The 51205-nt window shown below is 70.1% G+C and carries 51 protein-coding genes; 16 read left to right on the top strand and 35 right to left on the bottom strand.

Translation table 11 applies throughout. The annotated features are described in order from the left end of the window. Positions 1-211: 211 nt before the first annotated feature. Positions 212-652, bottom strand: coding sequence for a VOC family protein (locus tag JKG67_RS18020; RefSeq protein ID WP_203338738.1), 441 nt, complete (start codon positions 650-652; stop codon positions 212-214). Positions 653-711: 59 nt separating this feature from the next. Next, a complete protein-coding gene (locus JKG67_RS18015; RefSeq protein ID WP_203338737.1) occupies positions 712-1035 on the bottom strand; it encodes a nuclear transport factor 2 family protein in 324 nt (107 codons plus the stop codon). Positions 1036-1272: 237 nt separating this feature from the next. Between JKG67_RS18015 and JKG67_RS18010 the strand changes: the two genes are divergently transcribed. Then, entirely contained in the window at positions 1273-1857 is a 585-nt protein-coding gene (locus tag JKG67_RS18010; RefSeq protein WP_203338736.1) for a hypothetical protein, read from the top strand. 20 nt (positions 1858-1877) lie between these two features. On the opposite strand, the gene JKG67_RS18005 is transcribed toward JKG67_RS18010, so the two are convergent. From JKG67_RS18005 to JKG67_RS17970, 8 genes are all read right to left on the bottom strand, one after another. Beyond that, positions 1878-3593 carry a glycerol-3-phosphate dehydrogenase/oxidase gene (locus tag JKG67_RS18005; RefSeq protein ID WP_203338735.1) on the bottom strand — a complete coding sequence of 572 codons (1716 nt, stop codon included), beginning with the start codon at positions 3591-3593 and terminating at the stop codon, positions 1878-1880. Between the two features lie 45 nt (positions 3594-3638). Further along, on the bottom strand, positions 3639-4430 hold the full coding sequence (locus JKG67_RS18000) for a carbon-nitrogen hydrolase family protein (protein ID WP_307816623.1): 792 nt from the start codon (positions 4428-4430) through the stop codon (positions 3639-3641). Between the two features lie 4 nt (positions 4431-4434). Beyond that, positions 4435-5541: a GuaB3 family IMP dehydrogenase-related protein gene (locus tag JKG67_RS17995; protein ID WP_203338734.1), complete on the bottom strand. Its 1107-nt coding sequence runs from the start codon at positions 5539-5541 to the stop codon at positions 4435-4437. A gap of 30 nt (positions 5542-5571) precedes the next feature. After that, positions 5572-7074, bottom strand: coding sequence for an IMP dehydrogenase (gene guaB, locus JKG67_RS17990; RefSeq protein WP_203338733.1), 1503 nt, complete (start codon positions 7072-7074; stop codon positions 5572-5574). A 40-nt stretch (positions 7075-7114) separates the two neighbouring features. Continuing rightward, on the bottom strand, positions 7115-7996 hold the full coding sequence (locus tag JKG67_RS17985) for a GNAT family N-acetyltransferase (RefSeq protein WP_238998669.1): 882 nt from the start codon (positions 7994-7996) through the stop codon (positions 7115-7117). Positions 7997-8103: 107 nt separating this feature from the next. After that, a complete protein-coding gene (locus JKG67_RS17980; RefSeq protein ID WP_307816622.1) occupies positions 8104-9318 on the bottom strand; it encodes an adenylate/guanylate cyclase domain-containing protein in 1215 nt (404 codons plus the stop codon). Between the two features lie 27 nt (positions 9319-9345). Then, positions 9346-9714 carry a Crp/Fnr family transcriptional regulator gene (locus JKG67_RS17975; RefSeq protein WP_203338731.1) on the bottom strand — a complete coding sequence of 123 codons (369 nt, stop codon included), beginning with the start codon at positions 9712-9714 and terminating at the stop codon, positions 9346-9348. Positions 9715-9870: 156 nt separating this feature from the next. Beyond that, complete coding sequence (locus JKG67_RS17970; protein ID WP_203338730.1) at positions 9871-11325, bottom strand: aldehyde dehydrogenase; 1455 nt, start codon at positions 11323-11325, stop codon at positions 9871-9873. A gap of 230 nt (positions 11326-11555) precedes the next feature. On the opposite strand from JKG67_RS17970, the gene JKG67_RS17965 reads away from it, so the two are divergent. After that, a complete protein-coding gene (locus JKG67_RS17965) occupies positions 11556-11798 on the top strand; it encodes a type II toxin-antitoxin system Phd/YefM family antitoxin (protein ID WP_203338729.1) in 243 nt (80 codons plus the stop codon). Further along, complete coding sequence (locus tag JKG67_RS17960; protein ID WP_203338728.1) at positions 11798-12178, top strand: type II toxin-antitoxin system VapC family toxin; 381 nt, start codon at positions 11798-11800, stop codon at positions 12176-12178. Before JKG67_RS17965 ends, JKG67_RS17960 begins: the two co-directional genes overlap by 1 nt. Before the next feature lie 58 nt (positions 12179-12236). Here JKG67_RS17960 and groL read toward each other — a convergent pair whose 3' ends face one another. The 4 genes from groL to JKG67_RS17940 form a co-directional block, all read right to left on the bottom strand. After that, positions 12237-13859 (bottom strand): chaperonin GroEL, encoded by a 1623-nt coding sequence (groL, locus tag JKG67_RS17955; RefSeq protein WP_203338727.1) that lies wholly within the window; start codon positions 13857-13859, stop codon positions 12237-12239. A 90-nt stretch (positions 13860-13949) separates the two neighbouring features. Beyond that, positions 13950-14243 carry a co-chaperone GroES gene (groES, locus tag JKG67_RS17950; protein ID WP_203338743.1) on the bottom strand — a complete coding sequence of 98 codons (294 nt, stop codon included), beginning with the start codon at positions 14241-14243 and terminating at the stop codon, positions 13950-13952. A gap of 269 nt (positions 14244-14512) precedes the next feature. Continuing rightward, positions 14513-15700 (bottom strand): class I SAM-dependent methyltransferase, encoded by a 1188-nt coding sequence (locus tag JKG67_RS17945; protein WP_203338726.1) that lies wholly within the window; start codon positions 15698-15700, stop codon positions 14513-14515. An 83-nt stretch (positions 15701-15783) separates the two neighbouring features. Beyond that, positions 15784-17367: a glycoside hydrolase family 3 protein gene (locus JKG67_RS17940; protein ID WP_203338725.1), complete on the bottom strand. Its 1584-nt coding sequence runs from the start codon at positions 17365-17367 to the stop codon at positions 15784-15786. A gap of 83 nt (positions 17368-17450) precedes the next feature. Between JKG67_RS17940 and JKG67_RS17935 the strand changes: the two genes are divergently transcribed. The 4 genes from JKG67_RS17935 (at position 17451) to JKG67_RS17920 (ending at position 22063) form a co-directional block, all read left to right on the top strand. Then, the gene (locus tag JKG67_RS17935) at positions 17451-17987 is read left to right on the top strand and encodes a SigE family RNA polymerase sigma factor (RefSeq protein ID WP_238998668.1); all 537 of its coding nucleotides are present in this window, start codon (positions 17451-17453) and stop codon (positions 17985-17987) included. After that, positions 17984-20116, top strand: coding sequence for a hypothetical protein (locus tag JKG67_RS17930; protein WP_203338724.1), 2133 nt, complete (start codon positions 17984-17986; stop codon positions 20114-20116). The genes JKG67_RS17935 and JKG67_RS17930 overlap by 4 nt, the downstream gene beginning before the upstream one ends. A 109-nt stretch (positions 20117-20225) precedes the next feature. Beyond that, positions 20226-20756, top strand: a complete 531-nt coding sequence (locus JKG67_RS17925; protein WP_203338723.1) for a SigE family RNA polymerase sigma factor — start codon at positions 20226-20228, stop codon at positions 20754-20756. Next, positions 20753-22063, top strand: coding sequence for a hypothetical protein (locus JKG67_RS17920; protein ID WP_203338722.1), 1311 nt, complete (start codon positions 20753-20755; stop codon positions 22061-22063). The genes JKG67_RS17925 and JKG67_RS17920 overlap by 4 nt, the downstream gene beginning before the upstream one ends. Before the next feature lie 74 nt (positions 22064-22137). Here the strand turns inward: JKG67_RS17920 and tsaD are convergent, their stop codons facing one another. The 11 genes from tsaD to glmS form a co-directional block, all read right to left on the bottom strand. Beyond that, positions 22138-23181, bottom strand: coding sequence for a tRNA (adenosine(37)-N6)-threonylcarbamoyltransferase complex transferase subunit TsaD (tsaD, locus tag JKG67_RS17915; RefSeq protein WP_203338721.1), 1044 nt, complete (start codon positions 23179-23181; stop codon positions 22138-22140). Continuing rightward, positions 23178-23636 (bottom strand): GNAT family N-acetyltransferase, encoded by a 459-nt coding sequence (locus JKG67_RS17910; RefSeq protein ID WP_203338720.1) that lies wholly within the window; start codon positions 23634-23636, stop codon positions 23178-23180. The genes tsaD and JKG67_RS17910 overlap by 4 nt, the downstream gene beginning before the upstream one ends. Further along, positions 23633-24271 carry a tRNA (adenosine(37)-N6)-threonylcarbamoyltransferase complex dimerization subunit type 1 TsaB gene (gene tsaB, locus JKG67_RS17905; protein WP_203338719.1) on the bottom strand — a complete coding sequence of 213 codons (639 nt, stop codon included), beginning with the start codon at positions 24269-24271 and terminating at the stop codon, positions 23633-23635. The genes JKG67_RS17910 and tsaB overlap by 4 nt, the downstream gene beginning before the upstream one ends. Positions 24272-24280: 9 nt before the next feature. Further along, a complete protein-coding gene (gene tsaE / locus JKG67_RS17900; protein WP_203338718.1) occupies positions 24281-25186 on the bottom strand; it encodes a tRNA (adenosine(37)-N6)-threonylcarbamoyltransferase complex ATPase subunit type 1 TsaE in 906 nt (301 codons plus the stop codon). Next, positions 25186-26235, bottom strand: coding sequence for an alpha/beta fold hydrolase (locus JKG67_RS17895; protein WP_203338717.1), 1050 nt, complete (start codon positions 26233-26235; stop codon positions 25186-25188). Before JKG67_RS17895 ends, tsaE begins: the two co-directional genes overlap by 1 nt. Then, entirely contained in the window at positions 26232-27380 is a 1149-nt protein-coding gene (alr, locus tag JKG67_RS17890) for an alanine racemase (RefSeq protein WP_203338716.1), read from the bottom strand. Before alr ends, JKG67_RS17895 begins: the two co-directional genes overlap by 4 nt. A 12-nt stretch (positions 27381-27392) precedes the next feature. Beyond that, positions 27393-28778, bottom strand: coding sequence for an NAD(P)H-hydrate epimerase (locus JKG67_RS17885; RefSeq protein WP_203338715.1), 1386 nt, complete (start codon positions 28776-28778; stop codon positions 27393-27395). Positions 28779-28815: 37 nt separating this feature from the next. Then, on the bottom strand, positions 28816-29586 hold the full coding sequence (locus JKG67_RS19155; protein ID WP_307816621.1) for a class F sortase: 771 nt from the start codon (positions 29584-29586) through the stop codon (positions 28816-28818). Further along, positions 29567-30283 carry a hypothetical protein gene (locus JKG67_RS17875; RefSeq protein ID WP_203338714.1) on the bottom strand — a complete coding sequence of 239 codons (717 nt, stop codon included), beginning with the start codon at positions 30281-30283 and terminating at the stop codon, positions 29567-29569. The genes JKG67_RS19155 and JKG67_RS17875 overlap by 20 nt, the downstream gene beginning before the upstream one ends. Before the next feature lie 199 nt (positions 30284-30482). Beyond that, positions 30483-30845, bottom strand: coding sequence for a holo-ACP synthase (locus JKG67_RS17870; RefSeq protein WP_203338713.1), 363 nt, complete (start codon positions 30843-30845; stop codon positions 30483-30485). 4 nt (positions 30846-30849) lie between these two features. After that, on the bottom strand, positions 30850-32706 hold the full coding sequence (gene glmS, locus JKG67_RS17865) for a glutamine--fructose-6-phosphate transaminase (isomerizing) (RefSeq protein ID WP_203338712.1): 1857 nt from the start codon (positions 32704-32706) through the stop codon (positions 30850-30852). Between the two features lie 94 nt (positions 32707-32800). Between glmS and coaA the strand changes: the two genes are divergently transcribed. Together coaA and JKG67_RS17855 are read left to right on the top strand one after the other, a co-directional pair. Continuing rightward, positions 32801-33772: a type I pantothenate kinase gene (gene coaA / locus JKG67_RS17860; RefSeq protein WP_203338740.1), complete on the top strand. Its 972-nt coding sequence runs from the start codon at positions 32801-32803 to the stop codon at positions 33770-33772. A gap of 72 nt (positions 33773-33844) precedes the next feature. Beyond that, positions 33845-35161 (top strand): acyltransferase family protein, encoded by a 1317-nt coding sequence (locus tag JKG67_RS17855; RefSeq protein ID WP_203338711.1) that lies wholly within the window; start codon positions 33845-33847, stop codon positions 35159-35161. Between the two features lie 12 nt (positions 35162-35173). On the opposite strand, the gene JKG67_RS17850 is transcribed toward JKG67_RS17855, so the two are convergent. The 5 genes from JKG67_RS17850 to rplM all read right to left on the bottom strand — a co-directional run bounded on the left by JKG67_RS17850 (position 35174) and on the right by rplM (position 39083). Beyond that, a complete protein-coding gene (locus JKG67_RS17850; protein WP_203338710.1) occupies positions 35174-35407 on the bottom strand; it encodes a hypothetical protein in 234 nt (77 codons plus the stop codon). 3 nt (positions 35408-35410) lie between these two features. Beyond that, complete coding sequence (locus JKG67_RS17845) at positions 35411-36643, bottom strand: Na/Pi symporter (RefSeq protein ID WP_203338709.1); 1233 nt, start codon at positions 36641-36643, stop codon at positions 35411-35413. 106 nt (positions 36644-36749) lie between these two features. Next, a complete protein-coding gene (gene glmM, locus JKG67_RS17840; protein ID WP_203338739.1) occupies positions 36750-38093 on the bottom strand; it encodes a phosphoglucosamine mutase in 1344 nt (447 codons plus the stop codon). Positions 38094-38112: 19 nt separating this feature from the next. Then, the gene (gene rpsI / locus JKG67_RS17835) at positions 38113-38616 is read right to left on the bottom strand and encodes a 30S ribosomal protein S9 (RefSeq protein ID WP_203338708.1); all 504 of its coding nucleotides are present in this window, start codon (positions 38614-38616) and stop codon (positions 38113-38115) included. A gap of 23 nt (positions 38617-38639) precedes the next feature. Continuing rightward, the gene (gene rplM / locus JKG67_RS17830) at positions 38640-39083 is read right to left on the bottom strand and encodes a 50S ribosomal protein L13 (RefSeq protein ID WP_203338707.1); all 444 of its coding nucleotides are present in this window, start codon (positions 39081-39083) and stop codon (positions 38640-38642) included. Positions 39084-39360: 277 nt separating this feature from the next. On the opposite strand from rplM, the gene JKG67_RS17825 reads away from it, so the two are divergent. After that, the gene (locus tag JKG67_RS17825; RefSeq protein ID WP_203338706.1) at positions 39361-40656 is read left to right on the top strand and encodes a citrate synthase; all 1296 of its coding nucleotides are present in this window, start codon (positions 39361-39363) and stop codon (positions 40654-40656) included. Positions 40657-40680: 24 nt separating this feature from the next. Here JKG67_RS17825 and JKG67_RS17820 read toward each other — a convergent pair whose 3' ends face one another. Beyond that, entirely contained in the window at positions 40681-41238 is a 558-nt protein-coding gene (locus JKG67_RS17820; RefSeq protein WP_203338705.1) for an MOSC domain-containing protein, read from the bottom strand. 97 nt (positions 41239-41335) lie between these two features. Continuing rightward, on the bottom strand, positions 41336-42709 hold the full coding sequence (locus JKG67_RS17815; protein WP_203338704.1) for an FAD-dependent oxidoreductase: 1374 nt from the start codon (positions 42707-42709) through the stop codon (positions 41336-41338). Between the two features lie 144 nt (positions 42710-42853). Here JKG67_RS17815 and JKG67_RS17810 point away from each other — a divergent pair, with 144 nt between their 5' ends. The 5 genes from JKG67_RS17810 to JKG67_RS17790 all read left to right on the top strand — a co-directional run bounded on the left by JKG67_RS17810 (position 42854) and on the right by JKG67_RS17790 (position 46535). Beyond that, complete coding sequence (locus JKG67_RS17810) at positions 42854-43465, top strand: hypothetical protein (RefSeq protein ID WP_203338703.1); 612 nt, start codon at positions 42854-42856, stop codon at positions 43463-43465. 44 nt (positions 43466-43509) lie between these two features. After that, entirely contained in the window at positions 43510-44121 is a 612-nt protein-coding gene (locus tag JKG67_RS17805; RefSeq protein ID WP_203338702.1) for a hypothetical protein, read from the top strand. A 139-nt stretch (positions 44122-44260) separates the two neighbouring features. Continuing rightward, a complete protein-coding gene (locus tag JKG67_RS17800; RefSeq protein WP_203338701.1) occupies positions 44261-45058 on the top strand; it encodes a hypothetical protein in 798 nt (265 codons plus the stop codon). A gap of 51 nt (positions 45059-45109) precedes the next feature. After that, entirely contained in the window at positions 45110-45904 is a 795-nt protein-coding gene (locus tag JKG67_RS17795) for a hypothetical protein (RefSeq protein WP_203338700.1), read from the top strand. 34 nt (positions 45905-45938) lie between these two features. After that, on the top strand, positions 45939-46535 hold the full coding sequence (locus JKG67_RS17790; protein ID WP_203338699.1) for a hypothetical protein: 597 nt from the start codon (positions 45939-45941) through the stop codon (positions 46533-46535). Between the two features lies 1 nt (position 46536). Here the strand turns inward: JKG67_RS17790 and JKG67_RS17785 are convergent, their stop codons facing one another. Beyond that, positions 46537-47133, bottom strand: coding sequence for a class I SAM-dependent methyltransferase (locus tag JKG67_RS17785; protein WP_238998667.1), 597 nt, complete (start codon positions 47131-47133; stop codon positions 46537-46539). After that, a complete protein-coding gene (gene truA, locus JKG67_RS17780) occupies positions 47123-47965 on the bottom strand; it encodes a tRNA pseudouridine(38-40) synthase TruA (protein ID WP_203338697.1) in 843 nt (280 codons plus the stop codon). The genes JKG67_RS17785 and truA overlap by 11 nt, the downstream gene beginning before the upstream one ends. 90 nt (positions 47966-48055) lie before the next feature. Here truA and JKG67_RS17775 point away from each other — a divergent pair, with 90 nt between their 5' ends. Beyond that, complete coding sequence (locus tag JKG67_RS17775; protein WP_203338696.1) at positions 48056-48787, top strand: DUF2786 domain-containing protein; 732 nt, start codon at positions 48056-48058, stop codon at positions 48785-48787. 3 nt (positions 48788-48790) lie between these two features. Here the strand turns inward: JKG67_RS17775 and JKG67_RS17770 are convergent, their stop codons facing one another. Beyond that, complete coding sequence (locus JKG67_RS17770) at positions 48791-50854, bottom strand: acyltransferase family protein (RefSeq protein ID WP_203338695.1); 2064 nt, start codon at positions 50852-50854, stop codon at positions 48791-48793. Between the last annotated feature and the right edge of the window lie 351 nt (positions 50855-51205).

The following is a 51205-nucleotide window of genomic DNA, read 5'->3' as shown; positions in this document are numbered from 1 at the left end:
GGGGCCGGCGACCACGACCGGACAAGTCCCAGGAAAGGCACGAAGCCAGTCTCGATATGAGTCACAACCGCGGTCACCGACCACAGCCCACCAGCACACGGGCTGCAAGGAAAGACTCACAGTCTCGATACGCTCGCTGACGCTCGCTACTCGACCGCCGAACCACGCCACCGACCGCCGATCCACACGGCCCCCACTCAGTGGACGGGGGTCAGCCGCCCGTGCCTGCCTCCGGGTCAGCGACATCGACCATCCACTTGATCCCGAACTTGTCGGTGCCGCTGCCGAAGTAGTCGCCCCAGAACTGCTTGCCGAAGGGCATCTCCACGTCGCCGCCGGCAGTCAGGCCGTTGAAGACCCTGGCCCCCTCGTCGACACTGTCCTGACTCACACACACATAGGCGGTGTTGCCCGGCGTCACCGTGCCCATCTCGGCGGGAACATCGGATCCCATCAGCACCGAGTCGCCCAGCGGCAGGGACACGTGCATGACCAGGTCTGCCAACGCGGGGTCGAGCGGCGCTGCCGGATCGGGTGGAGCGTCCGAGAACTTCATCAGGCCGTCGAACTCACCGCCGAAGACAGACCTGTAGAAGTCGAACGCCTCCGCGCAGTTGCCGGCGAAGTTGAGGTACGGGTTCAGTGATGCCATCGATCCTCCCAGGTCGCTGAACGCCCCACGATGGCACGCCTCACGGAGGCGCACAAGGCTCAGTGCGGCCCGATGGTGAAGCCCGCGATCCGACCATCCGCCACGTCGAAGATGCCCGTCGACGTCCCGTTGAATCGGTTGCTCGCCCACTCGAAGGTCGTGGTCACACGGTCCCCGACCACTTCGGCCTCCACCACGCTCATCCGGGCCTGCTGCCCGATCGCATCAGTGCTCGCCCAACTGCGTACGCCGTCCGGCCCCCGGCGTACGTTGCCCCAGTCGTCGATGAAGCCATCGGCGGTGAACGCCTGTACGAATGCCTCCGTGTCACCGGCATTGATCGCATCCACCATGGCCTGAACGGGTTCGGGTACGGCTGTCATCCCTCGATCCTGACACAGTCGGACTCGCCCAAACACGGGGAACAGTGAGGACCCCGCTGCCCCTAGGGTGGCTGCATGTCATCTCGGACGACCCCCCGGCTCAGCAATGCCGCTGTCATTCTCGTTGCGGCTCTCGGACTCCTCATCGCGAGCATGTTTCCCCTGACCGCGGCGGCGGCCACCGACGGCCCGTCCCCACGTGGTCTGGTCAATGAGATTCCTCCAGAGGTGGGCGGGGTGCCCCGTGTCCGCGGGTACGCGTACGCCAACTACGGGAGGTGGAACCACAGTGAGTACCCCGACATCGAGTTCAGCTACCAGTGGCTGGTGGACGGAGAGCCAGAAGCAGGGGCTACCGACCAGATGTTCGAGCCCCGACTCCGGCATCTCGACGCGATGCTGCAGGTGGCGGTGACGGCCCACCACCCGGACGCCGATCCGGTGCAGGTCGTCAGCGCCGCCAAGAGGGTCTATCCCGGGGTCTTCCACCAGAGCATGCCTCCCACCATCTACGGGTTCGTGATCGTGGGAGGAAGCGCCAAGGTCCAGCCCAGACGCTGGACACCGAGGCCCCAAAGCATCGAGTACCGATGGTTCATCAAGCGGCCCGACGCCTCCCGCTATCGGCCGCTGCCCCGGCTCCGGAACAAGAAGGAGTTCCCACTGCGTCGCCGCCACGCCGGCTCCCGGATCAAGGTACGGGTCATCGTGTCCCGTCCCGGGTTCCACAAGGCCCGCGCCTGGACGCCGAGACGCACGGTCGGCTGGTCGCGGACCAACGGTGTGAAGACGATCAACGGGGTGCCCTGCCACACCTGCTGAAACCGTCCCGGCTCAGCGAGTCACACGCCGTGGCGTGACCGCACCCTCGCCTCGTCGGCCTCCTGGTCGGTGAGCATCGCCTGACTGCGCCGCTCCGCCTCCACGCGACGCAGATAGTGGTCGACCTCGCTGGCGGTCCGCTCGGCGTCCCAGCCCAACTCCGCTGCCATCAACCGGGCAGCAGGTTCGGCGGCGGCCACGCCACGGTCGAAGTACTCGAACGTTGCCCGAGTACGCCGGATCAACAGGTCATCCAGATGCAGTACGCCCTCGTGGGTGACGGCGTACACCACCTCGGCCTGCAGATAGTCCTCAGCCCCGGGCAACTCGGCCGCCAACTCCGGGCGCTCCGCGATCAGCCCCAACAGGTCATCGATCATCCCGCCGTACCGGCCCAGTAGGTGGTCGATCCGGGCCACATGCAACCCGGACCGTCGCGCCAGCAGCACTCGCTGGTTGGACCGCGCCTCATAGCCGTCCGCCCCCACCAACGGCACCCGGTCGGTGATCGAACGACGGACGTCACCGCCCGAAGTGGCACGCAACGAGTGCGCAGCCGCATCCACGGCGTCCTTGGCCATCACCCGATAGGTGGTGAGCTTGCCGCCCGCGATCATCACCAGGCCAGGCACCGGTGTGACCACCGTGTGCTCTCGCGAGATCTTGCTGGTCGGCTCCGACTCACCGGTGAGCAGCGGCCGCAGCCCGGCGTACACGCCCTCCACGTCGTCGTGGGTGAGGGGTTCGCGGAGGATCTTGTTGACGTTGTCCAGCACGTAGTCGATGTCGGCGCGACTGGCTGCCGGATGCGCCTTGTCGAGGCCCCAGGGGGTGTCGGTGGTGCCGATGATCCAGTGCCGGCCCCACGGGATCACGAAGAGCACCGACACGGTGGTCTTGGTGATGAACCCCGCCTCGGAGCGGATCCGGTCCCGCGGCACCACCAGGTGGATGCCCTTGCTGGCCTGGACGTTCAGCGCTCCCCGACCGCCGACCATCTCCTGGATCTCGTCGGTCCACACCCCGGCCGCGTTGACCACCGCACGGGCACGGACCGTGATCTCCTGCCCGGTCTCCAGGTCACGTGCGGAGACGCCGACCACCCGCTCCCCCTCCCGGATGAAGCCGGTGACCTTGACCCGGGTCAGCACATGCGCGCCGTGGTGCGCGGCGGTGCGCGCGATGGTGAGGACCAGTCGGGCGTCGTCGACCTGACAGTCCCAGTACTTGATCGCGCCGGTGACCTCCTCGCTGCGGAAGTCCGGCGCGATCCGGGCGACCTGCCTGCGGAACAGGTGCCGATGCCGTGGCACACCGACGTCGTAGCGGCCCATCCTCGCCAGCGCGTCATAGAGGGCCACCCCAGCGCCGACGTAGGGACGCTCCCACCGGGAGATCGGGTACAGGAACGGCACCGGCTGCACCAGGTGCGGCGCCAGCCGGGTCAGCAGCAGGCCCCGCTCGGAGAGCGCCTCGCGGACCAGACCGAAGTCGAGCATCTCCAGGTACCGCAATCCGCCATGGATCAGCTTGCTGCTCCGGCTCGAGGTGCCCGAGCCGAGGTCGCGTTGCTCCAGCAGGGCCGTCGACAGACCTCGGGTCGCCGCGTCCAACGCGGTGCCCACACCGACCACGCCACCGCCGACCACCAGCACGTCGAGCTCCACCTCCGGCGCGGTCAACGCGGCGATGGATGCCTGACGGGATTGCGGGTTGAGCGCGGAGGGAATGCTCATGACCCCATCCTTGCAGCCGAGGGCCGTGAGGTGGGGCACAACGCCTCAGCCATAGCGACGCTCTCCCAGATCCCCACGATGATCGGCGAGCATGGTGTGCCGAGCCCGCGTCGCCGCCACCAACTCGGGGTCGAGTTCGGCGATGGCCAACCCCTCCTCCTCACCCAGCCGGGCCACTGCCCGACCCTCCGGGTCGTAGACCGCCGACCCGCCGATGAACCGGTTCGGCCCGCACCGACCCGTCAACCCGGCGAAGACGACGTACATGCCGTTCTCGACCGCGCGGGCGGCGTAGTAGACGTCGCGCCGGTGCTCGCCACCGGCGAAGTACGCCGCGGAGTTGAGGTAGCCGATCGCCCCGTCGGCCGCTGCTGCCCGGGCGTGCTCGGGGAAGCAGCCGTCGTAGCAGATCGACAGGCCGAGCTCGACGCCCTCGATCCGCAGCGAAGTGCCGTGGTCACCGGGGGTGAAGTACCGCTTCTCAACCCCGTCGAGGTGCTGCTTGTCGTAGGGGAAGTCCACCCGCCCGTCGGGTTGCGCCACCAGCATCGCCAGCCGGGGTACGCCGGCGCGCAGCAACGGCAGGCAGGTCACCACCGTGCCGTTCGCGCGCACTGCCGCCTCCTGCAGGGGAGCCAGCCATGCCACATCCTCCGCGTCCGGCAACGGCCCGGCGAAGACCTGTTCGTCGTACCCGGTCAGGAACGCCTCGGGCAGCACCAACAGCCGGACCCCTGCGTCGGCAGCTCGATCGACCAGCCGGACCGCGGTGGCCACATTGGTGGTCAGGTCGCCCGAGACGGAGGTCCCTTGGCCCGCCGCAACGCGCAGGTTCACGGCGTCACTGGACGACGACCTCGACCCGCTGGAACTCCTTGAGCTCGGTGTAGCCGGTGGTGGCCATCGACCGGGTCAGGGCGCCGATCAGGTTCATCGTGCCGTCGGCGACCCGGGAGGGGCCGAACAGGATCTCCTCCAGCGTGCCGACGCTGCCGAACTCGACCCGCTCGCCGCGAGGCAGCAGCGGGTGCCAAGCCTCGGCACCCCAGTGGAAGCCACGACCGGGAGCCTCCGACGCCCGCGCCAACGGCGACCCGACCATCACCGCGTCGGCACCGCAGGCGATCGCCTTGGAGATGTCGCCGCTGCGGCCGATCGACCCGTCGGCGATCACGTGCACGTAGCGACCACCGGACTCGTCCAGGTAGTCGCGACGGGCGGCGGCCACGTCGGCCACCGCGGAGGCCATCGGCACCGCCACCCCGAGCACGGTGCGGGTGGTGTGGGCGGCGCCGCCACCGAATCCGACCAGGACCCCCGCCGCGCCGGTGCGCATCAGGTGCAGGGCCGCCTGATAGGTGGCGCAGCCACCGACGATCACCGGGACGTCGAGCTCGTAGATGAACTCCTTGAGGTTCAGCGGCTCGGCCTGGCTGGAGACGTGCTCGGCCGACACGGTGGTGCCGCGGATCACGAACATGTCGACGCCGGCGTCCACCACGCACTTGGCGAACTCCTTGGTCCGCTGCGGGGACAGCGACCCGGCCACCGTGACACCCGCGTCGCGCATCTGGTTGAGCCGGGCGGTGATCAACTCCGCCTTGACGGGTTCGGCATAGATCTCCTGCAACCGGCCGGTGGCGGCCGGCCCCCGCATCGCCGCGACCTCGTCGAGCAGCGGGGCGGGGTCCTCGTACCGGGTCCACAGTCCCTCGAGGTCGAGCACGCCGAGGCCACCGAAGCGGCCCAGCGCGATCGCGGTCTCCGGGGACATCACCGAATCCATCGGCGCCGCCACCACCGGGAGGTCGAAGCGGTAGGCGTCGATCTGCCAGGCGACACTGACCTCCTCGGGGTCGCGGGTGCGCCGCGAGGGCACGATCGCGATGTCGTCGAAGGAGTAGGCCCGGCGGGCGCGCTTGGCGCGGCCGATCTCGATCTCGGTCACTCGCAAGAGTCTAGAGGAGGAGTCAGCGGGTCACGACGTGGTGTAGTTGGGCGCCTCGACGGTCATCTGGATGTCGTGCGGGTGGCTCTCCTTGAGGGAGGCCTGAGTGATCCGGATGAAGCGGCCCTTCTCCTGCAGCTCCGGGATCGTCCGGGCGCCGACATAGAACATCGACTGGTTCAAGCCGCCGATGAGTTGGTGGGCCACCCCGGACAGCGGTCCGCGGTAGGCGACCTGCCCCTCGATGCCCTCGGGGACGATCTTGTCGTCGCTGCTCACCTCAGCCTGGAAGTAGCGGTCCTTGGAGTAGGACTTCTTGCCCCGGCTGCTCATCGCGCCCATCGAGCCCATCCCCCGGTAGGCCTTGTACTGCTTGCCGTTGACGAGTACGACGTCCCCCGGGGACTCCTCGCAGCCGGCCAGCATCGAGCCCACCATGATCGTCTCGGCACCGGCCACGATCGCCTTGGCCAGGTCGCCGGACTGCTGCACGCCGCCGTCGGCGATCACCGGCACTCCCGCCGGCCCGCAGGCCAGTGAGGCCTCGTAGACGGCGGTGATCTGCGGAACGCCACAACCGGTGACCACCCGGGTGGTGCAGATCGACCCGGGGCCGAAGCCGACCTTGACGGCGTCGGCGCCGGCATCCACGAACGCCTGGGCGCCGGCCCGGGTGGCGACGTTGCCGCCGATCACCTGCACGTGGCGAGTGGCCGGATCCGTCTTCAGCCGACGCACCATCTCCAGCAGCATCCGGACGTGGCCGTGTGCGGTGTCGGCGACCAGGACGTCGACGCCGGCCTCGACCAGCGTGGTCGCCCGGGTCCAGGCGTCACCGAAGTAGCCGACTGCCGCACCCACCAGCAGCCGACCGTCGGCGTCCTTGGAGGCGTCGGGGAACTGCTCGGACTTGACGAAGTCCTTGACGGTGATCAGTCCGGCCAGCCGACCGTCCTCGCCGATCAGCGGCAGCCGCTCGCGCTTGTGCTGACGCAGCAGTTCGGTGGCCGCCTGGCGGCTGATCCCCTCCGGCGCGGTGACCAGCGGCATCGGGGTCATCACCTCGTTGACCTTGGTGGTGGCCCACTCGGCGACCGGGGTGAACCGCAGGTCACGGTTGGTGCAGATGCCCAGCAGTCGGTAGTCGCTGTCCACCACCGGGAGGCCGGAGACCCGGTACTGGCCACAGACGTGGTCCAGCTCCTCCAGGGTCGCGTCCGGGCCGATGGTGACCGGGTTGGAGATGATGCCGGTCTGGGTGCGCTTGACCAGGTCGACCTGGTAGGCCTGATCCTCCACCGACAGGTTCCGGTGCAGCACCCCGATGCCGCCCTGGCGGGCCATCGCGATCGCCATCCGCGACTCGGTGACGGTGTCCATGGCGGCGCTGATCAACGGCGCCTTGATCGAGATCTCCCGGGTCAGCCGGCTGGTGGTGTCGATCTCGGCCGGGTTGAGATCGGACTCGCCGGGCAGCAGCAGCACGTCGTCGAAGGTGAGGCCGAGCGGGGCGAACTTGTCCGGGAGCTCCATGCGCAGATTGTACGGGCTGGGACGCGTTGCCCCTGACCCGTCATGCGGGGATGGGACGCAGGTCACGCACCCCGATCCGGACCGTCAGGGTCTCCCCCGACATCCGGATCCGGCCCCGCAATCCGGCGGCCAGCACCATCGGCAGCACCGCCTGGTTGTCGGCCCGGGTGGAGATCAGGATCTCCACGACACCGGCGGCGCTGGCGACCCTGGCCACGTCGGCGAGCAGCCGGGTGCCGATACCGCGACGCTGCCACGCCGGGTCGACCCGCAGCGACACGTGCCTGACCCCCGCTGCTGCCTCGTCGGCCAGCGCGGCCACGCCGACGGTGACCCCGTCGACCAGGGCGGTCACCGCCACATCGGTGTGCTGGTAGTCCGGGGTGGCGCCGATGCCGAGCCGTCGCCCCGGGGCGGCCAGGATCGGGTCCGCGGCCCGGCTGCGTGCCAACACGTCGCCGACCAGGTCAGCCATCGCGGCGCCACGGGCGTGCTCGGTGGCGGTGAACGGGGCGGTACGCCGCACCTGGACCGCGACCTCACCCACCAGCATGTCCATCACGTCCCGCGAGTCCTCGACGCCGGCCGGGTCGGCCTCGGCGTCGAAGAGTCTGGCCACCACCTCGGGGAACGAGGCCGGTTGCGCGATGATGCTGCGGGCCGCCTGCACGTACCGGGCAGGCTGGTCGATCAGCGCCGCCTCGGTGCACTCGTTGCCGGCGACCTGCTCACCCCCGGCGCCTTCGATGAGGCCGACCACGTCGCTGAGTCGCCAGTGGTTGGGGGTGCGCAGCACCAGTTCGTCGGTGACCGCTTCGACGCCCGGGAAGATCTGCAGACCGAGGATGTTGACCCCGGCGTCGCCGCATTGCTTCGCCAACGCCGCCAGCGCCCCCGGTCGGTCCGGCAACGTCGTACGCATCCTCCACAGCATGGCTGTCTCCCCTCCGCAGGACAGTGAAGGGGCCAGCGTGCCGTGGCTCGATTGCGCGGCAGCGGCAGCGCTGTTTCGGCGAGGTTACGCAACTCTCAGCGCTGGTCGGCGCGGCGGAGCACCCAGGTCTCCATCCGCGAGTAGCCCTTCACCGAGACCCGACGCATCCGCCGGAACCGGTACGGCGACTCGGGGTGCTCCTCGTGGTCGTCGAGGTCGATCACCTCCAGTGACTCGGTCGGGTCGTCCGGGCCGATCTCCAGCGGGGCCGCCGGCCCGGGCGCCTCGGAGTCGTCGTCCTTGGCCCGTTTGGGGGTGAGCGCCTCGAAGACCTTGGCGACGTTCTCGGCGATGGCCTCGGCGTCGAAGGTGTCGTCATCCTCCTGCGGCCGCAACGCCTCGTACGCCGCCCGGTCGATCAGCACGCTGCCCGGGCGTGCGACCGAGGTGAGCCGCGCAGCGATGTTGACGGTGGGTCCGAGCAGATCCCCGAGTCGACTGACCACCTCTCCCCAGGCGATGCCCGCCCGCACCGCGGGGAACCGGTCCTCCTCGTCGGCGCCCCGGGCGGTGAGCTCGAGAGCGACCTCGGCAGCCGCGACCACATCGTCGGTGGCGAAGAAGATCTCATCGCCGATCATCTTGATCACCTGGCCGCCGTGGTCGACCACGACGGCGGTGGCCTCCTGCTCGAAGTACTCGATCCAGTCGACGAGCTCGCCCTCGGTCAGGTTCTTGCTGCGGGTGGTGTAGCCGACGATGTCGATGAAGCAGATCGCCCGCATCAGCCCCTGGTCGCCTGCCCCGCCGGTGATCACCAACCTGCTGGCGGAGGCGAGCAGGTGCCGGCGCCAGATGTGGTTCTGCAACTGCTCCACCCGGGGCAGCACGTCAACGACCAGGGACTCCAGTTGCGCGGCGGGGTCGTCGGAGCGGGCCGCGAGCCCGGCCAACAGGTTCGTCTGCCACTCCGCGAGCCTGGCGAAGCTGCGCCCCCAGGTGCGCACCAGCGCCGCCTGGGACTCGGCGTCGATGACGCCCATCGCCACCAACTGCCAGGTGACCCGCAGCGCCTCCACGTCACGGTCGGTGAAGGCCACCACCTCGTCGCCCAGGTGGGCGAAGCCGAGCAGATGCCAGAGTTCCTCGGCGACCTCGAGCGGGACACCGGACTGCTCGGCCACCTGGAGTCGGGTCAGTGACGGTCGGCTTCCCAGCAGCGCGACCTCGACGCTGTCGATGACCTCGTTGAGGGCGATCTCGGGTCGCGACGGCCCCTCTGCTGCGCTGTCCGGCGGCGAGGTGGACACGGACGTGCTCCTGACGGGTGGGTGGGGTCAGTTGTCCCCGAGTCGCTCGGCGACGGTCTCCTCGAGGCGGGCTCGGAAACCGGGCACGTCGTCGCAGAGCTTCTCGACGGCTTCCAGGGTGTAGTGCAGCGCCGTCAGGGGGGTGGTCGCGACCACACTGGCGGTGCGCAGGGTGTGCCGGACGAACGAGGCCTCGCCCACGATGTCGCCGGGGCCGAGGGTGGCGATCTCCTCGCCGTTGTGCCGGATCGACACCTCGCCGGAGAGGAGGATGTAGGCCTTGTCGGACGGGGTGCGCTCCCAGATCGGCGACCACCCCTCGGGCAGGGTCACCGGGGTCCCGGCCTCCTTGATCCGTCCGATGTCCTTGGCACTGAAGCCGGCGAAGATTGACATGTGGCATCTCTTTCGTTCGTCGGCGGATGGAACCTCCACCGTGGTCATTTGCCCCACTCCCACCGGCGATCTTCCATCATCGACGTGGCTCCTGTCACGCACTTGCCCGCACGAGTCGCGAATCGTTTCTCGTGCGGGCAGGTGCCGACGGTGTGCTCAGCCGCCGCTGACGTCGGGGAACATCGACTTCGCCTCGACGTACTCGTCGAGTCCCTCGGGGCCGAACTCGCGGCCGATGCCGGAGTCCTTGAAGCCGCCGAAGGGGGCCGCGAAGTCCATCATGTACTGGTTGACCCCGACGGTGCCGGCGCGGATCTGCCTGGCCACCTCGAGACCCTGCTCGGGGTCGCTGGTCCACACCGAGCCGCCGAGTCCGTACGGCGAGTCGTTGGCGATCCGGACCGCTTCGGCCGGGTCGTCGTACGGGACCACCGCCAGCACCGGCCCGAAGATCTCCTCCTGGGCGATCCGCATCGAGTTGTCGACGCCGGCGAACAGGGTGGGCTTGACGTACCAGCCGCGGTCGAGGCCGGTGGGGCGGCCCTCGCCGCCGAGCACCATCTTGGCGCCCTCGGACTGGCCGATGCCGATGTAGGACTCGACGCGCTGCTGCTGCCGCTGGCTGACCATCGGGCCGATCTCGGTGGCCAGGTCGGCGGGGTCGCCGACGACCATCTTGCCCATCGCGTCCGCGAACGCCTCGACGAAGTCGTCGTGGCGGGCGCGGCTGACCAGGATCCGGGTCTGGGCGATGCAGGCCTGACCGGAGTTGAGCAGCGAGGCGAACTTGAGGCCCTCGATGGTGCGGTCCAGGTCGGCGTCGTCGAGGACGATGGCCGCCGACTTGCCGCCCAGTTCGAGGCTGACGCGCTTGAGTTGCTGACCACAGACCGCGGCGATCTGCCTGCCGGCGGCGGTGGAGCCGGTGAACGCGACCTTGTCCACGCCCGGGTGCGCCACCAGATGGGCGCCGACCTCGCGGCCGCCGGGGATGATGCTGACCACCCCTGCGGGCACCCCGGCCTCGGTGAGCAGGTCGGCGAGCACCGCGCCGCTCAGCGGCGTCTCGGGAGCGGGCTTGACCACGATGGTGCAGCCGGCCAGCAGTGCCGGCGCGAGCTTGGACATCACGGTGAAGTGCGGGACGTTCCACGGCGGGATGGCGGCGACCACGCCGACGGGCTCACGTCGTACCACCACCGGGTTGCCCAGCGAACCGGGCCGGGTGGCTTCCCACTCGTAGGCGCGGGCCACGTTGATCATGGCGTCCAGCGCCATCCAGGCGGCCGGTGACTGGGCCAGTTGACTGAACTGCGCCGGCGAACCCATCTCGGCGGTGATCAGATCGGCGGCCTCTCCGAGCTTCGCGGCGTACAGGTCGGAGAACCTGGCCACCACGTCGATCCGCTCCTGCGGCGTCATCCGCGGCCACGGACCGTGGTCGAAGGCCTCGCGGGCGGCGGCGACGGCGCGGTCGATGTCGGCGGTGCTGCCGGCCGGGACGGTGGCGATCGGCTCCTCGGTGTGCGGGGAGATGACGGTGAAGGTCTCGTCAGTGGCAGGGGCGACCCACTCGCCGCCGATGAACAGGGTGGACCGGTCGAGGGACATCAGTTCTGCTCCACAGGTGTCGGTGAGTGTTCTGCCTCACACCCTAGTGGAACGTGTTCTAGTTTGTCGAGGACGAAAGGGGGTTTGTGGCCGCGCGAGGTGGGGTTTGTGGCCGCGCGAGGTGGGGTTTGTGGCCGCGCGAGGTGGGGTTTGTGGCCGCGCATCGGACCTCCTGAGCGGCCGACCGGGAAACACTTGCCTAAACTAAGTCGGACTAATATCGTCGACGTATGACATCGACGGTCAACATCCACGAGGCGAAGACGCACCTCTCCCGCCTGCTGGAGCGGGTCCGCAACGGCGAGGTGATCACGATCGCGAAGGCAGGCGAGCCGATCGCAGAACTGCGCGCGGTTTCTCGGGTCGACGTACGGTTCGGGGGGATGCGGAGCGAGATCGAGTACGACGACCACGAGTTCGTCGCGGCCGACGCCGAGATCCTCGGGATGTACGACGAGGACCTCGCCCGCTGATGCTGCTCGACACCCACGTGCTGCTCTGGCTCCTCGACGACAGCCCCCGGCTCGGCCCCCAGGCCCGTCGGGCGATCTCTACCGCCTCGCGAGTGCATGCCTCCGCGATCTCGCACACCGAACTGGCACTCAAGGCGATGCTCGGCAAGCTCACCGTGCCCGAAGATCTGGGCCCTCGGCTGGCCGACCAGGGACTGCGACATCTCGCCTACACCGAGGCACATGCCGCCGCATTGACCGCGTTCCCCGACCTCACCCGGCACGATCCGTTCGACCGGATGCTGTTGGCGCAGGCCACCGTCGAGGGGCTGCGCTTCGCCACGGCCGACACCCGTCTCCTGTCGCTCGACCTGCGCTGGGTGGTCGACGCCAGGAGCTGAACTCAACGACGAAGGGCCCGCCACCGCAGCGCGGTGACGAGCCCCTCAGTGGATCGGCTCAGTGGCCGTGTCCGTGACCGTGGCCGTGACCGGCCTCGGCCTTCTCCTCTTCGGGCTTGTCCACCACCAGGGTCTCGGTGGTGAGCAGCATGCCAGCGATCGATGCGGCGTTGACCAGCGCTGAGCGGGTCACCTTGACCGGGTCCAGGACGCCCTGGGCGACCAGATCGCCGTACTCACCGGTGGCGGCGTTGAAGCCGTGCCCGGCGCCGCCCTCGCGGACCTTGGCGACCACGACGTACCCCTGGTCGCCACCGTTCTCGGCGATCCAACGCAGCGGCTCGTCGACGCTGGAGCGGACGATGCTGACGCCCACGCCCTCGTCACCGCTGAGGCCGAGTCCGCCCTCGAGCACCGAAGCGGCGTGCACCAGCGCGGAACCACCGCCGGCGACGATGCCCTCTTCGATGGCGGCGCGGGTCGCGGAGACAGCGTCCTCGATGCGGTGCTTCTTCTCCTTCAGCTCCACCTCGGTGGCGGCGCCGACCTTGACCACGCAGACACCGCCGGCCAGCTTGGCCAGCCGCTCCTGCAGCTTCTCGGTGTCCCAGTCCGAGTCCGAGGACTCGATCTCGGCCTTGATCTGGTTGACCCGGCCCTCGACCTCGGCCGAGTCGCCAGCCCCGTCGACGATGGTGGTGTTGTCCTTGCTGACCACCACGCGACGGGCTTGACCCAGCACCTCGAGGCCGACCTGGTCCAGCTTGAGGCCGACCTCGGGAGCGACGACCTGGCCACCGGTGAGGACCGCGATGTCCTGCATGATCGCCTTGCGACGGTCACCGAACGCCGGGGACTTCACCGCGACCGCGTTGAAGGTGCCGCGGATCTTGTTGACCACCAGGGTGGACAGCGCCTCGCCTTCGATGTCCTCGGCGAGGATGAACAGCGGCTTGCCCGACGCCATCACCTTCTCGAGCAACGGCAGCAGGTCAGCGATCGCGGTGATCTTGCCCTGGTGCAGCAGGATGTAGGGGTCGTCGAGGACAGCTTCCATCCGCTCGGGGTCGGTGACGAAGTACTGCGAGATGTAGCCCTTGTCGAACTGCATCCCCTCGGTGAACTCCAGGTCGGTGCCCATGGTGTTGGACTCCTCGACCGTGATCACGCCGTCCTTGCCGACCTTGTCGAAGGCCTCGGCGAGCAGCTCGCCGATCCGCGAATCGCGGCTGGAGATGGTGGCCACCGAGGCCATGTCCTCCTTGGACGTCACCTCGCGAGCCAGATCACGCAGCGCGGCACCGACAGCGTCAGCAGCGGCGTCGATGCCCCGCTTGAGACCCATCGGGTTCGCCCCGGCGGCGACCGCGCGGAGACCGGCGTGCACCATCGCCTGGGCGAGCACGGTGGCGGTGGTGGTGCCGTCACCGGCGACGTCGTTGGTCTTGGTGGCAACCTCCTTGGCCAGTTGCGCACCGAGGTTCTCGAAGGGGTTGTCCAGCTCGATCTCACGGGCGACGGTGACACCGTCGTTGGTGATGGTCGGAGCGCCCCACTTCTTGTCGAGCACGGCATAGCGGCCCTTCGGGCCCAGCGTCACCTTCACCGCATTGGCGAGGGCGTCTACGCCGCGCTCGAGGGACCGACGAGCTTCCTCATCGAACTCGAGGATCTTCGGCATGTCTCTCCTAGGAAAATGATCGATGCCCGGGACGTCATGCGATCGGGCTGCCGGAGCAACCGATCGGCATGACGCCCCGGGTCGGAAGGGTCAGGAAACGATCGCGAGCACGTCGCGAGCGGAGAGGATCAGGTACTCCTCGCCGGCGTACTTGACCTCGGTGCCGCCGTACTTGCTGTAGATGACCTTGTCACCGACCGCCACGTCGAAAGGCACGCGGTTGCCGTTGTCGTCGATCCGACCCGGACCCACCGCGACGACCTCGCCCTCCTGGGGCTTCTCCTTGGCGGTGTCGGGAATGACCAGACCCGAGGCCGTGGTCTGCTCGGCCTCGAGGGCCTTCACGACGAGACGGTCCTCGAGGGGCTTGATGTTGACCGACACGATGTCGACCTCCACTCTCTTGTTCCTTGGGCTCTTGACGTCTGAGCCTGTGCTGGTGACGTACGCCGTCGCGGGGGTCGTACGCCGGCTACAGGCGCTGGCACCCTCAAGGCGAGAGTGCCAGATCAGACGTTAGCACTCACTGCAACCGAGTGCCAGACCTCCCCGCCGAAGTGTCAGCTCTCGGCAGCCGAAGTGTCACGTCTCGGCAGCCGAAGTGTCACGTCTCGGCAGCCGAAGTGTCACGTCTCGGCAGCCGGGACTGCGCGCTACTGGAGCGGCGTCACCAACACGGCGACTCCGTGCCCATCCGCACGCGTCAGCACCAGGGTGGCCTCGTTGTCGCCACGCAGCGCGAGTCGCTGCCGCAGGTGCTCCGGGACGATGTCCACGCCGCGCTTCTTGATCGTCAACCGCCCGATACCCCGCTCACGCAGCGCCGCCTTGAGTTGCTTCTCGCGGTACGGCAACACCTCGTCGACGCGGTACCCCCGAGCCAGCGGAGTCCGCACCGCCACGTCGGTGGTGACGTAGGCGATCTGCGGATCCAGCAGCCCCCCGTCAACGATCCCGGCAACAGCGGTCACCAGACCGGCGCGGATCACCGCCCCATCCGGCTCATGCAGGAAGTCGCCGAGGGCTCGCACCGGCCGCTCGGCCCCGTCGTACGGGTCGTCCTCCTCGGTGACCGTCGCCAGCCCGCCAGCACCGATGACCGTGGCGCGGCGCCGACAGGTCGCCAGGTACGACGACCACAGTGCCGCCTCCTTCACCTCACCGCGCTCGGAGACCCACTCGGCTTCCACACCCTCGGGCAGCAGGTCGTGCGGGATGCCGGGCGCGACCTTGACCACCGCGGCACCGGCGAGCAGTGCGGTCACGAACGACCAGGGCGGGACCCAGCCCTCCACGTCGAAGACTCGCCCGCGCGCCCCACGTCGTGCCGGGTCACAGAAGGTCACCGCGAACCCGCCCAGGTCGATCGCGGTCGCATCGGCGACCTGCACGGCACCGGTGAGCCCGAGTGCGTCGAGATTGGCGCGGGCGACCGCTGCCCGGACCGGGTCGGTGTCGATGCCGGCGACAACCAACTCCTCGCGTGCCATCGCCACCAGGTCGCCGCCGATGCCGCAGCCGAGGTCGATCACCGAGGCGGGCTGCGCGGCGGCCAGCCGGGCGGCACGATGGGCGGCGACCCGGGCTCGGGTGGCCTGCTCCAGCCCGTCCGGAGTGAAGTACATGAGGGCGGCGTCGTCCCCGAACTTGGCAACGGCGCGCTGCCGAAGCTGCACCTGGGTCAACGCGGCTGCGGCACGGTCCGCGTCGGGTTCGGTACGTCGTACCGCCGCTGCGGCGCGGACCGGGTCGCCGTCATGATCGGCCCATGCCTCGCCGGCGATCCGGAGCAGTTGCTGACCCGGTGGTGTGAGCAGCCATTCGAAGGCGTCGAGGAGCACGGGGCCATGGTGTCACCCGGGCCACAAACCCCACCTCGCGCGGGCCACAAACCCCACCTCGCGCGGCCACAAACCCCCTTTCGTCAGCAGGAGGGGGTGGGGACGTCGGGAACGGGAACGGGGAGAGTGCCGACCGCACGGGTCTCGCCGAGCAGCACCGCCACCAGGGCGTCCATCGCGGCCGGTGTGGCGCCATAGGTGGCGATCTTCACCGGCGCCGAACTCCGGCCCAACACGTACGGCGTATCGGTGGCCACCGCGACATCGCCCGTCACCGCCGGACCTCGGAAACCGGTGAAGGCGACCACGTCCCCGCCACCCACCTCCAGTCCTGCACGCTGCGCCGCCTGGGCGAAGGCAGCCACCGCGGCCCGATCCCCCACCGGCTGCACCCGCTCCCCGACCAACCGGCCCGAACACGGGCCGACGACGAGGGTGACGGCCGCTCGCGACCAGGCCGCCACCGCATCGGCGTCGGGCACCCCGGCGGCTTCGGCCAACTCCGCCTGCCACAGCAGCGCGGCCACCTGACGGGCCGCCGCCTGGCGTAGCCGTCGCCGCGGCAGTTCGCCACCCTCCACCGCGGCCACGATGCCGTCCCGGGCGGCCCGCGGGTCGCGCGGCATCAGCAGTACGTCGGCGCCGGCACGCAGCGCCGCCACCGCGACCTCCCGGTCGCTGCGGCCCTGCGCGACGCCGGCCATGTCGAGCGCGTCGGTGACCACCAGTCCGCCGTACCCGAGGTCCTCACGCAAGATGCCGGTGACCACCGGCCTGGACAGCGACGACGGGGTGCCCGGATCGACCGCCCGGAGATCGAGGTGGCCCACCATCACCGCAGGAGCCTCGGTGCCAGCGAACGGGACCAGGTCGATCGCGTCCAACTCGGCGCGGCTGCGCTGCTGCACGGGCAACTCGACATGGCTGTCGGCGGGCACCGACCCATGTCCGGGGAAGTGTTTCAGCACCGGCAGTACGCCGGCAGCCACGAAGCCCGCGGCGGCGGCGGCGCTCTGCCGCGCCACCAACTCCGGGTCGGCGCCCGCAGACCTGGAGCCGATCGTCGGATCCTCCGGACCCGAGGTGACATCGGCGACCGGCGCGAAGTCGACCGTGAACCCCAGGGACCGCAGGTCGGCGCCCAGCACCCGCATCACCGCTTCGGTGAGCCCGGCGTCGTCGGCGGCACCGGCGGTCATGAAGGTCGGCAGCGGCGGCACAGCGTCGGACAGACGGGCCACGATCCCGCCCTCCTGGTCGACGGCGACGAAGAGTGGCCACCGACGCGGCACCTCCCGGTGCAGTCGGGCGTTGGACCCCCCGATCTGTTCGGCCGAGTTGACGTTCGCGGCGAAGACGATCACGCCGCCCAGGTGCAGCTCGGTGACCAGTTCGATCGGCGCAGCAGTGCCGGCGTACGCGGCGACGATGACCTGACCCGCCAACTCCTCCAGGCTCAACCGGTTGGTCAGCCGGACAGCTCGATCGAGTTGGTCGACGCTCGGCCCCCACCCCGCGGTCAGACCGAGACGCTCGGCCGGACCCGGCGGCGCCGGCTCGCTGGTGGGATCAAGGTCGCGTGTCGGCGGGCCCGGCTCGGAGGGGGCCGTGCTGCAGCCGGCAACGATCAGGAGCCCGGAGAGCAGCAGGGCGAGGCGCGTCTTCATCGACACCAATCCTGCCTGAGGCCCCGATGCAACCAGAACCGAGCCAGTGGCGTCAGTGGAGTGAGGAAGGATGGTGACGCCCGATGCCCACCACCGTCGAGACGCAGGGAGCCATGGCGACCAAGGATGACGAGTTCGCCCGCTACCTGGCCGCACGGCAGACGACGTTGCTGCGAACGGCGTACCTGATCACCGGGGACCCGCACAGCGCCGAGGACCTCACCCAGACCGCGCTGGCGAAGCTCTACCTGCACTGGCACCGGGTGCGCGAGACCGACCGGATGGACGCCTACGTCCGCCGGATCCTGGTCAACGAGCACGCATCCTGGTGGCGACGTGGCTTCCGGCGTCGCGAACTCAGCACCGACGTGCTGCCCGAGGCGGCAGTGGTGGACGAGTACGACGACGGCACCACGCAGGCGCTGTGGGCGCTGGTGCGCGGCCTGCCGCCGCGACAACGGGCCGTGGTGGTGCTGCGCTACTACGAACAGCGGAGCGAAGCCGAGATCGCCGAGATCCTGGAGATCTCACCGGGGACGGTGAAGTCCCAGTGCAGCCGAGCGTTGGCCACCCTCCGGGACCGACTGCCCGCCGACATCGATGCCGAGGAGGGCCGATGAACACCGAGGAACAACTCGCCCAGGCGCTGGCCCGGCGCGGTGACGCCCACAACCCGGCGGCGCTGACTCTGAACGACGTACGACACAGGGCTCAGCGGATCCGGCGGCGTCGGGCCACCACGACCGCGATGGCCGTCGGGGTGGTCGCGCTGCTGGTGCCGCTGGCCTGGTGGGCCGGGCCCGACCCCGAGCCGATCCCGCCGGTGGACGAGACCCCTGCCTTGCCCCACCCGGTGGGAGCGGAACCAGCCGTGAACTGGTTGTCAGGTGGGAGCTACCACTCCGTCGACGGCTACATCGCCGCCATCCCGACCGATCATGGAGTGCAGTCGGTGATTCCCTTCAGGGACGGACATCTGGTCACCGACGAGCGATTCTTCGAGGGCACAGGCGGCCTGTCACTGGTGATCGACGGGAGCCGACTGCCCTCGTGGCCACCCTACGAGTTCGCCGTGGCCGGTGACCCGATCCGCACACCCGACGGGGATCGGATCGCCTGGATCGAGGTCGATCCACCCGAGGCTGACACCACCCCGTCACCGACACGGATCACGGTCTCCCCGACCTACGACCTCGACCCCCAGTCGCAAGAGGTGGCTGAGGCAGGTGTCACCGGCTGGATCGCTGGCTACGTCGACGACACCCGACTGGTCTACGCGCTCAGTTTCGGCACCGGCGGCGTCTGGGTCACCGACCTGGTGAACGACCCGGTCCGGATCGGCGAACTCACCGGAGTGACCGCCGTCGACCCCACGCACCAGCGGCTCATCGGCCGGCTCGGCGACACCGACGGCGTCTTCACCCTCGACGGGGAGCGCCTATGGGCGGCCGACGAGGGGACCCTGCGCTCCTTCAGCCCCGACGGCGGGTGGGTGCTCGGCGTGGACGCGGACGGCACCCCCACGGTGTACGAAGCAGCCACGGGTGGCGTCGTACCGACCCCGGCGGCGTGGCCGAGCTTGTCGATCTGGCCCGAGACCTACGGCCAGGCCTGGGAGAGCGACCACGTGCTGCTGGTGGTGGACGGCTCCGCCGACACGGGCTGGTCGGTGCTGCGGCTCGGCCTGGACGGCACGGTCGAGTACGCCGCGACCCCGGTCCAGGGTGAGCGGCCGCCGTTCCGGCTGTTCGATGCGGCGCCGCGAGTGGACGAGCAACAACCACCGGCGCTCGCGGACCTTCGCTCCCGGATCAACGAACTCTCGAGAGGGGACAGTCCCCAGGTCCCGGTGATGGTGATGCGCACCGCGCGGTTCCCCGACGGTCGCGAGGTCCGACTGGAGACGCGCGGGTGGCCACACCAGTTCATGTACTTCCCCGACGCGGACAGGTTCGTGGTGGCCACCATCGCGGAAAGCAAGTACCTCGTCGAGGTCTTCGACGGCCCGGAGCGGACCCCCTCGGTCTACCTGGCCAACAGCGGCATCGTGGTGGACGCGGCGGGGACCACCGTGGCCTGGCTGGAGGGCGGCTACACGCCCACGGTGCTGCACCAAGACGCAGCCGAGCCCGCACGCCTCGAGCCCTACCGCGACGTCGCGGGCGAGGGACGACTGGCCGCGGTCGCCGGAGACTGCTCGAACGCGGCAGCGAGCGGCGACTGCCAGGTGATGATCAACTTCCCGAGTCCGGACATGCACATCAGCCTGCGCGACGGCGGGCACGGATCCCAGAACGAGTTGCTCGGCAACGTCTCAGCATTGAGCACCACCGGCGACATCCTGGGCAGGAATCGCCATCAAGCTGACTGCTGGGCGGTCGTCGACGCTGGCTCGGGTGCACCACGGTGGAGCACCTGTGCCTCACGCCTTGACTCGTTCGCCCCCGACGGTGGCCTGGTCCTGGCCCGCCCCCTCCGGTCGGACGACCTCAGCGATCACGAGGTCGGCATCCTGGATGCCGCCACGGGGGAGGCTGTGGGGACCTGGGCAGGCACCGCCGACGACCCGTGGCAGATCGGCCTCGCGGTGTGGGAGGACCTCGACTCTGCGCTGCTCCAGGTGCGTGCCGAGGGCGCGTGGTGGGTGCTCCGGATCAGTGCTGACCGCAGCACCGAGATCGCCGCCGGTCCCATCGCGGGCAGCGACGCCGAGCCGGCGATGGTGCTGGTGCCGATGCTCGCTCCCTGAGGAAACTGAGGCGGATGCAACCTTCTGGATCCCCGCTGCGTGTAGTCGGGTGAGGAAGGATGGTGAGCCGAGGATGCCGACCGTCAGCAGCCCCCGAACGGACCCCGCCATGGCGCAGCACGAGGACGACTTCACCGAGTACGCCCGTGCCCGGCAGCCCGCGCTGTTGCGCACGGCGTACCTGCTGAGCGGGGACCCGCACACCGCCGAGGACCTGGTGCAGACGACCCTGGCCAAGCTCTACCTGGCCTGGCCCAAGGTGGAGAAGCGTGAATCGGTCGACGGGTACGTGCGCCGGATCCTGGTCAACGAGCATGTGTCGCTGTGGCGCCGGCCGTGGCGACGCAATGAGGTGACGAGCACGTCCCTGCCCGAGCCGGCCGACGACCGCCAGCCCGACGACGGCACCCGGGCGGTGGTGTGGCAGTTCGTGCGGTCGCTGCCGCCACGGCAGCGCGCCGTGGTGGTGCTGCGCTACTACGAGGAGCTCACCGAGGCGGAGACCGCCGAGGTGCTCGGGATCTCCGTCGGCACCGTCAAGTCCCAGGCCAGCCGGGCACTGGCCACCCTGCGCCGCCAGGCGCCACCCGACCTGGCACCCACCCGACCAACCCACGATCTCGGGGAGGAGGAGCGATGACCGAGCACGACAACTGGACCGCACTGGTCCGGGACGGGCTACGCAGCGAGGCGTACGACGCACCTGCGGCGCCGTTCGACCTGAGCGCGGTCCACGGCCGAGCCACCGCGATCCGGCGCCGTCGCCGGATCGTCACCGGTTTCGCTGCGGCGGCTGCTGTGGCGGTCCTGGTCCCGGCCGCGGTGATGCTCACTCCCGGCGGCACCCAGACGATGCCCCCGGTGGCGCCGAGCCCCACGATCGTCGACCCGACGATCCCGACCCCCGAGCCGACCCCGGAACCGGGCGGATCCGCGACGTGGCATTCGGACCTGAGCGACCTGCCGGTGGGAGAAGCGCCACAGGTTCCCTACGCCCGGGACTCGGTGGTCGTCTTCCCCGACGGCGCCCAGGTGCGACCGGAAACGAGGCACGAGCCGTACGCCGTGCACTACCAGGCGGCAGCGGACCGCTACGTGGTCGGCACCCATGACGGGGCCGGGGGCTGGTATGTCGAGGTGATCCCCGGCATCGGCGCCGACCGTCAGGTGTACGACGCTGAGCCGGGGCTGGTCACGAATGCGTCGCAGAGCACGGTGGCCTGGCTGACCCCCGGGGGTCCGGTCATGGCGCTGCGGATCGGTGAGCCGGAGCCGGTGGCGTTCAGCAACGAACTTCCGGGCGCAGACCGCCGGCTGGTGGCCTTGGAGGGTGAGGACTGCCGTGAAGTGACCGTGGGCCACGACTGCGCGGCCTATGTCAATGTCGGGGACGCTCTGTGGTCGAGCCACCTGGCCGGACCTACCGAGCCCATGTCCCCGGCGACCGCGATCGGTGCCGCGGACATGACCATGGACGGGCGCATCGCGGTGATGCGCAGTCGGGACGACCTCGAACCGGGCAGCTGCTGGGCGGTGCTGCCCCGCCTGTGGCACGACCAGGAGCCCATCTGGGAGTCCTGCGACGCAGGTCTGGAGGCCTTCTCCCCCGACGGCCGGCACCTGCGCGGCGTGCCGGCGTACCGCTCCGGCATCGGCGATGGCCTGGTCTCGATCCTGGGTGCCGAGACCGGCCAGGTCCGCGTCGGGCTCGGCCGGTTCGATGCCGAGGGTGAGGACTGGTTCATCGCCGGGTCGGTGTGGGAGGACAGCGATCACCTGCTGGTGCTGGTGGCCACACCCCTGCCGGACACCTGGACCGAGGACAAGATCGAGGTCGACCACCGCTGGCAGATCATCCGGCTCGGCCTCGACGGCAGCGTGGAGAACGCCGTGGAGCCCGTGGTCGGCGACGAGCTCACGCCGGTGTTCATGCTGATGGGCCGGTGAGGGCCACAACCCCCATCTCGGCCGGCCACAAACCCCACTTCGGGCGGCCACAAACCCCACCTCGGCAGAGTTGGTTAGGAGAGGACGGTGGTGACGGGGAGGGAGGAGTCGGCGGGCAGGTCGAGGGCCGAGGGGGTGCGACCCCGGGCCACCATCTCGGCGCCGAGGGCGGCCACCATCGCGCCGTTGTCCGTGCACAGGCCGGGGCGGGGCACCCGGACCCGGACGCCCGCAGCAGCGGCCCGCTCGACCGCCATCGCCCGGAGCCGGGAGTTCGCGGCCACGCCGCCGCCGATCATCAGGTCCTCGATGCCACGCTCACGGGCCGCGTCCAGTGCCTTGCGGACCAGGACGTCGCAGACCGCCTCCTGGAACGACGCCGCCACATCGGCGACCGGCACCGGTTCACCGGCCCGCTCCTTGGCCTCCACCCAGCGTGCGACCGCGGTCTTCAGCCCGGAGAACGAGAAGTCGAACCGATGCCGCTCCAGATCGCGACGTGAGGTCAGCCCGCGCGGGAAGTCGATGGTGATCTGCCCCTCGGCCGCCACCCGGTCGATATGCGGGCCGCCGGGGAACGGCAGCCCCAACAACCGGGCCACCTTGTCGAAGGCCTCCCCGGCCGCATCGTCGATGGTGGCACCCATCGGGTCCACCCCCAGAGTCAGGTCGGTGACCTGGAGCAGCGACGAGTGCCCCCCGGAGACCAGCAGCGCCAGGCACGGCTCGGGCAACGGCCCGTGCTCGAGCTGGTCGACGGCCACGTGCGCAGCCAGATGGTTCACGCCGTACAGCGGCTTGTCCAGCCCCAGCGCCAACGCCTTCGCTGCCGCCACCCCGACCAGCAGCGCGCCGGCCAGGCCGGGCCCGGAGGTCACCGCCACCGCATCCACGTCACTGAGCCGGATCCCGGCCGTCTCCGCGGCCCGCCGCAGCGTCGGCACCATCGCCTCCAGGTGGGCGCGGCTGGCCACCTCGGGCACCACCCCACCGAAGCGGGCGTGCTCGTCCACGCTGGAGGCCACCGCGTCGGCGAGCAGCGTCGTCCCCCGGACGATGCCGATCCCGGTCTCGTCGCAGGAGGTCTCGATGCCCAGCACCAGTGGCTCGTGCGTCATGAGTCCGATCCTCTCGCACCACACCCGCTGCGCAGCGAGCGGCGCAGCACCACCGCGTCGACCCCGCCGGCGTAGTACCGCGCCCGCCGGTCCACCTCGGTGAACCCGGCGCCCGCATAGAGCCGCAGCGCCGCGGTGTTGTCGGTCGCGACCTCCAGCAGCATCCGATCCGCGCCGGCCGCCGCCGCGGCCACGACCGCATCCTCGAGCAGCGCCCCGGCCAGCCCACGTCGCCGCTGCTCGGGCCGCACCGCGATCCGCAGCAGGTCGGCCACGTCACCGACCACCATCGTCACCGCGTACGCCGACACCGGGTCGCCGCTGACCCGGACCCGTCGGCCGGGCGCGACCAGTTCGGCCGCCACCGACTCGGTGTGCCAGGCGTCGGCGCCGAAGACATCGGCCTCGATGGCCACGATCGCGGCCACATCGGCCGGCTGCCCGTCACGGATCATGAGACCGGTCTCACCGGACCCGGGGCGACCGCGTCCGGGCGGCGTAGGTAGAGCGGCTCCGGCCCCAAGAGCTCGACCCGGGACTCGGCGACCGCACGCGCCAGCCACCCGGCGCTCGGTCGGATCGGGGCCACTGCGTGCCCGAACGCGTCGGGATAGAGCCGGGCGCCCTCCCCGACCACCGGCAGGTCGGTGGCTGCGTCGAGAGGGCGGAGCACCTCCGGGCCGCGGCGACGCACCCCGGTGCCGTCGTAGCGGGCGGTGTAGACCTCCTTGCGGCGCGCGTCGGTGGCGACCGCGAAGTCGCCGGAGACCGTCCCGGTGGCCACCGCCTCGACCGCGAGCACGTCCAGGGAGCAGACCCCGTGCACCGGCACGTCGAGCACATGCCCCAGCGTCCGGGCGGTGACCAGCCCGACCCGCAGACCGGTGAACGGGCCCGGACCCACCCCGACCGCGATCGCGGTGAGCGCGGTGCGGTGCACTCCCGCCTCGGCGAGCACCGCCTCGATCTGAGGCGCCAACTGTTCGCCGTGCTTCATCGGGGTCACCGCGACGCTCTCAGCCAGCACGTCCGAGCCGTTGGCCACGGCGACGGTGACCAGCGGGGTGGCGGTGTCGAAGGCGAGCAGCACCGGATGAGCCTACCCGCGCCAGCGGGCGCCGACCGGCAGCACCTCGACCACTCGGGGGTCGTGATCCTCGACACCGCCGTCGTCGCCCAGGGCACGGGTGATCCGCACCTCGAGCCGGTCGGTGGCCAGGGCCTCGGCCAGCCCTTCACCCCATTCGACGACGGTGACCGCTTCGTCGAGGGAGGTGTCCAGGTCGAGGTCGTCGAGTTCGTCGCCGCCACCGAGCCGGTAGGCGTCGACGTGCACCAGCGACGGTCCGCCGACCAGCGACGGGTGCACCCGGGCGATCACGAACGTCGGGGAGGTGACCTGGCCGCGCACTCCGAGCCCTTCGGCGAGCCCCTGGGTGAAGGTCGTCTTGCCGGCACCCAGTTCGCCGGTGAGCACCAGCAGGTCGCCGGCGCGCAGGGTGACGGCGACCGCGCGGCCGACCTCGCGCATCGCGTCCGCGTCCGCGGCGTCGTGGCGTTGCGGCAACCAGCGGACCAGTTCCCGGTACGGCGGTTCCCGCCCGGTCTCCACGAACCCGGCGTCGCGCCAGAAGCCGACCGTCGCCGGCAGTTCCTCGCGCGCCAGCACCGCCAACCCGCGCCGGCCCTGCTGCCGGGCGAGCTCCACCGCCTCCTCCACCATCCGGTGGCCGAGGCCGTGGTGCTGAGCGCCGGGGACCACCCCGAACCGGCGCAGGAACAGCAGGTCACCCAGCGGGTCGAGCAGCAGCGCACCGGCCGGCGCGCCGTCCACGTCCGCGATCAGCCCCCCGCCGGCGGCCAGCTTCTCGGCCAGCGTCTGCGGGGTCTCGGCGAGCGCAGCCGTCGGCGGGTCCAGCGGCGGCCGGCCGGAGAAGGCGGCCCGCACCACGGCATGCACGTCGGCGGCGGCTTCGGCGCCCACCCGACGCAACGTCACTCCCATCAGTCGGCGCCCAACTGCAGCACCTCGGCGAGCAGGCCGTCCAACGCGTCGTTGACCTCGGCATGCCGCTCCATGATGACCATGTGCCCGGCGCCGGGGAACTCCACCAGCCGGGAGCCGTCGATGTGGGCGTGCAGCTTGCGACTGTGGCCGATCGAGGTGAGCCGGTCGGCGGTGCCGCAGATGATCGTCGTCGGCACCGAGGAGAGGGCCGGGACGGCACCGAACTTGTCCAGGGCGGCGAAGTTGCCGTAGAACTCGGCCACCACCTCGAAGGGGGTGTTCCGCAGCATCTCGTCGACGAAGGCCACGTAGCTGGCCGGCACGTCGTCACCGAAGGCGAACAGGTCGGTGATCACCGTGGTGACCCGGCGGCCCAGCCGGCGACCACCGTCCACCTGCCGGTGCACCCGGTTCAGCCCGACCACGAGTCGTTCGGCGAAGCTGCCGCCCACCGAGGTGGGGACCATCGGCAGCAGCATCCGGTGCGGCGTCAGGCCGCCCGCAGTGGTGGCGATCAGACCGACCCCGACGATCCGGTCACCGAACAGCTCCGGATGCTCCTCGGCCAGGCCGATGATCGTCATCCCGCCCATCGAGTGACCGACCAGCACCACCGGGCCTTCGGGCACCACCTGGTCAAGCACCGTCAACAGGTCGGCCGCCAACTGTTCGATGGTGGCGTTGCCCGGCGTCGAGCGCCCGGATCGCCCGTGGGAGCGGTGGTCGTAGGCGACCACCCGCAACTGCCCGGCGTACCCGGCCCGTTGGAAGTGCCAGCAGTCGGAGTTCAGGGCGTAGCCGTGCACCAGCACCAGCGTCAGGTCGGCCTTGCGGTTGTGTGAGCCGGTCGGGGCCTCGTGCACCTCGACGTGCAGCGGGACGCCGTCGTCGGCGATCACCGTACGCACCTGGCCGCGGACCGAACCGAACTCGGCACCGTCAGGGACCCGTCGGGCGATCACCCGGTTGCGGCGCGCGATCTCGGCAGTGGCGCCGACGCCGGCCAGCACGGCACCGGCGGCGAGGCCGAGGGCGAGGCGTTTCATCTGTCTCCTCCGTCGACGTGTCGGCGAGCGAAGCGTCCACCGATCCGGGTGGTGATCTCGTAGTTGATGGTGCCGACCGCCTCGGCCCAGTCCTGCGCCGTCGGCTCGCCCTGGTCGCCGGGGCCGAAGAGGACCACCTCGGTGCCCGCCGGCGGCAGGTCGCCGCCCAGGTCGACGACGAACTGGTCCATGCACACCCGGCCGCGGATCGGGCGTCGCTTGCCGGCCACGAGCACCTCGGCGACCGACGACGCGTGCCGGGGGACGCCGTCGCCGTAGCCGACCGGCACCAGGCCGACGGTGGTGTCGGCGGTGGCGGTCCAGGCATGTCCGTAGGAGACGCCGGCCCCGGTGGCCACCGGCTTGGCCAGCGCCAGCGGGCTGGTCGCGGTCATCGCCGGACGCAGTCCGAGCTCGGCCGGGGTGTGCCCGGGGGCCGGGTCGAGTCCATAGCTGGCGATGCCGCACCGGACCAGGTCGAAACGCGCCGAGGGGCGCAGCACCGCGGCGGCGGAGTTGGCCAGGTGCCGGAGCCGGGGTCGCAGGCCCGCGGCGTGGGCGGTGTCGAGGGCGAGTCGGTACGCCGTCTCCTGGGCGTCGTTGGCCGGATGTCCCGGCTCGTCGGCGCAGGCGAAATGGGACCAGATGCCGGTGATCTCGACGCTGCCGACGGTTTCGGCGGCGCGGGCGGCCGCCACCAGTGCGGGCCACTCGGCTGCCGTGGCACCGCCGCGGGAGAGGCCGGTGTCCACCTTGAGTTGGACCCGCGCCCGCCGTCCGGCCCGGTCGGCGGCGGCGACGATCTCGGCCAGCTGCCCGGTCGAGTACGCCGTCACCTCCACGTCGGCAGCGATGCCGGCGGCGAACTCCTCCCCGGGTAGGTGCAGCCAGCACAGCAGCGGCCCGGTGTCCCCGGCGTGGCGCAGGGTGAGCGCCTCGGTCAGGGTGGCCACCCCCAGCCAGTCGGTGCCGGCGTCCCGGGCGGCCCGGGCGACCTCCAGGATGCCGTGCCCGTATCCGTCGGCCTTGACCACGGTCATCAGCTGCGGTCCGCCGGCGTCGGCGCCGACCCAGTCCCGCAGCCGGCCGACGTTGTGCCGGATCGCGGCCAGGTCGACCACGAGCTCGGGTTGCGGACCGGTCATGGGGTGATTCTGTCAGCCCGCGGTCGGCAGGTGGCGCACCACCGCGCCGACGGCCTCAGCCACCGGCCCGGCGGTCAGCGGCCCTCCGGCCGAGGCCAGGGTGGCCGCGGCCCCGTGCAGCCAGGAACCGACCGAGGCCGCCTCGAAGGGCTCCAGCCCGGAAGCCATCAGGGCACCGATCAGGCCGGCGAGGACGTCACCGGCCCCGGCGGTGGCCAGCCACGGGGTCCCGGTGGTGGTGACCCGGACCCGGCCGCCGGGCTCGGCGGTGAGCGAATGGCGCCCCTTGAGCAGCACCACCGCCCCGAAACGTTCGGCGGCAGCGCGCGCGTGGGCGAGTTGCTCGGCCTCGACCAGGCGCCGGGGCACGCCGAGCATCCGGGCGAGTTCGCCGGCGTGCGGGGTGAGCACTGCCGGAGACGGGAACCGGTCGGGCAGGTGGTCGAGCGCGTCCGCGTCCACCACCACCGGGACCTGGTCGGCCAGGCTCTCGGCGAGCAGTTGCGCGGCATGGTCGGCGGCGCCGGAGCCGACCACCCAGGCCTGCACCTGACCGGGGCCGGCGATCACCTCCGGGTGCGCGGCGCGGACCGCGTCGGCGACCGGACCGTCGTACCGGACCATCCCGGCGAGTCCGGCGCCGGCGCCGGCCACGCACAGGACCGCGGCCCCGGGATAGGTCGGTGACCCTGCCCGGACCCCGACGACGCCGCGGGCGTACTTGTGCGCGTCCGGGCGTGGTCGTGGCAGCAGCGCGGCGACGTCGCCGGGCTGCAGTGATTCGATCCCGGCGGGCGGCATCTCCAGCCCGAGGTCGACCAGGTGGACGGCACCGCAGGCGGCCGCGGCCGGGTCGACGAGGTGCGCGACCTTGTGGGTGCCGAAGGTGACCGTCAGGTCGGCGACCACGTGGGGTCCCTCGAGCCGCCCGGAGTCGACGTCGACCCCCGAGGGCACGTCGACGGCGACCACCGGGGCACCGTGGGCGGTGGCCCGGAGCCACGCGTCGGCTGCGGCGGGTCGCAGCCCGGGACGGCCGCCGATCCCGACGATGCCGTCCACCACCACGTCGGGTGGGTGGGCACAGTCATCGACCGGTCGGCCGCCGGCGGCCCGCAGGGCGGCGAGGCCGCCCGGGTGGCACTGCTCGGCCATCGGCCACGCCTCGACGACCGCGCCCCGGCGCGCCAGCAGCGCACCGGCGTACAACGCGTCACCGCCGTTGTCGCCGGGGCCGACCAGCAGCAACACCCGGCGGCCATAGCTGCCGCCGAGGAGATCGATGACGGCCGACGCCAGTCCGAAGGCCGCGCGCTGCATCAGGCTGCCTGGTGGCAGCGTGGCCATCAGCGCCGCCTCGGCGTCGCGGACCTGGTCGACGGTGTGTGCGTGCCTCACCGGGCCCACGCTAGCCGCTCCGGGTCAGACCCTGAGGTCAGACGGCTGGTGCGTACGGGCGCGGGTCCGTCTCGGACGGCTGGAGGTCGCCGGGGAACTCCTCGGGACCGAGCGGGAGACGGTCGCTGATCACGATCGGGGAGGCGACCACGACGGTGTTGCCCTCGTAGGCGCTGCCGTCCCATCCTTCGCAGGTGACCAGCAGCAGGCGTTCGGGGCCGGCGGAGTCGAAGAGCTCCTCGGCCCGGGCGGCCAACTGCGGGATGGTCAGGTAGTCGACCGTGTCGACCACGTAGGTGAGGGTCCCCTCCTCGGTGGCGACCTCGACGGTGGCCCCGACCGGCAGGGCACCCAGGTCGTCGAAGACCCCGCCCCCCGAGCTGACCGTGTGACCGGTGAGCAGCACCCGGCCGATGCCGGCGCCGGGCAGGGCGCCGTCGCGCCACCAGCCGACCTGGGACGGGTCTGCGGGCGGCACCAGTGTGTCGGTGTGGTCGGTGGCGATCGGGAGCACCTGGGCAGCGATGCCCAAGGCGTCGATGGTCACCGCGACCGGCGGCAGGGCCGGTTGAGCGTGGGGTACGACGATCTCTTCCGGGTGCAGCCGTCGGCCCGGAAGAACCTCCTGGGCAGGGTCGGCCGGCGCTCCGACGACCAACTCGACCGCCGCTGGGTCGACTCCGGCGGTGGACAGGTCATGGAACCTGTCCACCGCCAGGAAGCCCAGGGTCGCGCTCAGTAGCAGCGCGAGGAACCCGGAACCGATCAGTTGCCGTCGGCGGGCCGATTCAGCGGCGGCGGGCTCCACGCGGACGCCTCAGACCGATGAAGCCACCCAGCAGGGTGAGCAGGGCACCGCCCGCGGTCATCGCCGGCGCGATCGCGGCCATCGCTGCCGGAGCGGCGGGGGCAGCAGTCAGACCGGCGCGGATCCGCACCGGAGCGGCGGTGGCCGTCTCCGTGTGACCGGCCACCGACCCGCCCTTCTTGGTGACGTTGGTGCTGCTGTCGACCTCGCCCTGAACCTCTTCGTCGCAGTCGACGGCCTCGTCGCTGCGCAGGTCGCCCTCCGGGCAGACCTCTTCCTCGATCTCGGGGTCCGGCTCCGGCTCGGGCTCGGGCTCGGGCTCGGGCTCCGGCTCGGGCTCGGGCTCGGGAGCCGCCAGCCAGCCGACGTGGCTGATCCCCTGCTGCAACGGCCAGACATAGGTCGGGTTGTCGGCGTCGAGAAGCATTCCGGCGTTGAGGGTGGTGGCGCCCTTGACGCAGAGCAGGATGGCCGCGTCTGCCGGGTCCGGCGTGAAGGTGACCGTGTGACTGTCCCAGGTCAGGTTGCCGTAGCCAGCCAGGTCCTGGTTGCCGTTGCCACTGTCGAACTTGTTGTAGTTGAAGGGCGCGTGGTCGCAGATCTCCTGAGCAGCGGAGGCCGGCGTCAGCGCAAGCCCTCCCCCGATCATGAACATCCCGATCCCGGCTGCGGCCAGACCGGCCACTGGGCGGCGCACAGAAGTGCCCCGTCGATGGTTGTTGCGCATGAGGTTGTTCCCCGTCTTCCCGTTGGTATCACAGCCGGGGTTCCCCGGCCGCACACGTCAAACGCCCACTCCCCTTAAGCGGGCACACACATTTGACGCGTGTAGATACTAACGTCGCATCGCGAACGGCGTTACGCTTTGCAAGTAAAAACAACCCACGTGATCCACCTCACGCGGAGCCTTCCGCGATCACCATCGCGGTGGCCATCCCCCCGTCGTGGGAGAGCGACAGGTGCAGATCCTCTCCGCCGAGCATCTGGAGTCGGGCGCGCACTGTCCCCCGCACCTGAAGCGTCGGCCTGCCCGACGCTTCGGACACCACCTCGGCGTCGTGCCAGGCCAGGTCCCCAGGCGCCCCCAGGGCCTTGGCCAGCGCTTCCTTGGCGGCGAACCTGGCCGCCAACGACTCGAGCGAGCGCGGCATCGACAGTTCCCGGTCGGTGAAGAGCTTGCCGGCCAGCGACGGCGTACGGCTCAACGACTGGGTGAACCGGGCGACGTCGACGATGTCGATGCCGACCCCGACGATCACCGACTCACTCCACCGTGACGGACTTGGCCAGGTTCCGCGGCTGATCCACGTCGTGGCCCATCAGGGTGGCCAGTTCGCAGGCGAAGAGCTGCAGCGGCACCGCCGCGACCAGCGGCTGCAGCAGCACCGGCACCTTCGGCAACCGGATCAGCGCATCGGCGTACGGCGTGATCGACTCATCGCCGGCCTCGGCCAGGCAGATGGTGCGCGCCCCTCGTGCCCGGACCTCCTGGATGCCGCTGACCATCTTGTCGTGCAACTGGTCGCGCCCCCTGGGCGGCACCACGCACCAGACCGGCAGCCCCTCCTCGATCAGCGCGATCGGCCCGTGCTTGAGTTCGCCCGCCGCGAAGCCCTCGGCGTGGATGTAGGCCAGTTCCTTGAGTTTGAGGGCGCCCTCCAGGGCCACCGGGAAGCCGGCGTGCCGGCCCAGGAACAGCACCGATCGGGCGTCGACATAATCCTGGGCGAGGGCATAGACGTCGGCCGCACCCTCGAGGACGGTCTGGATGTGAGCGGGCATCTGTTCGAGCTGGTTCATCACCTGGGTGATCTCGTCGCCGTACCGGGTGCCCTTGACCTGGGCGAGATAGAGCGCGAGCAGGTAGCAGGCGACCAACTGGGTCAGGAAGCCCTTGGTGGAGGCCACCCCGATCTCCGGGCCGGCGTGGGTGTAGATCACCGCGTCGGACTCGCGCGGGATGGTGGAGCCGTTGGTGTTGCAGATGGCCAGCACCTTCGACCGCTGGGTGCGTGCGTGCCGGATCGCCTGCAGGGTGTCGGCGGTCTCGCCGGACTGGGAGATCGCCACCACCAGCGTCTCCCGGGTCAGGATCGGGTCCCGGTAGCGGAACTCCGAGGCCAGCTCCACCTCACACGGGATCCGGCACCAGTGCTCGATCGCGTACTTGGCGACCATGCCGGCGTAGAACGACGTGCCGCAGGCGATGATGATGACCTTGTCGATGTCGCGCAGGTCCCCGTCGGAGAGGCGCACCTCGTCCAGGTGCAGTTCCCCGGTCGGCGTACGACGGCCGATCAGTGAGTCGGCCACCGCACGCGGCTGCTCGAAGATCTCCTTGCGCATGAACCAGTCGTGGCCGTCCTTCTCCGCCGCCGACAGGTCCCAGTCCACGTGGTACGGCGTTCCCTCGGCCGGGGCGCCGTCGAAGGTGGTGACGCTGACGTCGTCGCGGGAGAGGGTGACCACCTGGTCCTGGCCGAGCTCCAACGCCTCCCGGGTGTGCTCGATGAACGCGGCCACGTCGGAGCCGAGGAAGTTCTCGCCCTCCCCCAGCCCGACGACCAGCGGCGAGCTCCGGCGGGCGGCCACCACCCGGTCCGGGTCCTCGGCGTCCACGGCGACCAGGGTGAAGGCTCCGGCCAGCCGCCGACAGATCCGCTGCATCGCGGTGGTGAGGTCGGCACCATCGCGCAGTTCCCGCTCAAGCAGGTGGGCAGCCACCTCGGTGTCGGTCTCGGAGCGGAGCTCGTGGCCGGCCTGCTCGAGCTCGGCACGCAGTTCGGCGAAGTTCTCGATGATCCCGTTGTGCACCAGCGCGAGCCGCCCGGCGGCGCCCAGGTGCGGGTGGGCGTTGCGGTCGTTGGGGGCGCCGTGCGTCGCCCAGCGGGTGTGCCCGATGCCGGTGCTGGACTCGGGCAGCGGCCGCTCGTCGAGGGCCTTCTCCAGGTTGGCCAGCTTGCCGGCCCGCTTGTCGGCGGCCAGCGCACCCCTGCCCTCGGACGCGTGCACCAGGGCGATCCCGGCGGAGTCATAGCCCCGGTACTCCAGCCGCCGCAGGCCCTCGATGACCACGCCCTGCGCCTGCTGCTGGCCCACATAGCCCACGATTCCGCACATGCCCAGGGATTCTATCCGCGCACAGGTGGCCGGTCGCAGTTCGCGAGCCGCGACCAGGGTCCGCGGGGTCACCGTCGGTGCGGGTGCTGCAACAATGCCGGACATGGCCTCCGGCATGGGCGAGCAACGCGACCCCTCCCCCTATGTGGAACTCGACCGGGACGCGTGGGCGTCACTGGCCGCGTCGACGTCGTCGCCGTTGACGTTCGACGAGGTGGCCCGGCTGCGGGGCCTCGGGGAGTCACTGGACCTGGCCGAGGTGCAGCAGGTCTACCTGCCCCTCTCCCGGCTGCTCAGCCAGTACGTCGAGTCGGCCGGGCAGCTGCACCGGCGGCAGGAGGAGTTCCTGCGTCGTCCGCAGCCGCCGCGGACCCCGTTCGTGATCGGGCTGGCCGGCTCGGTGGCGGTGGGCAAGTCCACCACTGCCCGGGTGCTACAGCAGATGCTGGCGCACTGGCCCGAGCATCCCGAGGTGGCGCTGGTGACCACAGACGGCTTCCTGTTCCCCAACGCCGAGTTGGAGCGCCGCGGGCTGCTGGACCGCAAGGGCTTCCCGGAGTCCTACGACCGCAAGGCGCTGCTGCGCTTCGTGATCGACATCAAGTCGGGGCGGGACCTGGTGGATGCACCGCTCTACTCACACCTGTCCTACGACGTGCTGCCCAACGAACGCCTGGTCATCCACAAGCCCGACATCGTCATCATCGAGGGACTGAACGTGCTGCAGCCGGCCCGCAGCCGCGACGACGGCCGCACCGGGCTGGCGGTCAGCGACTTCTTCGACTTCAGCATCTACGTCGACGCCGCCACCTCCGACATCCGGCGCTGGTACGTCGAGCGGTTCCTGCGGCTGCGCGAGACCTCGTTCCGCGACCCCGCGTCGTACTTCGCCAAGTACGCCGGCCTCAGCGAGGCCGAGGCGGTCGTCGAGGCGGAGCGGATCTGGGACGGCATCAACGGCCCGAACCTGGTCGCCAACGTGCTGCCGACCAGATCGCGGGCCACCCTGGTGCTGCGCAAGGACTCCGACCACTCGGTCCGCTACGTGCGGCTGCGCAAACTCTGAGTACCCGACGTCACGCGTCGAGCGGCGCGCCCGCATAGGCTGCGGGGCCATGGAGCACCTGCAGTGGGCACGATGAGCCAGCCCGAGTCCGGCGTCGACCGGGACAACTACCCCGACGCATTGCGTGCCGGGGCGTTGCTGGTCGTCGTCTTCGGACACTGGCTCGCCACTCTGCCCCGGCTGGAGAACGGCCGCACGGTGGCCACCGACCACCTGCTCGACGTGTGGCAGGCGGCCGGGGTGATGACCTGGGTGCTGCAGGTGGTGCCCGTCTTCGTCTTCGTCTCTGCGGCCGTCAGCGCGCCGGGGGTGCTCCGGCGCCGCGCGGAGGGCGTGCCGCACCTGCACTGGTGGGGTGAGCGCGCGCTGGGGCTGGCCCGGCCCACCGTCACCTATCTGGCCGTGCTGGTCGCGCTGGCGCTGCCGACGTTGTGGACCAGCGGGCGGCTGATGGGGCCCTTGGATCACTCGCTCACCGTGCACCTGTGGTTCCTGGTGATGCTGCTGGCGGTGCAGGCGCTGCTGCCGTGGGGGGTGGCCATGGATCAGCGGTTCGGTCTCAAAGCGGTGCTGGGACTGGTGCTGGTCGCGGTGGTGGCCGACCTGGTGCGTTCCGGGGCGACCTCACCGGGCGACCTGCGCGATCTCGGCGAGCTGGTCACCTCGAACCGCGGCGGGGTGGGCTGGGTGAACGCGCTGGTGGTGTGGCTGATCCCGCAACAACTCGGCATCGCCTGGCGCAACGGCCGGTTCGGGGGCTGGCGGGCCGGTGCGGTGATGCTCGGCCTGGGAGCCGGCTGGTTGGCCCTGGCCGTCGGGTCGGGCTATCCGGTATCGATGGTCGGGTACGACGCCGAGGGGCACACGAACCTGATCCCACCGACCCTGGCCCTGGTCGGGGTGATGTGGGTCCAGTGCGGGCTGGTGCTGCTCGCCGAGGCACCGGCCCGTCGGGCTCTGGGACGTCGCCGGATCGGCAAGGTCGTCGGGATCGTCGGCGCGCTGGGGATGGGTCTCTATCTGTGGCACAAGCTCGCCGAACTCCCCGCCGCGATGCTCGGTGAGCGGCTGGGCCTGCCGATCGACGCGGGCGTCCCCGGCGAGCCCGAGTTCTGGACCGGCCGACTGTTGTGGATCCTGCTCTGCCTGCTGGTGGTGACTCCGGTGATGGCCGGGGTGATCGCCTTCGAGACGCGCCGCAGCCCGGACGTCGTGGCCGCCACCAGCACTCCGGTGATCATCGCGGGTGGCCTCTGCCTGCTCACCGGCCTGGCCCTGGCACTGGCGCTGGGCGCCCGCCCGGGCGCCTACTTCGGGTTGGCCGGGGTCGCGGCCGCCTCATGGCTGCTCAGGCAGCACCCTCGGCTCCGCAGCCGGGTGCGCGCCTGACACCGGCGCCGGTCAGGCCTTGCTGGAGCGGCGCCGTCCGAGGAGTGCTCGGGTCAGCTCCCGCACGCCTCGCACCCGCGGATGCGACCAGGCGAAGTACTCCCCGAGCCGGTCCACCTGCTGATGCTGGAGTCGGTGCCGGTGCTTGGCCAACTCGGCCTCGAGCGCGGCGACCTGGGTCTTGAGGGCCGCGAGCTGTGCTTCGAGTTCTTCGATGCGCGCGAACTCGTCGTGGGTCTCGGCCACGTCTCAGACCGCGACCGTGACGCCGATGAGCACCATCGGCAGGACCACGAACACCCCGAGCACCCAGCCGGCCGCCCAAAGCTTGTTCTCGGTGGCCACCCGACCCATCCAGGTGGCGCCGATCAGCGGCAGGTTGCGGATGCCCGGCATCGCGAAGATCACCAGCATCGCGAAGATGTTGAAGAGCAGGTGCACGTAGGCGGCCTGGAGGGCGATCTCGGCCTGCGCGCCGGCGAAGCCGAAAGCCGCGATCAGTGCGGTCACGGTGGTGCCGATGTTGGCGCCCACGGTGAACGGATAGATCTGGCGCAGCGAGAACGCGCCCGATCCGGCCAGCGGGATGGCGAGGCTGGTCGTGGTCGACGACGACTGCACCATCACCGTCACCACGGCACCCGAGGCGACACCGGTGACCGGGCCACGGCCCACCGCGGTGTGCAGCACCTTGGCGGCGGTGCCGACCATCAGCACCTTGAGCAGCTTGCCGATGAAGTTGATGACCAGCAGGATCAGCGCGACACCGATCACGATCATCGCGATCCCGCTCCACGGCCCCGGAAGCACCCCGGCGACGGTCTTGATCAGGTCCGCCAGCGGGGTCGTGATCGCCTTGACCGTGCTGCCGATGCCGCCGAACACCGCAGCCACCATGCCGCCGTCGCTGCCGGCGCTGTGACCGGCCAGCCAACCCGAGGTGCGCTCCAGCAGCCCGAAGGCCAACTCCAGGGGCAGGAAGATCGCCACCGCGATCAGGTTGAAGAAGTCATGCACGGTCGCGGCCGAGAAGGCGCGTCGGAACGACTCGGAGTCGCGGACCATGCCGAGGCTGACCAGGGTGTTGGTCAAGGTAGTGCCGATGTTGGCGCCCAACAGCACCGGGATCGCGATGGCGATCGGCAGACCTCCGGCCACCAGGCCGACGGTCACCGACGTGGTCGTCGAGGAGGACTGGGTGGCCGCTGTGGCGAGCACGCCGATCATCAGCGCGACGAACGGGTTCGCGGCGAAGGCGAACAGGGACTCTGCCTGGTCCCCGGTGGCCGCCTTGAAGCCGGCGCCGATGACGCTCACCGCGGTGATCAGCACGTAGACGCTGGCCGCGACGGCGAGCCAGTTGCCGATCTCCAAGGGACGCCCGCTGAGCCCGAGCCGCTCGAGGGGACTGCGCAGCCGGGCAACGACGGGCGGGGCAACGGGGCCAGGTTCGGCGACCGCGACCGGCGGCGTACTCCACATAGACACCAGAGAACCCGGTCCCGATGCGGACAGGCGACTGGTGGGTGAATGTCAGTCGCATTCAAGGTGAACGCAGGGTGAACAAATCCAGGGGTGGTGAACGGCCTCAGATGGCCAGTCGCTCCCGGACCACGTCGGCCAGGCGTCCCGCCACGGCGTCGGCCTGCGCCGCGGTCGCGGCCTCGACCATCACTCGGACCAGCGGCTCGGTCCCAGACGGGCGCAGCAGCACCCTGCCGGTCGCACCCAGCTCGGCCTCCGCCTCGGCCACCGCGGCCAGCAGCACCTCGTCGCCGGTGCGGTCCTTGTCCACGTCCGGGACGTTGACGAGAACCTGTGGGAACCGGGTCATCGCCCCGGCCAACCCGGCCAGGCTGGTGCCCGTGGTGGCCATCCGCTCCAGCACGTGCAGTGCGGTGAGGATGCCGTCGCCGGTGGTGGCGTACTCACTCATGATCACGTGGCCGGACTGCTCCCCGCCCAATGAGAGCCCGTCGGCCTTCATCGCCTCGAGGACGTACCGGTCCCCCACCGCCGTCTGTCGGACCTCGATGCCGGCCGCGTCCATGGCTCGAGTGAAGCCGAGGTTGCTCATCACCGTCGCCACCACGGTGTCCTTGACCAACCGGCCGGACTCCTTCATGGAGGCGGCCAGGATGCACAGGATCTGGTCGCCGTCCACGACGGCGCCGGTGTGGTCCACGGCCAGGCATCGGTCGGCATCCCCGTCGAGGGCGAAGCCGACATCGGCCTCGTCCTTGAGCACCGCCGCGCGCAGCGACTCCAGATGCGTCGATCCGCACCCGTCATTGATGTTCAGCCCGTCGGGTTGGGCGTGGATGGCGGTGACGTCGGCACCGGCGTCGCGCAACGCCAGCGGGCCTGCCAGCGATGCGGCTCCCTCGGCGCAGTCGAGGACGACCCGAAGCCCGGTGAGGGGCTTGGTGGTGGTCCGGACCAGATGCGCGACGTAGCTGGCCAGCCCCTCGTCGTACCGGGTGACGCGGCCGACGCCGCCGCCGACCGGGCGCTGCCAGGGCTCCCGGAGCCGGGCCTCGATCTGCTGCTCGATGACGTCGTCGAGTTTGACGCCGCCTCGAGCCAGGAACTTGATGCCGTTATCGGGCATCGGGTTGTGCGACGCCGAGATCATCACGCCCAGATCCGCGGCCAACGTGGCGGTGAGGTGAGCGACTCCAGGGGTCGGCAGCACGCCCACCAGCAGGACGTCGACACCCGCCGACGCCAGCCCGGCGACGACGGCCGCCTCCAGGAACTCCCCCGAGACGCGGGTGTCCCGGCCCACGACGGCCAGCGGCCGATGGCCCTCGAACTCACCGAGATCGGCAAGCACGTGGGCGGCAGCAACCGAGAGGTCCAGGGCCAACTCAGCGGTGAGATCACCGTTGGCCAGACCCCGGACCCCGTCGGTGCCGAAGACGCTCTTCATCACGAAGGCGGCGTCGTGACTACCGCTTCGAGAACTGCGGAGCCTTGCGGGCCTTCTTGAGACCAGCCTTCTTGCGCTCGATCACTCGGGCGTCGCGGGTGAGCAGACCGGCCTTCTTGAGCACCGCACGGTTCGCGTCGAGGTCGACGTCGTTCAGCGCACGGGCCACGCCGAGGCGCAGGGCACCGGCCTGACCGGTGATGCCGCCGCCGTCGATGCGGGCGATCACGTCGAAGCGGCCCTCGAGGCGGGTCGCCACGAAGGGCTCGTTCACGACCTGCTGGTGCAGCTTGTTCGGGAAGTAGTTCTCGAGCGTCCGGCCGTTGACCTTCCACTCGCCGGTGCCCGGGACGATCCGGACGCGGGCCACGGCCTGCTTGCGGCGGCCGGTGGCGGCAGCGGGGGCGATCGCAGAGGTGACGACGGCCTCGGCGGCGCTCTCGTCGCTCTCGCTGGTGAAGGCGACGCCGTGCTCGTCGACCTCGTAGGTCTCCTCGTTCGTGGAGGACTCAGGGGTGGTCACGATTTTTTCCTCGCTTGTGTGGACTACTGGGAGATCTGGGTGATCTCGAACGGCGTGGCCTGCTGGGCCGCGTGCGGGTGGTCAGGTCCGGAGTAGACCTTGAGCTTCTTCAGGATCTGACGACCGAGCCGGTTCTTGGGGAGCATTCCCCAGACCGCCTTCTCGACGACCTTGCGGGCGTCGGAGTCGAGCAGCTCGCCCACAGGGGTGGCGGTGAGGCCACCGGGGTAGCCGGAGTGCCGGTAGGCCATCTTGGTGGTCTTCTTGGAGCCGGACAGCGCAACCTTCTCCGCGTTCACGATGATCACGAAGTCACCGGTGTCCGCGTTGGGTGCGAAGATCGGCTTGTGCTTGCCTCGCAGGAGGTTCGCGGTCTGAACGGCCAGACGGCCCAGGACCACGTCGGTCGCGTCGATGACGTGCCAGTCACGCTGGATGTCACCGGGCTTGGGGGCGTACGTACGCACGGCTTCTTTCCTCTACTTGTTCGTGAAGCCCGGGCAGGCGGACCCTGCCGGGTGGAACTGCGGCAACTTCTGACGAACACTGCCCGGCTTGGTTGTCCGGATCTGCGCCCCGGTCAGCCGTGCAGGCAGGCCGGAACGCGGCAGGAGTCGCGACGGTCCAGAGTACGGGCCGGACGGCGGATCGGTCAAAACGCTGTCCCACTCTGCGAAGGGGTGCTTCACAGGGCCGGGGGGGCGGCTACTAGGTTTGTGTCACCCGACACACCTAGGAGCACACGTGAGCGACCCAGCCACGCTGTCCGTCCGTGACAACCGGACCGGCCGCGACTACGAGCTCCCGATCACCGACGGCACCATCCGTGCCGCTGATCTGGGACAGATCCGCGTCGATGAGGACGAGCCCGGGTTGGCCCTGTACGACCCCGGCTTCGTGAACACCGCCTCCTGTCGCAGTGCGATCACGTTCATCGACGGCGAGAAGGGGATCCTCGAGTACCGGGGCTATCCGATCGAGCAGCTCGCCGAGAAGTCCACGTTCCTCGAGGTGGCCTACCTGCTGATCCACGGGTCACTGCCGTCGAAGACCGAGTTCGACAACTGGGTGCACGAGATCACCTACCACACGTTCGTGCACGAGAACGTGAAGTCGTTCATGCAGGGCTTCCGGTACGACGCGCACCCGATGGGCATGCTGATGGCCTCGGTCGGCGCACTGTCGACCTTCTACCCCGACGCCCGCAACATCGCCGACGCCGAGAACCGCCACATGCAGATGGTCCGGCTGATCGCGAAGATGCCGACGCTGGGTGCCTGGGCCTTCCGGCATGCCCAGGGCAAGCCGTACATCTACCCCGACAACGAGCTGAGCTACACCGAGAACTTCCTCTCCATGCTCTTCAAGATGAGCGAGCAGAAGTTCGGCGCCGACGAGCGTCTGGTGCGCGCCCTCGACGTGCTGTTCATCCTGCACGCCGACCACGAGCAGAACTGCTCCACCAACGCCGTCCGTTCGGTGGGGTCCAGCCAGGTCGACCCGTACTCGGCCGTCGCCGCCGGGGTCGGCGCCCTGTTCGGCCCGTTGCATGGTGGCGCCAACGAGGCCGTGCTGCGCATGCTGCGCCGGATCGGCAAGAAGGAGAACATCCCCTCCTTCATCGAGGGCGTGAAGAACGGCAACGAGAAGCTGATGGGCTTCGGTCACCGCGTCTACAAGAACTACGACCCGCGGGCGACGATCATCAAGAAGGCCTGCGACGACGTGTTCGAGGTCACCGGGGTCAACCCGCTGCTCGAGATCGCCCAGGAGCTGGAGAAGATCGCGCTCGAGGACGAGTACTTCGTCAAGCGCAAGCTCTACCCGAACGTCGACTTCTATTCGGGCCTCATCTACGAGGCCTTCCAGTTCCCGCCGGAGATGTTCACGGTGATGTTCGCGATCGGCCGCACCCCCGGCTGGCTCGCCCAGTGGCTGGAGTTGGTGCAGGACCCGGAGCAGAAGATCGCCCGCCCCAAGCAGATCTACACCGGCGAGCGGCGGCTCGACTTCACCCCCTCATCGGAGCGCTGGGCCTGACCTCCCGGCGTACGGCGGCCCCGGTCAGGGACGCAGCTTCCTGACCGGGTCGCCGAGGTGCACGTCGCCGGCGGCGATGACGCGCGCGTTGAAGCCGCGCAGGCGCAGTTCCTTGCCGACCGGCGAGTTGACGAACATCATCGCGTCGCGCCCGAACCGCTCGGTGAACTTCGCGCAGCCGTTGTGTGGCTTCGCCGTCACCTCGATCACCGCGGTCTCGCCGATGGCCAGCCGCGCCCCGGTCGGCAGGTTGGCGACCGAGATGTCCAGGTCCAGGTAGAGCTGATCACCGGCCAACGCCCGCTGCTCGTCGGTGTCGGCCAGGAACTCGATCATCCGCGCGCTCATCACGTTGAGCTGGGCCTCCAGGTGCCGCCCCGCGGCGACGGCACGTGAGGTGGCCCGCTCCAGCCAGTTGTCCCCCACCAGCCCCTTCTCCGGGTCGAGCAGCCCACTGCTCAGGATCTCCCGCCGGTCGATCTCGGGGCGCCGCACCACCAGGGCCACGGTCCCCCTCTCGGCAGGTGCCTGCCGAAGCACCGGCAGATGGCTGGTCAGTTCCTCGGTGCTGCGTGCTCCCATACGGCTCAGTCTCCCAGCCCGGGGCAACCGAATTTCCTGCGGTGGGCGACCCGCCGGTCGCGCTCGGCGTGCTCGTCGGCACTGATCGGGGGCGGTGTCAGAGTCGTTCGGCGAGCCGGCGTACGGCGATCTGCAGGATGTCCCAGACGGTTGCGAAGGGCGGGGCGTAGGAGAGGTCGGCGCCCGCCACCTCGTCAACGCTCATCCCGCCCCACAGGGCGATCGCGGCGGTGTCGATCCGCTTCCCGGCCCCCGGTCCGCCGACGATCTGGACGCCGAGCAGCCGTCGGTCCTGGCGATCGGCCACCACCCTGACGGCGACGTCAGCGGCCTCGGGCATGTACCTGCTCGCAGTCGTGCCCTCGGTGTCCAGCGCCACGGCATCCAGTCCCAACTCCGTGGCCTGCGCCAGGGTGAGCCCGGTCCGGGCGATCTCCAGGTGCACGTCGGCGGTCACGAAGCGGGTGATCGCCGTGCCCAGCGCGCCGCCGAAGCGGACCTGCCCGTCATCGACGATGTTGGTGCCGACCACCCGCCCCTGCTTGTTCGCATGGGTGCCCAGCGGGAGGAAGGCCGGTGAGCCGGTGAGCCGGTGCAGCACCTCGGTGCAGTCACCGGCCGCCCACACTCCGGGCGCGACCCGCCCGGTGGGGTCGGCCAGAAGGCCGCCCCGCTGGCCGACCGGGATCCCCGCATCCACCGCGAGCTGGGTGCGCGGCCGGACCCCGAGAGCGAGCGTCACCAACCCGTGGTGGGAGCCGCCATCGCTGGTCGAGACGCCGCAGACGGCTCCCTTGCCGTCGCGCGCGACACCGGCGACCTCGGCGCCTTCGATGACCTTCACCCCGGCAGCCGCCATCCCTACAGCCACCCGTGCCCCCATCTCCGGGTCCAGGCTGGACATCACCCGGCCTCGGGTCACCAACGTCACCCGGCAGCCGCGGCGGACGAAGGCCTCGGCGGCCTCGATGCCGACGTACCCGCCACCGGCCACCACGACCGGCGGTGGCTCCGCCCCGAGCCGCGCCGCCCACCGAGCGCCGTCGTCGAGGTCGTGCAGCACGCCGAAGCCCTCGTGCAGAGCCCCGGTGTCGTCGTGCGCCCAGTCCGGGATGATCGGCGCGGCTCCGGTGGCGATCACCAGTTCGTCGTACTCGTGGGTCTCCTCGATCCCGGCGCGGTCGCGGCTGCGGACCTGCCGCCGTGTCGGATCGATCGCCACCACCCGGGTGCGCATCCGCAGGTCGATGCCCGCCGCTCGGTGCTCCCTCGCAGTGCGGGCGACCAGTTCAGCGCCCGAGTCGACATCACCGGCGAGCCAGTAGGGGATCCCGCAGGCCGAGTACGAGGTGTGGTCGCCGGCTTCGAAGGCGAGGACGGAGACCTCCCGACCGACGGCGCGAGCGGTCCGCAGCGCCTGATGTGCCGCCGACATACCGGCCGCGTCGGCCCCGATGATGACGATCCTCATGCCCCCAGCCTGCCCTAGTCCCCCCAGTGCCGGACCAGCCAGGTCAGGAACAGCGACGCCAGAAGATAGGGAATCCTCCCGATGTCCTGGGGGGCTCCTTAGCTGGACCTTTGCTGAAGGCAACTGAACTAGAGAGGGAGCATCATGCACGACACCATCGATGACCGATTCGCTGACCTGGACCGGCGGCTGCGCCGGGAGCGTCGCCGCAGCACGCTGTTGATCGCCGCGATGGCGGCGATGCTGATCGGCCTCACGGTCGGGCCGGTGGCCGCCAGCCACCTCAACGTGACCAGCAGCGACCTGGCCAAGGGCGCGGTCACGACCCCGAAGATCAAGAAGAACGCCGTCACCACTGCCAAGATCAAGAACGGCGCGGTGAAGAACGCCAAGATCGCCAACGGCACCATCGACCGCGCCAAGCTGGCACCCAATGCCCGCGGCGCGGTGGCGGTGGCCACCGTGCTGGCCGACGGCACCCTGGTGGCCAGCCGCTCCCGGGGCGTACCCGCCTCGGCGGTGACCAAACAAGCCATCTCGGCGTTCTGCTTCACCGACCTTCCGTTCAAGTTCAAGACCGCGGTCGCGACCCCGCTCTATCACCCGGTTCACGTGACGACCCCGGCCACGCTGGTCGGCTATCCGGGCCTCGGGTTCGGCGCTGACGACTGCAGCCCTGCAGCCGACTTGGAGGTCGCGACCACCGTCAACGGCACTTGGGCGGCCCACGCCTTCACGGTTGCCTTCTTCGACTGATCCACCGAACCGCCATCGACACCAACACACTGAGGAGCTCTCCCATGCACGACGAACTCACCGAGCGCGTTGCTCAACTCGAACAGCAGGTACGGCGCGGCAGACGCGTCAGCAAGGTACTCATCGGGTTGCTCGCCGCCGCCCTGATCGGATTCACGGTCGGGCCGGTGGCCGCCAGCCACCTCAACGTGACCAGCAGCGACCTGGCCAAGGGCGCGGTCACCACCCCGAAGATCAAAAAGAACGCCGTCACCACCGCCAAGATCAAGAACGGCGCGGTGAAGAACGCCAAGATCGCCAACGGCACGATCACCCGCAACAAGTTGGCCCCCAACGCCCGTGGAGCAGTGGCGGTGGCCACCGTGCTGGCCGACGGCACCCTGGTGGCCAGCCGGTCGCGGGGCGTGCCCAGCTCAGCGGTGAGCCTGCAGGAGACGTCGGCGTTCTGTTTCACCAACCTGCCGTTCACGTTCAGGACGGCGGTGGCGACCCCGCTCTACCACCCGACCGACGAAGGCAATGTGATGACGAAGGTCGGCCTCCCGGGTATCGGCTATGGCGCCGGGGACTGCGTCCCCGCCGGGGGCCTTGAGATCGCCACCGAGATCAACGGCGTGTGGACACCGCACGCCTTCACCGTGGCGTTCTTCGACTGAACCCGCAGGTGGCCGCGGCGCCCTCGAGCGTCGCGGCCACCCGCGAGATCCATACCGGCGAGATAGGGAATCTTCCTGATGCGCTCTCCGATGCCTTAGCGCAAGGCTGACTGGGACCACTCCCTCGGAAAGGCTCCCCATGTCCCAGGAACTCGAAGCCCGGATCGACCAACTTGAGGACCGGGTACGCCGGACCCGCCGGCGCAGCACCACGCTGGTCGCCGTCCTCGTAGCGGCCCTGATCGGTCTCAATGTCGCGCCGGTGGCCGCCAACCACCTCAAGGTCAAGACCAGTGATCTGACCAAGGGCGCGGTCACCACCCCGAAGATCAAGAACCAGGCCGTCACCACCAAGAAGCTCAAGAAGAACGCGGTGAAGACCTCCCGGATCGCCAACGGGGCCGTCACCACGGCGAAACTCACCCGCGAGGAGAAGTACCGGCGCGTCGGCACATCGGGCAACCCCGCCTTCGGCAACGGTGGCCAAGGCGACTGCATCTGGCAGACCGGTGCCAACATCATTGCCGGGGTGGGTCACCCCAGCTTCCGGGTGGACCGATTCGGCTATGTGCATCTGAGCGGGGTCGCCGGTGCCACCGATGGTGGAGGCGGCGACGGCGTCTGTGACCCCGGCGACCCGGGAGAGGCGGCCGACGGCATCGCGTTCACCCTGCCGACCGGCTACCGACCGGCAACGCCGCAGATCTACCCGGTGGGCGACGCAACCGTCATCGTGGTCGGCACCTCCTCATTCACGGTCCCCGGTCTGGGCACACTCCCGGCGGGGACTGTCTACTCCAGCAACCCGCAGTTCGGTCTACCGCTGGACGGGATCACCTTCGAGCGAGCCGGCTCCCCCGTACTGTCCCGTCAGCCCGCTTCAGTCGGCAGCACCGGCGGCCCGGAGTTCACGGGGAGGATCCTCGGCCTGAACTGACCGAGCACCCCGCACCCACCATCTCACCCGAACCGGACGAAAGGGATTCCCATGGACTCCGAGACTGCAGCGAAGTTCCAGCAACTCGAGCGGCGGATGCAACGGACCCGCCGACGCAGCACCGCACTGGTCGCCGCCATGGCGGCGATGCTGCTCGGCTTCTCCGTCGGCCCGGTGGCCGCCAACCACCTCAACGTCAAGACCAGCGACCTCACCAAGGGCGCGGTCACCACCCCGAAGATCAAGAACCAGGCCGTCACCACCAAGAAGCTCAAGAAGAACGCGGTGAAGACCTCCCGGATCGCCAACGGGGCCGTCACCACGGCGAAACTCACCCGCGAGGAGAAGTACCGGCGAGTCGGCACACCGGGCAACCCCGCCTATCGCAACGGCGGCCAAGGCGACTGCATCTGGCAGAGCGGCGTCAGCGTCATCCCGACCGTGGGTCACCCCAGCTTCCGTGTGGACCGGTTCGGCGTCGTCCACCTGAGCGGCGTCGCGTTTGCCGAGGACGGGCCGGGGGGCGACGGGGTGTGTGACCCCGATGATGAGGGTGAGACAGCCGACGGAATCGCGTTCATCCTGCCCACTGGATATCGCCCGGCAACGACGCAGATCTACCCGATGGGCGACGTGACGGTCATCGTGGTCGGCACCTCGCCACTCGTGTTGGGTCCCAGTACCCTGCCGGCAGGGGCGGTCTACTCGAATTGGCCAGGGTTCGGCCTGCCTATGGACGGGATCAGCTTCGAACGCGCCGGCTCCCCGGTGCTGTCTCGATCGTCGGTCCCGGGGGACGGCACCGGCGATCCCGACTTCGCGGCCCGGCTGCTCGGGCTGAACTGACTGGCGCGGCGTACCGGCACGGAACGGACTCTCCATGGACATCGACACTGAAGCCAGACTCGATCGACTCGAGCGGCGGATGCGCCGGAGTCGACGCCGGTACGCCGCACTGGTCGGGTTGCTCGCCGCAGCGCTGATCGGGCTCAACATCGCGCCGGTGGCCGCCAACCACCTCAAGGTCACCACCAGCGACCTCACCAAGGGCGCGGTCACCACCGCGAAGATCAAGAACCAGGCCGTCACCACCAAGAAGCTCAAGAAGAACGCGGTCAAGACCGGCAAGATCGCGAGCGGTGCGATCACCGGCACCAAGCTGGCAGCAGAGGTGCCGGGCGTCGCCGTGGCTGGCGCCAATGTCCAGGGCAACGGCACCAACCCGGTGATCCGTGGCCAGTTCAACCGGGTCGGCGGACCGCTCACAGTGGTCGCGAACGAGGAGGGCTTCTACCAGTTCACGATGCCGGGTGGCTCGTTGACGCCCGGGGCGATCATCGTGGCGACCGGCTCCGGGGCCAACGCCCGATGCAACGTGTTCAGGTTCTCAGAGACGCAGTTCACGGTGCAATGCATGCTGAACGGAACCACTCAACTGCAGGGCGCGAACTTCTCGGTGGTGGTGATGCAGCAGTGAGTCACCCGGCCTGGGCCTGCAGCACCCGGAAGCCCTTCGCGCTGGCCAGCCGGGTGGTGGGCCAACCCTGATCGGTGAGCCAACGTTGCAACGAGTCGGCGCCCAGGTTCTTGCCGACGACCAGGGTCGCCCGGCCGCCCGGAGCCAGCCGCGGCAGCCAGGTGAGCAGCAGTTCGTGCAGCGCCTGCTTGCCGATCCGGATCGGCGGGTTCGACCAGATCTCGTCGTACGTCGCCTCCGGTGCGGTGTCCGGAGTGCAGGCCAGATAGCGGTCCGCCACTCCCAGCGCCGCGGCGTTCTCTCGGGCCAGGGCCAGCGCTCGTTCGTTGACGTCGACGGCGGTGACGGTCACCTCGTTCGAGGCGAGCAGCGCGGCCAGGCCGATCACGCCGTACCCACAGCCCAGGTCCAGCACGTGCCCGGCGGCGGGTGGTTCGGTCTCCCGGAACAGCACCGACGTTCCGATGTCGAGGCGCCCCTGCGCGAACACCCCGGACCCGGTGGCGAGGTCGAACGTCTGACCCCAGACCGACACGGTGATCGGGGTGCGTTGGAAGGCGACCGTCGGGTCGGCGGTGAAGTAGTGCTCATCGGTCAAGGCGACGCACGCTCCTGGCGGTCTCGGCCCGCGAAGCGAGCTCGGCATCGGGGGGATAGCAGACCCGCTCCAGGGTCAGCCCGTGGGCGTGGATGACGGTCACCGCCGGATTCCGGCGGGCGTCGGTCAGCACCTGCTGGACCCACGCATCGTCCCGGCGCCCCTCCCCTACCGCGACCAGGCATCCGACCAGGGCCCGGACCATCGAGTGGCAGAACGCGTCCGCTCGAACGGTGGCCTCCAGCAGTCCGTCGGCCCGGCGGGTCCAGTCATAGCCGAGCAGCGTCCTGATCGTGGTGGCGCCCTCGCGGCGGCGGCAGAACGAGGCGAAGTCGTGTTCGCCGACGAGTCGCTGTGCGGCCCGGTGCATGGCCTGCTCGTCGAGCTCCCGCCCCCAACTCAGCACGTGGCCCCGCAGCAGCGGGTCCTGCGTGGCGGGCCGGTCGGCGATCCGGTAGACGTACTCGCGCCACAGCGCCGAGAACCTCGCGTCGAAGCCGGCGGGGGATTCTGCGACCCGGTGCACGCGTACGTCGGCGGGCAGGATCCCGTTCAAGCGACGACGCAGCGCCTCGCCCGGTGGCGTGTCGGGGCGGCCGGAGCTCGCCGCGAAGGCATCGGCATCGACATCGGCGTGCACCACCTGCCCTCGGGCATGCACACCGGTGTCGGTACGCCCGGCGCATGTCACCCGTAGTTGCGGCCGTCGCAGTGCGGTGGCCAGGGCTGCCTCCAGCACCCCCTGGACCGTGCGTAGCCCCGGCTGGTCAGCCCAACCGTGGAAGTCGGTGCCGTCGTAGGCGAGGTCGATCCGGATACGCACAGGGGGCATCCTCCCACCCGCCTGGGCGGCAGGCAGCACGGACTGTCGGTGACCCCTGCCAGCGTGACCTTCTCAGTGCTCACGAAAGGATGTCCGGTGATGAACGACGCCGACCCGGTCCTCGCGAAGGTCCGCAAGCTGCTCGCCAAGGCCGAAGACCCGGCTGCCACCCCTGCGGAAGCAGAGATCTATACAGCCAAGGCCACCCAACTGATCGCTCAGCACGGCCTCGCGGACGCGCTGCGCGAGGCCGCGACCGACGGCAGTGCCGTGGTCGATCGGCAGGTGCGGCTGGACCCGCCGTACGCCGTCGACAAAGCCGACCTGTTGGGCGTGGTGGCGTACCGGTTGGGGTGCCGGGCGGTCCGCTTGACCGACCGGCGTGGTGGCGCCAAGGAGGTGACCCTGCACGTGTTCGGCCATCGCAGCGATCTGGACCGGGTCGAGTTGCTGTTCACCAGCCTGTTGCTGCAGGCGGTGCGGGATCTGGCTCGTACCCCGGTCCCCCGCCGCCAGCATGCGGCCGCATACCGGCGGTCGTGGCTGGCCGGCTTCACGGGCGCCGTGAGTCAGCGGCTGAGGGCTGCCGAGGAACGGGCCAGCGCAGCGGCCGAAGCCGACTTCCGGCAGGCGGGCCTGTCGACCGCGTTGGTGCTCGCGGACCGCTCCGCCGAAGTCGGCCGAGCCCTGGAGACGGCGTATCCCACGGTCAGCCACGCCCGTCCTCGACACCTCTCCGGCGACGGTGGCCACGCCGGGTGGGCAGCCGGGCACCGCGCCGACCTCGGGGACGGTCGACTCGACCGTCGCCGAGCCGATCAACTGCGATGAGGATCAGCCTGCGTCCACAACCCCTGACTCCTCGATGAGTTCCCATAGCTCCGCGCGATGGCGCACGAAGATGTCGGGGTTGACGTGAATCGGGTCTCGCCACACCGCAAGTTCATCCACAACGCTGGAGCAGATCACGGTGGTCGGGCAAACCAACGGGTTGACGTCGATGCTGGCAACGCGGTCGTCACCGATCGCGGCGGCTTCATAGATGCTATCGGCCAGCGGCCGCGGTTCCGAAGGCGGCAGAACGACACATTCTGACAGCGATGACGCCCCGGCCAGGCAGGACAGGGTGTCGTAGCCGGTATTGGTCCACCCCTGGGTCCCCATGATGCTGTGGAACATCACCATCGAGGCACCAGCGGACCGCACCAAGTCCACCGTGTCCTGCACGGCTTCGGAGTACATCCGATCGGCAGGCCCAGTGATCCCGTCGGCGCGCGCCAAGTGCCCGTCCCACCCGGCGTCCGAACGAGCTAGATTCGCGACGAGCACCAGATCGGGCTGCATCGCCGGCAGGGTGACGGTGTAGAAGTCATCTCGTGCCTCCCGACACGGCCCTTCGTGACGTTCCTGTACGCGCCCCACCCGGAGCAGGTCGTGCGGCCACGGGCAGGCGACCGCAATGGAGATCGACAGTTTGAAGCCTCGCTCGTTGGCCAATGCCGCGAACGCCGGCGCCAACATCCGTGCGTGACTGTCCCCCACAAGCACCAGGTGCGGGCCGTCACCGTCCACCAACACGCAGTCCTCGGGGGCCGACGGGGCGCATCTGCCGAGAGGGCCCCTGTTCTTTGCCACTGCGCCGAAGTCGATCACCGGGACCTCCTCGGCCACCACGTCGGCTACGTCACCGATCTGGGCCAGGCCCTCGACGTGCTCGGTCGCATCCGCCACCAACACAACGGCTGGGGATCGATTGCTGGCGAGCATCGGTGCGATCACCACTGCCGCGGTGACCACGCTGACGGTGAGCCCGGCCACCACCACCTTGCCATCGACGCCTTCGAGTCGCCGGGCCCGCCGGATCGGGGTCTCGACGAGCTGGTAGGAGAGCGCGGCGAAGGCGCTGGCCAGCAGCAGCGCTGCCGTCGCGATCACCCAGGCCGAAGTCGTGGTGTAGCGCTGCAGCACCAGAATCAGCGGCCAGTGCCACAGGTAGGTGCCGTAGGAGATCTTCCCGAGGTACACCGAGGTCGGCGCGGACAGGAGGCGGCCGACCGAGGTGCTCGGGGTGGTGTAGAGGCCAAGAACCATCGCACAGGCCAACGGGGTGGCGAGCAGGTTCCGTGCCGACGCGGACATGGAGAACAGTTCGCTGCCCAGCAGCAGATAGCCCCCGAAGCCGAGCGCGGTCAACCACGCCCCCGCCCGCGCGGTGAGTTGGACCCGGGTCAACTCCCGCACCCCGATCGCGACGAGCGCTCCGGCCAGCAGTTGGAAGAGCCGGGCGTCGGTGGCGTAGTAGGCGCGCACCGGGTCCACATTGGCCGAGACGAGTTGGGACGCGACTGAGGCGACGAAGAGGCAGCCGAGCACGGCGAGGAGCACCCTCTGGCGACCACGAGCGGCGGCCAGCACCATCATCACCAGCAGGGGGAAGATGATGTAGTACTGCTCCTCCAAGGACAGTGACCAGTAGTGCATGAACGGCGACGCGGTCATCTCGGTGCCGAAGTAGTCGTGGGCCTCGGCAACGAACTGCCAGTTCGCGAGGTAGACCAGGGCAGCCTGGGCATGCCGGATGAACTCCGCACGCTCTGGCTCGGTGAAGGTCAGCAGCACCAGCAGCGTGGTCCCGAGGACCGCGAGTACGGCGGCGGGCAGCAGCCTGCGGACCCTCCGGGCGTAGAAGCGACGGAGGTTCAGGGTGCCTGTCTCGTCGACCTCTGTCAGGACGACGTGGGTCACCAGGAACCCCGACAGGACGAAGAAGAGGTCGAGGGCGATGAAGGCGTTTCCGGCGCCTGAGACTCCAGCATGGAAGAAGACGATGGTGACCATCGCCACCATCCGGAGTCCATCGAGTTCGGGTCGGTAGGTCCAAGTGCGACGTGGGGGCATCGCCGTCCGACCATAGCAACCACCCCCACACTCACTCCGCGCGCAAACTCCACCCGGGCGTGCCGGTGGCCCCGCAGCCGGTGGGGGTGCGGGGTCAGGGGCGGGGTGTATCTCGTGGTGGATCGGGCGTCGCGTCGTTTCGGTGGTCGAGTGCCACCCTTGTTCGGTGGTCGAGTGCCGCCGAGCTTGCGAGGCGGTGTATCGAGGCCACCCCCGAGGTCGCACGGGGTCTCGATACGCTCGCTGACGCTCGCTACTCGACCGCCGAACCACACCACCGTGCTCGGTGGTCGAGTGCCGCGCCTGTTCGGTGGTCGAGTGCCGCCGAGGAACGAGGCGGTGTATCGAGGC

The organism is Nocardioides limicola, assembly GCF_016827675.1.
Taxonomy (GTDB): domain Bacteria; phylum Actinomycetota; class Actinomycetes; order Propionibacteriales; family Nocardioidaceae; genus Nocardioides; species Nocardioides limicola.
The sequence above is the reverse complement of the archived record's forward strand: the minus strand, read 5'-3'. Positions and strand labels throughout refer to the sequence as shown.

Bases quoted from the DNA above. Each gene is read 5' to 3' on its own strand.
- JKG67_RS18020 (WP_203338738.1), bottom strand. From the start codon at position 652: ATGGCATCACTGAACCCGTACCTCAACTTCGCCGGCAACTGCGCGGAG.
- JKG67_RS18015 (WP_203338737.1), bottom strand. From the start codon at position 1,035: ATGACAGCCGTACCCGAACCCGTTCAGGCCATGGTGGATGCGATCAAT.
- JKG67_RS18005 (WP_203338735.1), bottom strand. From the start codon at position 3,593: ATGAGCATTCCCTCCGCGCTCAACCCGCAATCCCGTCAGGCATCCATC.
- guaB (WP_203338733.1), bottom strand. From the start codon at position 7,074: ATGGAGCTCCCGGACAAGTTCGCCCCGCTCGGCCTCACCTTCGACGAC.
- JKG67_RS17985 (WP_238998669.1), bottom strand. From the start codon at position 7,996: ATGCGTACGACGTTGCCGGACCGACCGGGGGCGCTGGCGGCGTTGGCG.
- JKG67_RS17975 (WP_203338731.1), bottom strand. From the start codon at position 9,714: ATGTCAATCTTCGCCGGCTTCAGTGCCAAGGACATCGGACGGATCAAG.
- JKG67_RS17970 (WP_203338730.1), bottom strand. From the start codon at position 11,325: ATGTCCCTCGACCGGTCCACCCTGTTCATCGGCGGCGAGTGGGTCGCC.
- JKG67_RS17965 (WP_203338729.1), top strand. From the start codon at position 11,556: ATGACATCGACGGTCAACATCCACGAGGCGAAGACGCACCTCTCCCGC.
- JKG67_RS17960 (WP_203338728.1), top strand. From the start codon at position 11,798: ATGCTGCTCGACACCCACGTGCTGCTCTGGCTCCTCGACGACAGCCCC.
- groL (WP_203338727.1), bottom strand. From the start codon at position 13,859: ATGCCGAAGATCCTCGAGTTCGATGAGGAAGCTCGTCGGTCCCTCGAG.
- JKG67_RS17940 (WP_203338725.1), bottom strand. From the start codon at position 17,367: ATGAAGACGCGCCTCGCCCTGCTGCTCTCCGGGCTCCTGATCGTTGCC.
- JKG67_RS17935 (WP_238998668.1), top strand. From the start codon at position 17,451: ATGCCCACCACCGTCGAGACGCAGGGAGCCATGGCGACCAAGGATGAC.
- JKG67_RS17930 (WP_203338724.1), top strand. From the start codon at position 17,984: ATGAACACCGAGGAACAACTCGCCCAGGCGCTGGCCCGGCGCGGTGAC.
- JKG67_RS17925 (WP_203338723.1), top strand. From the start codon at position 20,226: ATGGCGCAGCACGAGGACGACTTCACCGAGTACGCCCGTGCCCGGCAG.
- JKG67_RS17920 (WP_203338722.1), top strand. From the start codon at position 20,753: ATGACCGAGCACGACAACTGGACCGCACTGGTCCGGGACGGGCTACGC.
- tsaD (WP_203338721.1), bottom strand. From the start codon at position 23,181: ATGACGCACGAGCCACTGGTGCTGGGCATCGAGACCTCCTGCGACGAG.
- JKG67_RS17910 (WP_203338720.1), bottom strand. From the start codon at position 23,636: ATGATCCGTGACGGGCAGCCGGCCGATGTGGCCGCGATCGTGGCCATC.
- tsaE (WP_203338718.1), bottom strand. From the start codon at position 25,186: ATGGGAGTGACGTTGCGTCGGGTGGGCGCCGAAGCCGCCGCCGACGTG.
- JKG67_RS17895 (WP_203338717.1), bottom strand. From the start codon at position 26,235: ATGAAACGCCTCGCCCTCGGCCTCGCCGCCGGTGCCGTGCTGGCCGGC.
- alr (WP_203338716.1), bottom strand. From the start codon at position 27,380: ATGACCGGTCCGCAACCCGAGCTCGTGGTCGACCTGGCCGCGATCCGG.
- glmS (WP_203338712.1), bottom strand. From the start codon at position 32,706: ATGTGCGGAATCGTGGGCTATGTGGGCCAGCAGCAGGCGCAGGGCGTG.
- coaA (WP_203338740.1), top strand. From the start codon at position 32,801: ATGCCGGACATGGCCTCCGGCATGGGCGAGCAACGCGACCCCTCCCCC.
- JKG67_RS17855 (WP_203338711.1), top strand. From the start codon at position 33,845: ATGAGCCAGCCCGAGTCCGGCGTCGACCGGGACAACTACCCCGACGCA.
- JKG67_RS17845 (WP_203338709.1), bottom strand. From the start codon at position 36,643: ATGTGGAGTACGCCGCCGGTCGCGGTCGCCGAACCTGGCCCCGTTGCC.
- glmM (WP_203338739.1), bottom strand. From the start codon at position 38,093: ATGAAGAGCGTCTTCGGCACCGACGGGGTCCGGGGTCTGGCCAACGGT.
- JKG67_RS17820 (WP_203338705.1), bottom strand. From the start codon at position 41,238: ATGGGAGCACGCAGCACCGAGGAACTGACCAGCCATCTGCCGGTGCTT.
- JKG67_RS17815 (WP_203338704.1), bottom strand. From the start codon at position 42,709: ATGAGGATCGTCATCATCGGGGCCGACGCGGCCGGTATGTCGGCGGCA.
- JKG67_RS17810 (WP_203338703.1), top strand. From the start codon at position 42,854: ATGCACGACACCATCGATGACCGATTCGCTGACCTGGACCGGCGGCTG.
- JKG67_RS17805 (WP_203338702.1), top strand. From the start codon at position 43,510: ATGCACGACGAACTCACCGAGCGCGTTGCTCAACTCGAACAGCAGGTA.
- JKG67_RS17800 (WP_203338701.1), top strand. From the start codon at position 44,261: ATGTCCCAGGAACTCGAAGCCCGGATCGACCAACTTGAGGACCGGGTA.
- JKG67_RS17795 (WP_203338700.1), top strand. From the start codon at position 45,110: ATGGACTCCGAGACTGCAGCGAAGTTCCAGCAACTCGAGCGGCGGATG.
- JKG67_RS17790 (WP_203338699.1), top strand. From the start codon at position 45,939: ATGGACATCGACACTGAAGCCAGACTCGATCGACTCGAGCGGCGGATG.
- truA (WP_203338697.1), bottom strand. From the start codon at position 47,965: ATGCCCCCTGTGCGTATCCGGATCGACCTCGCCTACGACGGCACCGAC.
- JKG67_RS17775 (WP_203338696.1), top strand. From the start codon at position 48,056: ATGAACGACGCCGACCCGGTCCTCGCGAAGGTCCGCAAGCTGCTCGCC.
- JKG67_RS17770 (WP_203338695.1), bottom strand. From the start codon at position 50,854: ATGCCCCCACGTCGCACTTGGACCTACCGACCCGAACTCGATGGACTC.